We start from the raw sequence: 57,254 nt of genomic DNA on the forward strand, positions 1-57,254 counted from the left end.
GTCATTGGCTCTGTAAACTCTACATCTCCATAAATGATTGGCGGCTTCACGCAGCGTGATCCATAGGATTGTACCCAAGCAAATTTTGTAAAGGCAAATCCGGCTAGCTTCTCACCGAAGTATTCAACCATGTCTGTACGTTCAAATTCCCCATGTACGAGCACATCCAGACCAATTTCTTCTTGAATATCAATCCATCGTTTTGTTTCTTTCTTAATAAACTCATCATACTCTGCATCTGTCCACTCATTTTTGCGCCACTTTTGACGAGCACTGCGCACTTCGGCAGACTGCGGGAAACTGCCAATTGTTGTTGTTGGAAGAAGCGGGAGCTCAAGAGATTCGTTTTGGATACGAAGGCGTTCTTCAAAGGCAGCTGGACGTTTAAAATCTTTCGATGAAAGATTGTTGCGTTCCGCTGTTAGATCCGCATTTGTTCCTTTTGCGAACTCTTTTAAGGTAAGAAGTGCTTGTGCTGCTTCGTTAATATCAGCATCAATGGCAGCTGCTCCTTTTGTTAAACCTTCTTTTAGTAATGTCAATTCAGCCAGCTTTTCAGTGGCATAAGACAGTCCGTTTAATAGTTTTTCTTCAAGCTGTTCGCTTGGGTGTTTGGCAACTGGCACATGCAGCAAGCTGCTTGATGGCTGCAGCCACACTTCTTTCGGCTGAACGTCAGCCATGACTTCAGAAATAAAGGATAATCTTTCGCCAAGGTCTGATCTCCAAATATTTCTTCCATCAATGACGCCTGCTGCTAAAATTTTATCTTTCGGGAAGCCGTGCTTTTTCACTTGATCAAGGTTGCGCCCTTGATCATGGACAAAATCAAGACCAATTGCTTCAACAGGATATGTGACAAGCTCTTCATACGCATCTACTGAATCAAAGTATGTTTGAAGAAGAATGTTCAAGCCAGGTACGGCTTCTTTGATCGTTTGATAAATTTCTTTTACGGATTTTACGTCTTCACTGGAAGCTGTGACAAGTGCAGGTTCATCAATTTGAACCCATTTGACGCCTGCTTCTTTAAGTTCTTTTAAAAGCTGAGTATAAAGCGGCACTAGACGCTGCTGGATTTCTTTCACTTCATTTGCTTCATAACCTTTAGAAAGTGAGACAAATGTATATAGACCAAGTACAACCGGTTTTGTTTCAACACCAAACGCCTTTTTCACCTTTTCGTAAGCTTCAAGCGGCTTGTTGTGTGTGAGTTTAAATTCTGTGCTTTTTTCGTATTCTGGAACGATGTAGTGATAGTTTGTATTAAACCATTTTGTCATTTCACTTGAGACGGCATCTTTTGTTCCTCTTGCCATCGCGAAGTATGTATCTAGCGGGTCTTTTAAGCTGCGGAAGCGCTCTGGAATCCAATTGAACATAACAGCGGTATCCAGCACGTGATCATAGAAGGTAAAGTCTCCAGAAGGAACAACATCAATTTGTTGATCGATTTGTGTTTTAATGGCAGTTAAAAATTGTTCATCCAGTGTGCTTAAGAGGGTTTCGCGGTCTGTTTGACCTTTCCAGTAAGACTCAAGTGCTTTTTTCCATTCTCTGTTTAAACCAATGCGCGGAAAGCCTAGATTACTTGTTTTAACAATTGTCAATTCCAATTCCTCCTCTAAATATAAAAAGACATTTACGCTCATGATCATGATTGATGAGGTAAATGTCTGGTTTAAAAGACAAAATGTGTGTGCGAAATAAGGCGTGAGTATCACTGACGCTTTTCCGACATCTCCTATCAACCGTAGGGGGTTTGATGTGATAGAGCGGCTGGTATCCTGGCTGGTGAATCTGCAAGCTTTTCATCCTTCCCATCCTAATGACAGTGGATTCCTGAGAAAAGCTCTCCTCACTCACAGTGGCGGGACCGCGCCGGATTTTCACCGGTCTTCCCAATTAAAATTCGACGTGTAATCGAATTACCGACTCTCAAACTATGAATTTATTGTGTTCGATTATATAACGTTCACTTCATTTCGTCAAAGTAAATTTTGAATAATTTTAATTAAAAAAATCCTGAGAAAATTCTATCTTTTCTCAGGACCTCTATTTAAGCTATAGAGATAAAAGATCTGCTTCTAATGTTTTTTCTAAAAGGACATCAGGCGCAGTTAAATATAAAAATCCATTCCCTACAAGGGCTTTCGACTGTTTTAATGGAAGGGTTCTTCTGACAAGCTGAGCATAAACCTCAGGCTCTGTCAGCTTGCGCTGGAACGCTTCTTCTTCGGCATTTTTAATAATGGCTAGTGCACCGCTTACGTGAGGGGCAGCCATTGAAGTCCCTGTGAGCCTGCCATATTTATGGTTAGGGAGAGTGGATAAAATGTCTTCTCCTGGAGCGACGAGGTCGATTTCTTTATTGGCGTTAGAAAATTCAGAGGATTCTCTAGCAAGGGAAACAGAACCGACGGCAATGACTTCATTGTATGCTGCTGGGTAGGAGAACTCTTCCGTACGCTCGTCCCCGTCCCCTTCATTTCCTGCTGCGCACACAACAAGCACACCGCTTTTTACCGCATTTTGAATGGCTTCCTGCAGGGCAGGCTCATTGCTTGGACCACCGAGAGACATAGAGATAATATCCACCTTCTGCTCTGCGGCATAGTTGATGCCATCAATGATCCACTCATATTTTCCGCTGCCATTTTCACCGCCAAGAACTTTCACGATGAGCAGCTTGGCTTCAGGGGCAACCCCTAAAATTCCGCCATTTTGATCGGTTGCGGCAATCGTTCCTGCTACATGGGTACCATGCCCATTATAGTCTTTTACATTTTCAGCATCTCCATCGTCATCATCGGTAAAGTTCTTCCCACCGATAATCTGATCTTTTAAGTCGGGATGCTCTGTGTCACAGCCTGTATCAAGGACAGCAATGGTTATGCCTTTTCCTTTGAAGCCACTTGACCAAAGTTCGGGTGCTTTAATCTCCTGAATACTTTCCGGCGTCTCTTTCGCTTCCATCACATTGGCTTTTACTTCATACGGAATTAAGCGAATTTCACCTTTCATAAGAAAGCCCTCCTTATTTTGTTTTCAAAGTAGATTCAGGCTGCATAATGTTATTGTATAAAAGAAACTTTTGATCGGAAAGGGTCAATTGTAATAATTTTTAAAATAATCAATCTATTATCAAAAGTGCAGTTCTCCTCACATATTGACGAAAGAGCTCACCTTTTGAAGAAAACTCTTGATATCATATGAAAAAGAAGGAAATGCTGCATAGTGAGGTTGCACCTGTACAGATGAAAATGGGTGAATAGAACTAAAAGAGGCAGACTAAAAAATAATGAGATGAAGTAACAAATTGAGAAGAAGGATCAAGTTAAATGTTTTTTCTCAAAAATAATTCCCTCCATAAAAAAATAGATGTGAAGATTGTGACTGTTCCAAATGAGAAAGGCAACATATAATAATGGAAAGACAAGCTTGCCTTTTAGATAGGAGAGATAGAGATGAACAAAGGGAAGATACTCGTAGTCGAAGATGAAAAGAAAATCGCAAGGGTACTGTCACTTGAACTTGAATATGAAGGATATGAGGTGACAGTCAAAGAGACAGGAATGGACGGGCTTCAGGCTCTTGAAGAAGACAGCTTCGATTTGGTGCTGCTTGACGTCATGCTTCCAGAGTTAAGCGGTCTTGAAGTGCTGAGAAGGGTTCGGAAAACAAATACAGCGACACCTATTATTTTGATTACAGCAAGGGGAAGTGTTCCTGATAAGGTAAGCGGGCTCGATCTTGGGGCGAATGATTATATAACAAAACCTTTTGACATAGAAGAATTATTAGCGCGAATTCGCGCACAGCTAAGGTTGAATATACATGCACAAGAAGAAAAGGAGACAGAGCTGAGCATAGCAGATTTAACGGTCAACGAGAAAACAAGAGAAATCCAAAGGGCTGGGCAAATGCTTGAACTCACACCGAGAGAATATGACCTGCTTGTCCACTTACTGAACCATCAGCAGCAAGTGCTCACAAGAGATCAGCTTTTAACAGCGGTTTGGGGTTTTGATTATTTCGGTGATACAAATGTGGTAGATGTCTATATCCGTTATTTAAGGAAAAAAATCGATTACCCATTCGAAAAACAGCTGATTCACACAGTGAGAGGTGTGGGTTATGTGATGAAAGGATAAAGAATGAGATTAAAAAATAAGATTCAGCTTTATACGTCGTTGTCTTTGTTTTTAATGGTGCTCTTGTTTCATACAGCCATTTATTTTATTTTTTCGATGACCTTGACGCAAAAAGATATGTCCCGCTTGTCTGAGGTGGCTGAAAATATTGCCATTGCTTTAAAAAAATCAGAGGAAGAGGGTCTTCCGTCCTCGGAGCTGCTGAAGGCGTACCTGCCTCAAAATGGTATGATCCGAGTCGTGACAGAAACGGGAGAGTCAAAACTGACTGTCACAAAGGAATCAACGTTTAGCTCACTGCCTTTTACATACGAATCTGGCCAGACAGCAGAAATCAAAGAATACAATAAGCATATGATTGCGTTCGCTGCTATTCCGGTCATTTGGACAAATGGTGAGATTATGTCGCTTCAAGTATATGAAGAAATCGAAAATACGGAAGAGAACTTAGCGTTATTAAAAATGATTTTAATCGCTACCGGCGTTTTGTTTATTGTGCTTTCCTATTTTGCAGGCCACGTTTTAACAAAGCAAATTGTCCGGCCGATTAGCAGAATGACGAATACCATGAAGGCAAGTATGAAAGAGAAGGCGTTTAAACGAATTGAATTAACAGGCGATTCAAAGGATGAACTATATCAAATGGGACAAACCTTTAATGAAATGTCCGAGATTCTCGAGAAGCATTATGAAAAAGAACAGCAATTTTTGCATGATGCCTCCCATGAATTGAAGACACCGATTACCGTCATTATGAGCTACAGCAATTTACTCAAACGCTGGGGGCAAACACGTCCAGAGGTTGTAGAAGAATCCTCCCAAGCGATTCATGATGAAGCGAAAAAAATGAAAAGACTGACAGATCAATTATTGACATTGGCGAAAAACGGCCAGCCGTTATACTTGGATATGAAGCCGGTTGATCTTGGTCATTTGTGCAAGCAGCTTTGTCATACACTTGAAGTGGCTACCAATCGAACGATTCAATCTCATGTGCAGACAGATCAGCCGCTGATCGCAGAAGGAGACGAAGAGAAAATCAAACAGCTTTTGACCATCTTAATTGATAATGCGGTCAAATATAGCAGAGAGCCAGTTGATGTGACCTGCGGATGGGCAGAAGACAAGCCTTTTATTTCAGTGATTGATCAAGGAATTGGCATAAAAGAAGAGGATCTGCCGAAAATCTTTGACCGCTTTTTCCGTGTGGATGAAGCGAGAAACAGTGAGACGGGCGGAACCGGACTCGGTCTTTCAATTGCGAAGCAAATTGCAGAAGAACATGAGGCCGAGCTGAAGGTAGACAGCCGTATCGGCGAAGGGACAGCCATGACCATTCTTTTTCAGAAATAAATGGGTCTTTTCTCATCAATTTCTCATTTCCTCCTTATAAAATAGGAAATAGGAAGGAGGCGCTGCATGTCTAGAAAAACGAAAATGGTGCTTGCGCTCGCAGGATGTCTTGTGATTCTTGCGGCCTTTGCAATGCTCATGATCCAAACCATTGATCAAAAAATATTAAGTGAAGCAGAAATGAAAAAAATGATCGCAAAAGACTACAATGGAAACATTACACATATTGATTTAATCAATCATAAACAGGACTATACAATGACGCTGGAAAATGCAAATGGCATCTATCAAATCATTGCATCTTCTGCAAGCGGTCAAATGAAAGAAATTAGACAGTTAAAAAGCTATCAAAAGCCAAATGAAAAAAATGCTGAGCTCCAGGCAGAAGAGGCGGCTGTTAAAAAGGTGAGCGGAACTGTCATTCAAAAAAAAGAGACGTCAGATCGTTTCATTTTTACCATCCAATCAAAAAAAGAATTATATCAAGTCGAGGTCGACAAACAGTCATTTAAGGTGCTTGAAGCAGAAAAGAAAAAACCAACCTCTAAAGAAAAGAAGCTTACGAAAATCACTGTCGAGGAAGCCATCCAAATTGCCGTCAAAGAAGTTGGCGGAACAGTGGATGATGCTGATCTTGAAACATTCAGCGGTATGCTCGTATTTGAGGTGGAGCTGGATTTGCCTGACGGAAGAGAGGCGGAGGTGCTTGTGAACGCCTATACAGGGGATATTGAGGGCATTACGTACGAAAACTAATCCTTTTCTCATGATATTCTCATGTTTCTTTCCTTCCTTTATCATCTTGTTTTCTTAAGATAGAGAAGAAATCAAACAGAGGAGGAATTGAACATGATGAAAAAAGTACTAGTAGCTACAGCATTAACGGGAACTCTTGTCGCAGGTGGTTTCACACTTCAAGCGCAAAATACAAATCAAACAGCAAACGCCGAGCAAGTCGTGCAAAAGAAATCGTCATTTGTTTCAAAGAAACAAGCTGAAAAAGCAGCCTTAAAAGTGGTGAAAGGCTATGTGGATGATGTGGATCTTGAGCGTAAAAAAGGAAAATGGGTGTATGAGGTCGAGATCAAAAAAGGCGGCTTTGAATATAAAGTATATGTCGATGCAAAAACTGGAAAAGCGATGAATGATCCAGTCAAAGAAAAGAAACAGAACGTGAAGATCACGAAAAAACAGGCTGAAAAAATGGCTCTTGCAAAAGTAAAAGGCACAGTCACTGATTCTGATCTAGATAAAGAAAATGGTGTGTACATTTACGAAATTGAAATCACAACACCAAGCGGCGAGGAAGTTGATTTTGAGATTTCCGCTAAAACAGGCAAAATCCTGAAGCAAGAATGGGATGATTAAGCTATGACCAAACCTTACACTTTCATGTGTAAGGTTTTCATCGTGTAGACAAACCCTCGCATTCTTTGTCAGTCCTGCGCTCCGGTGCTCACGAATGTCAAATTCGCTCCGCTCCGGTGCTCGCCCTTCCTAGACTGCAAAGGTTTTCTATCACGCTGAATAGAAGACAAAGGGCTAAATAAAGATCATTTTAGCCCTTTGTCAACAATCTGCAAACCTTACACTTTCATGTGTAAGGTTTTTTCATTGGGACAAACTACGGGAAAGGAGGCGAGAGAATATGAAGAAAAAAGAAGAAGAGCAAACAATGGATCACGCGGAATACGTTCCGCATCCTGATGGAGAAGGATATGCTTTGTTTTTGCATGATTCCTTTCATCTCCTCTCCCAAGAGGATATGAATCAGCCTGAAGAGGAATAAAAAGACATGAAAAGGGCGATGGCTGAGCTGTCTATCGCTCTTTTTTTTGAAAAGTAAGCGAATACATAAGGATACTTGGCATCTTGCTTATTGACATCATTCCGCTTTTTCTGTAATCTCAGTGTGTTAACAATATGAGACTTCGTTAGGTGAGGCTCCTGTATGGAGATACGCTGCTGCCCAAAAATGTCCAAAGACGCCAATGGGTCAACAGAAATCATCGACATAAGGTGATTTTTAATGCAGCTGGATTTTATCCTATGCCATACAGTGCTAAAGCTCTACGATTGAAGGAGCAAGTGTTTATTTTGTCATGCTTACAAAGCGCCTTCATTCGGTTGAAGGTGCTTTTTTATGAGAAAAGGAGGTGTGGGGATGGATCATCCCGATTCGAGACACATAGAGAGTATGTCAAAAGATCAGATTGACGCATCAGACAGAGGAGATCCTGACCCCGCACATTCTAAGGGATTCGGGTATCTCCTGACTTTGGGGAGGTAACAGCGATGATACAGAACATTACGTACGATGAACTCATTTTAAGAATCATTATTTTATTAAGAGATGGCAAACGCAAAGAATTTAAAAACATTATGGAAGAACTTCAGCCATATGATATGGCCTATTTATTTAAAGAACTTCCAGAAAAACACCGCGGCCGTTTCCTCAGCTTTTTAACAATCGATGATGTGACGGAAATGATGGGTGAGCTTGAGCGCGAATACCAAGAAATTGTGCTTGAAAAAGTAGGAAAAGACAAAGCCACCTTCGTCACAAACAAAATGGATAACGATGACCTAGCCAACTTGTTTGATGAAATGGATGATGAGCTGAAAGATCAGCTTTTATCAAACATGGAGGCAGAGGAATCAAAGGCCGTCCAGCTTCTCATGAATTATCCTGCTGAGACAGCAGGCCGGATCATGACCAACCGGTACGTATGGATTCCTCAGCACTATACGGTTCAGGACGCAGTTGTAAAGCTGAAAAGCTTTGCTGAAATTGCAGAATCGATCAACTATTTATATGTCATTAATGATCAAAAGCAGCTTGTAGGGGTTCTGTCGTACCGGGATCTCATTTTAGGTGAACCAGATGAAAAAGTGCAGGATCTTATGTTTACAAGAGTCATTGCCGTTGGAGCTTTTCAGGATCAGGAGGAAATCGCAAAGCTGATTGAACGGTATGATTTTCTTGCCATTCCTGTTGTAGAAGAGAACAATGTCCTGGTCGGAATCGTCACAGTCGATGATATCATTGATGTCGTCATTCAAGAGGCAGGAGAAGACTATGAGAAGTTCGCTGCCTCTGGTAAAGATATTACGTTCGACACGCCCGCTTTTGTGGCAGCATACCGGCGTCTCCCGTGGCTCATTTTGCTCTTATTCATTGGGCTGATTTCAGGCAGTATTTTAAATTACTTTGAAGATACCCTTCAGCAAGTCGTCGCCTTAGCCTTCTTCATGCCGATGATTGCCGGAATGACAGGGAATACAGGCACACAGTCGCTTGCGGTCGTCATTAGAGGACTTTCAAAAGAAGAATTAACGAAAAAAACCATTATGCGCCTGATTTTTAGAGAGCTCCGAACAAGTATTTACATTGGGATTGTCTGTTCCATCATTATTACAGTCGTCGCAATGGTGTGGCAGGGTAATATGATTTTAGGATTTGTTGTTGGTTCGTCACTGCTTGCCACACTGATTATTGGAACGATGGCAGGTACGATCGTGCCTATTATTTTACACAGATTAAACGTGGACCCTGCGATTGCATCTGGGCCGCTGATTACAACATTGAACGATATTTTATCACTGCTCATCTATTTTGGTATTGCGACAGCTTTCCTCCATACACTTATGTAGCAAGAAGACTGTAAAACATGACGTTTTACAGTCTTTTTTTGTATAAAGATTGCATATAGCGCTTCCATCCTTTACATTTTAAGGAGAAGGTGGGAGAGAAACATGAAGAAATTCTTATTCGTTTTGATATGTATGTTTTTGCTGAGTGCATGTCAAAGGGAGGACGAGGGGAAAGACCGAAGGCTAGTGGCTGCAGAGCATATGCTTGAAGCCATCACCGAAGGAAATAAAAGAAAAATGGAAGACATCTACGTCGAAGGCGCAGTCCCGAGCCCAGATGACATTCTGAAACTGAAAAAAGAATGGGGCATAGACACGCTTTCTTATGAGGATTTTCAATTGGAAGAAGCCAGCATTCATGTGTTCCACGCGAATTATGAAGATGCAAAAACCGGGAAGAAAAAGGCACTTGCCCTGCGGGTGAAAGAAGATCCTGAAAGAGGCGGCGTGCTGATTGACTTTGTAGGGGTTGTAGAAGGTACTGAAGCTTCCTCTAAATAAAAAGAATCGTTCAAAAGAGCGATTCTTTTTTTGTTTAACGATTTTTATACCGAAAGTGTGCGTTAATCTGGCCTTCCAGCATTTTTTTCTTAAATTGTCCGCTTTTTAGCGCTTGTTCTTTTTTCTTCATGTCTTTTAAAATTTCAGCTGTCTGCACACCGTCTTCTCGTTTATTGGCGATGTCCATCAAACGTTCAACATCTGCAAAAGAATATTTCCGTGTGCCTCTTGTTGAGCGCTGGGGGTAAATGAGTTTACGTTCCTCATAATATCGGATTTGCCTGACGGAAAGCCCTGTTAGCTCACTGACAATCCCGATTGAAATGACTTTTTTATCTTTATAAGATACATCTTCCTGCGTCATATACTCACCCCTGCAAGTCTTTTCTTCATATTATATAGAACGAGAAGGAAAAAAACCTATCGTTTGTTAGAAAATATAACACAAAAACGAAAAAAATGAAAAAACCATGGAAGGAAAGATAACAGGGAGTGTGCAATACATCTTACGGCGGCATATAATCATGGTGAGTTGACATAGGAGGAGGAGCATATGATGGAGCAAGCACAGATCATTCGTATGGCAAAAGAAATCATCGCATTAGATGTGAAGAGGGATGAATTGCTTGAGCAATTCATGCAGGCTGCAGGTCAGAATGCACATGCGCTTCTAAGAGCCATGCAAAATGATTTGTATAAGAAGTCTTCATAAGCACCCGATCCAAATCACTTGATAGGAGGGATAATCGGTGCGGCGTATATTAAAAGAAGCTTTAGCAAAGGAAAGACATTATTATACGAAGCAGCTATGTTCATTAGGGGTTTACAGCCCTGATGCGGCCAAGGACATGACAATTAGTGACTTAAAAAAAGAGTATCATTTCTTTTTCAACAAAACAGAGCGCTATTTGTAAAAATCCCTTGAAATGTGCGTATGTCACATAAAGGGTTCTTTTTTGTGTTTAATATTATAGCAATATTGAATTTTGTAGAAATTTGGCGAATGAAGTGTAAGAAACCATAGATTCTTTACAGATTTTGTTAAAGTGTGTCGCATCTTGATGGTTTGCTGAAAAAGCTTTTTTTCGAGATGATTGTGAAAAATAAGAAGGATTTTAAAAGTTTATATCGAAACCTTATACATAACACGAATGGAGTCACTTATGTGGTTGAAAGGGTTTTCAAAAACGTACTTCTATTTTTTACGAAAGGCTCCAACTGCACCGCAAGACAGCCTTGAAGTTAAAAAAATATTATAAGAGGTAGATATGTGATGAGACTATCGTTTAATGAAGAAGAAGTAGAACGCTCAATGACGCTTTACAAGGTTTTTGCAAGAGCATTTAAAAGCGTTTCAGAACACAGTATTAGAGACAGCAAAGAGCATGGATTCAATCCAACTGAATTTGCCGTTCTTGAATTACTGTACACAAGAGGTGCTCAAAAGCTTCAGCAAATCGGCTCAAGACTCCTGCTTGTCAGCGGGAATGTGACGTACGTAATTGACAAATTAGAACGAAATGGTTTCATTGAAAGAGAACAGGACCCCAAGGATAAACGGTCTGTTTATGCCCATTTAACGGAAAAAGGGCGAAGCTATCTTGACAAGATTTATCCGATCCACTCTCTTCGGATTGCGCGTGCATTCTCTGGTCTGACGCGTGAAGAGCAAGAGCAATTGATTAGTCTATTGAAAAAAGCAGGTATTCACAGTCAGCATTTATTATTTAGATAAAACGAAAAGGTGCCAATGATGGCACCTTTTTTATGTGTCAAGCAGCGCCGGATAGGCGATGAATTTTTCAATATCGCTTGCTGGCAGCGGCTTGGCATAATAAAACCCTTGCAGGTCGTCACAGCCCTGGGCAGATAATAGCTGAGCCTGTGCAAATGTTTCAACACCTTCTGCTATCACTTCGAGAGATAATTGATGTCCCATCGCTATAATAGCCCCTGTAATCTGTTCAGACTTTGAATCACTTAAAATATCCTCTATAAAGGATTTATCAATTTTCAGTCGATGAATCGGTAAATCCTTTAAATAGCTTAATGAGCTGTGGCCTGTACCGAAATCATCAATACTAATGCGGACGCCAAGCTGTTTCAGCGACGTTAACACCTGTTTTGATTGCTTGATATTGTCCATTGTCATACTTTCTGTGACTTCAAGCTCCAAGAGTGACGGTTTCAGGTCGTATTTTTTCAGTGTGAGCTTGATCAAATCAATTAAGTCTTCAGAATTGAATTGTTTCGCAGATAAATTGACAGCCACAGGAATCTTCAGCCCATCGTCATACCACATTTTTGCCTGCTTGCCAGCCGTATCAATGACCCATCTGCCAATATCGATGATCAGTCCTGATTCCTCTGCCAGCTCAATAAAAGCTTCAGGTGACTTTAAGGAACCATCTGGTGCCTTCATTCTCAAAAGGGCTTCAACCCCAGTCATTTTTCTTGTTTTGGCACTGACTTGCGGCTGGTAGTGAAGGACAAATTGTTCTCTTTGAATGGCATCCCTCAGCTCCAGCTCCCGGTTTAACCTGTCCTCACTCAATCTTTCCATGGATTCGGTAAAGAATTCATAACGGCTTTGCTTATGTTTTTTGGATAAATACATGGCCATATCGGCTTTTCTCATCAGTTCCATCCCGTTTTTTCCATTTTGCGGAGAGATAGCGATTCCAATGCTGATCGATGTAATGAGCTGATGGTTCTGGATGAAAAAAGGACGTTCAAATTGATGGATGATATTTTTAGAAAATTGTTCGATTTTATGTGTATCATGATCCATGTGGGGAAAGATCATTAAAAATTCATCACCGCCAAGTCTTGCGATAAAGCCATTGTCCGGTAAACATTGCGTTAGTCTGTTTGCGGCAGCTTTCAGCAGTAAGTCTCCTATGTTATGACCAAGTGCATCATTAATAATTTTAAAACGATTTAAGTCCAGAAACAGAACCGCTGTTGATGTTTTTGACTTTTCTTGAGCGGAGAGAACATCATTTAAATGATTGATGCCGTGGCGGCGGTTAGGAAGCTCTGTTAGTGCATCATAATGTGCCATCACATGAATTTCTTTTTCTGCAATCCGCTGCTGTGTTAAATCTTTTAAAACAAGATAAATGCTGTCGAGTGAATTGTTCACATGAACAGGTATGTAAGTGACATGATAATAATAAAAACGATCTGCTGCTTTCAGTTCTGCTTCGCGTGTGATGGCCTTTTTTGACTGAGAAATAAATTCTTCCCACAACTCAGTCGGCATCACATATTGGCTGACATCATCACCAATCTTAGAATTGCACAACTCTAAGATTTGTTTACCAGAGTCATTTGCAGAAAGAACCTTTTGATCGACAGATAACACGATAATGCCGTCTATATTATGTTTGATGAGCGATTGAAACCGCTGTTCATTTTCTTTCAGCTGATCTGACTGCGTCATGATCCGGTGATCAATATAGGCACCAAAGATCATCAGCGTTTGAACAATAAGTGTCATCAATCCGATGAAAATCGACAGACTGAATGGCGACATTTCAAGATAGCCGCCTGCAGCGGCCTGTCCATTTGAATGATAAAACATGGTAGAGGCAGCCATACCAGTATAATGCATGCCTGCTATAGCACCGCCCATCAACATTGAACCAAGGCTCTTTAAAAGATAATTCTTCCGTTTACTTTTCATGTGCTCAACACGAAAGAAGAGCTTCAATGAAAAGTAGGAGGCAATGGCAGCGATGAAAAATGAAAGAAAAAAGAGGACTGGATCATAGCTGATTGAGACATTGGCCATTGATTCCATTCCAAGATAATGCATGCTGCAAATAGCTGTACCTATAGTGATTGAACTAATGAGCAGCCTTCTTCTAGAGACCTGCTTTTGAATGCATATTGAAAAAGCAATCAAGGATCCGATAAATGAGGCCAAAATCGATAAAATCAGTAAGGACGTATCATATGTAATGCCAACACGCATTTGAAATGCCATCATGCCAATAAAATGCATCGACCATATCCCCATTCCCATGATCATTGCACCAATGAGCAGCCATACCTTTTTCTTTGCACCGCTTGACTGTGCTACCCTGCTGGCTATATGAAGAGCTGAGTAGGAGGCGACAGCGGCGACAGCGATTGACAGAAAGACAAGCCATCCATTGTAGCTTCCTGTTAAATGGGTCATGTAAGAAAACCTCCTGTATCTTAAAACAGACATATACTTAATATATCGGATCGAATGGCTTCTGTGTTCACCTTTCCTTCACTTAAATAAAACAATCAACGTTTTTTTCATCCTTCTTTTATAGTAAAATCAAATTTAATGTAAAAAAACGATGAAAAGTGAATCGTTTCTTCGGTTTTATTCGTTTAATATATGGTGTGATTCTAAAAGAGATAGAATCAGTCAAATGATTATGTGTGAAAGGGATTGATAAACATCGAAGATTTTATTATTTCATTAGCTGATGCCTTTAAGAACTTGTCATACTTTGGCATCTTCCTCGCATTATGCATTGAATTTGTACCTGCTGAAGTGGTTTTGCCTCTTGCGGGTTACTGGGTCTCAGAAGGGGACATGGCCTTTATCGGTGTTGTGGCGGCCGGCTCCATTGGCGGCGTGGCTGGCCCGTTGACCTTGTACTGGTTAGGACGTTACGGCGGCAGACCCTTTTTAAATAAATATGGAAAGTACTTTTTTATAAAACCTGAGTCACTTGATAAATCGGATGCTTTCTTTGAAAAGCATGGCGGATTGGTCGCATTCAGCGGCCGGTTTATACCAGGAGTCAGAACACTGATCTCCATCCCGTGCGGTATTGCTAAGATGAATGTGTGGGTCTTTTGCCTGTATACGTTTTTGGCGATTACACCAATTACGTTTGTGTATGTGTATCTTGGGTTTATGCTTGGGGAGAACTGGAAAGAGGTTGGCGCTATGTTAGATCCTTATCTTTTACCAATTGGAATCGGTGTTGTGTTATTGTTTGTTCTGTACCTATTTATAAAACGAAGAAAAAGAAAAACAGAAACGCCAACTGCCTAATCAATGGATCGAACAGAAAGTCACCTGTTGACAATTCAGTGTCTATTGATTAAGATATAAGTAATCTAAATATTCTAAATCCCGCCAAAGGGGAGTAGCGTCCGGTTTTTACCGGAAACAAAGTCGTCATTACATGGACTGATGTTCATCGGCTTTGTTGGCATGATTCTACATATCACATGTCTAGCAAGACCTTTGCCATTACAGGCAAAGGTCTTTTTTGCATTCATAAGCCTTTGTCTGTTGTGGGACAATAGATAAAAACAAGGAGGAATGATGATGGATGCAGCTATTATTTTAGAGTACGGGTGGGTTCTGCTCGTACTGATTGGATTAGAAGGGATTTTAGCAGCTGATAACGCACTGGTCATGGCCGTGATGGTCAAACACCTTCCTGAAAAACAAAGAAAAAAGGCACTGTTTTACGGACTTGCAGGTGCGTTTGTCATGCGGTTTGGTTCTCTGTTTCTTATTTCTTTTTTAGTGGATGTGTGGCAAGTTCAAGCCATTGGTGCCATTTATCTTCTTTATATTTCCATTCACCATATTTTAAAATCGCACGTATTTAAGAAAAAAGAAACGGAAACAAATGTGAAACAAAGCGGCTTCTGGGCAACAGTCGTGAAAGTAGAGCTTGCCGACATTGCTTTTGCCGTAGATTCCATTTTAGCGGCAGTCGCTTTAGCTGTGACACTGCCAAAAACGAGTCTTCCGCAAATCGGTGGACTCGATGGCGGTCAATTTATTGTTATTCTATTAGGCGGTATCATTGGTCTTATTATTATGCGATTTGCAGCAACGGTCTTTGTGAAACTGCTCAAAACAAGACCGAGCCTAGAAACGGCAGCATTTGTCATTGTCGGATGGGTGGGTGTGAAGCTCACGCTTTATACACTGTCACATCCAGCCATCGGGGTTGTATCGTCTCACTTTATCCATTCAGCATTATGGAAAGTCATTTTCTGGACAGTGCTTCTCGCAATTGCAGCATTTGGCTGGTTTTTATCAAGTCCATCAAGAAAAGGCGGGCAGGAAAACGAGGAGAAACAAGAGGCACGCCTGGGAGAGTAGGTTTTTTGAAAGAAATATCATTTCATTTTCATAACACGTATATTACAAATAAGGGGGAGATACCCCCTTATTTCTTTGCTTTTAGACGAAACATTGTAAAGTAGATGGTGACATACATGTCATAATTGAGTAACAGGAAATGAATTCCTCATTTCTTCCTTTGCGCTTCCCTCATAAATTAGCTATCATAAATGAGTAATATAGGGAGAACTGAGGTGAAACCATTGCTTAGCCTTTTGTTTAAAAAAGGAAAGAAAAAGCAAACATTAGAGCAGTCGGCTATCAGTATTCAACAAGGTGATATCGAACTGCAAAATGCATTAATAGAGCAATACAAACCATTTGTCGCTAAGACGGTTTCATCCGTTTGTAAACGATATATAGATGAAAAAGATGATGAATTCAGCATAGGCTTAATAGCCTTTAATGAAGCGATAGAAAAATACTCTGCCGAAAAAGGAAACTCACTGCTTGCTTTCGCAGAATTAATTATTAAAAGAAAAGTGATTGACTATATTCGAAAAGAAGCAAGAAATGCGCCAACGGTTCAAATGGACCTGCAAGAAAGTGAGAATGGCGAATACTCTCAAAGCATGATTGAAGCAGAGCTCTCTGCAAATGAATATAGGCGTTTAATTGAACAAGAACATAGAAGAGAAGAGATTGAACATTTTAAAGAACGATTGAAAGTTTACGGTCTCACGTTTCAAGAGCTGCTTGAGCATTCACCAAAGCATGCAGATGCCAGGCAAAATGCCATTAAAGTAGCCCATACACTCGTTGAACACGATGAGCTGAGAACCATTTTATTTCAGAAAAAACAATTGCCTGTCAAACAGCTGGAAAAGCTAGTGGAAGTCAGCCGCAAAACGATTGAGAGAAATAGAAAATATATCATTGCGATGGCGATCATTATGACAGGTGATTATGTGTATTTGAAAGATTACCTTAAAGGGGTGCTTAATTCATGAGAAGAGGCATTATAGTAGAGAAAAACAAAAAATATGTCACGCTGCTGACCCCTGATGGACAATTTCTGCGGACAAAATATGAAGAGCAAAACTATGAAATCGGCCAAGAAGTGACTTTTCCGAATGAATCACGTCTCGAAAGAAAAAGAGCCGGTTTTTTTGACCTGCTTCGTTTACGTCCGTTAAATGCAGGAATCCTATCAATAGCAGCGATTATTGTCGTAATTTTTACTATGATGCCATCTTTCTCAAGTCAAAAAGCATATGCGTATATGACAATTGACATTAATCCAAGCTTTGAGCTGAAGCTTGATCACAATTATCAAGTGATCGGTGTCACACCGCTGAATAAAGATGCAAAGCAAGTACTGGCGAGTATGAAGGATTTAGAAAAAAACGACATGACCAAAGTCGTGCAGGAAATTATAGATGACTGTGACAAAAAAGGATATGTGAACAATTCTAAAAGTATTTATATTTCAACCGTTTATGAAAACAAGCAGGACAATACATATAAAACAAACGTAAAAAGCAAAATTAACACCATTTCTGGTGAATATCAAAAACGCAATTATAAGCTGGAAACTGTGGAAAGTGACCTGGAAACAAGAGAAAAAGCTCAAAAGGCAGGCATTTCAACAGGAACATATATTAGAAATCAAGAAATGCAAAATAAAGAACATGAAGACATCAAAAAGGATGAAGATGCAGCAGAGAACGATGCTGTGAAGGAAGAAGATCCTAAGAAACATGAAGAAGAACAAGCAGATAAAGACAATCAAGAAGACGTAAAGACAGACGATAGCGAAGAGATGCAGCCAGATCAAGAGGCTCCTGAAGCTGAGCACAAAGAGCAGAAGGAGGCAGAGAGGGAAGAGCAAGGATCTGTTCAAAAGCCTCAAAAACCTGATAATGAAAGCAAAGACAACAACATAAAGGAAGAAAAGGATCATTCTTTCGATAAAGAGCAAAAAAAAAATCACTCAACTGATCCTGATGAAAGAAGACACTGGAACGGTACATCACGTGGTGATGCAGAAAAACACGCAAAAAAAAACGGCAGGCATCAGAACAATCCATCCGCTGAACAAAAAAGAGAACATGCAAAGCAAAAAGGGAAAGGTGCACCGTTTCCTTATCGCGAGAACCGGCATGAGCACACATATCAACAATAAAAAAACGCCAGAATAGCTCCGGCGTATTTCACCATGTCATGATTTAGATTGATTACCCATTTGTGATTGAGCCTGTTGAACGAGTCTTTTTGTGATTTCACCGCCAACAGAACCGTTTGCACGTGAAACTGTATCTGAACCGAGAGTGACGCCAAATTCTTGAGCGATCTCGTATTTAAATTGATCTAAAGCTTGTTCTACTCCAGGAACAAGAAGTTGATTTCGATTTGCCATGTTCGTATTCCTCCTTTCACCTCATGTTTGTTGCGCCTTCTTATTTTGAAAAAAAAGCCGTACAATTATGCTGGCAATTGCTGTACAAAAAACCGAGATGATGAAGGTCACCTCGGTTCTTATTTATCCCTTATTCAGCTGTAGCGTATTATACATCATTTCTTGAGCTGTACTTTGCAAATGAGAAGTAAAGACAGAGAAGACGGTAGAACTGATAATCCCTTTAATCAAATTCCATTGGCTCTTCGTCAATTCTGTAAACTCGTCATGGAGCTTGTCTGTCTGCTCCTCGGTTATTTCTTGTAAATTTGTTTCCTTTAATGGAAATTGTGTATGGTGATAAATAAAATCAAGGACGTGCGCATATGCTTCATAAAAACGGATTGGACTAATAATATCATCTGTTCGATCTGTGATGGTGTTAAATAAGGCAGATAAGATCATACGTATGGTATCGAAGTCAAAAACTGATTTTAAATCCCTGACAATTAATAAAATAACGACCTGATCAATAGAGTACTTTTTGCCAAGCTCTGGATGGCCAATCATATCTTTAATATCACGTTTGATCCAATTTTGGATCGCCGTCGATTTAAGAGAAGTCAGCTCACACAAGTTGCCAAGCTCAACAATTTCATTTGTAGAAAGACCATGCTCTGATTTTTGCTTCCGCCGTTCAAGCTTCTCAAAAAAAGACGGGATCTTTAATTCATCATAGTCATGATCCTTGCCATTTTTTACAGATAGTTTCAAAAGCTGAAGCGGAGTCAGATCTCCCTCTCCTTTTAGAGAATACAGAAGTCTTGTCATGTCAATTCTCGTTAATTTAAAAGTAACCATGTTCCACCTCATTTGTACGTCAAAACGTGATTATTGATCTAATTCAACATCATAGTCTCTTTTTGATGAAAATGCAAAATAAACTCAAAATCAGACCTGTGCGTCACAATTTGTTCACTTTTCTGCTGGGGCAAATGTCGTAAATATTGATGTGACGGGGCTTTAGCCGTTATGATAAACAAAGAAAGTGATTCCTTTTTCCTTGCAATTTGAGACGTTTATTTTTATAATTTTATTAATAAGTTCATTTGAACTTAATATGACAGCGGAGGTTATGTATGGGTAAGAGAATATTTCTGTTTATATTAACGAACATTCTTGTTATCACTACGATTGGTATTGTACTGTCGGTTATTAGTGCAGCAACTGGTGTTGGTTCTTATATAGGAGCAGACGGAAGACTTGATATCCTTTATCTTCTTGTATTCAGTGCAGTTGTTGGTTTTGTTGGCTCGTTTATGTCACTTGCAATGTCTCGCTGGATGGCAAAAATGATGATGGGTGTACGCGTGTTAAATCCAGAAAAGGATTCATTAACATATGATGAGCAGCAGCTAGTTGACCGCGTGCACAGACTTTCAAGAGCAGCAGGCCTTTCTAAAATGCCTGAGGTTGGTATTTATCAATCATCTGAAGTAAATGCTTTTGCAACAGGTCCTTCTAAGAGAAGATCACTTGTTGCGGTATCAACTGGATTGCTTCAGGAAATGGATGATGCAGCAGTTGAAGGTGTAATCGCCCACGAAGTCGCTCACGTTGCAAATGGTGACATGGTGACCATGACGCTGCTTCAAGGAATCGTCAACACGTTTGTTGTGTTCCTTTCAAGAATTGCGGCATGGATCGCTAGCCGTTTTGTTTCACGCGAAGAGCTTGTGCCGATTGTTCATTTTATCGCTGTGATTGTTTTCCAAATCATTTTCTCTATCCTAGGAAGCCTTGTCGTGTTTGCATATTCTAGACACCGTGAATTCCATGCAGACCGCGGCGGAGCCGACCTTGCAGGTAAAGATAAAATGATTCATGCGCTTCGTTCACTTGAGGCGTACACGTCAAGAATCAAAGATGATGATCAAACAGCAGTCGCTACACTTAAAATCAGCGGTAAACGAAAAGCTTCTCTTTTCTCAACACACCCTGATTTAAACGAAAGAATCAGAAGACTAGAAGCAAAATAAGAAAGAGGAAAAAGACATTCTTTAACAGGATGTCTTTTCTTTTTGATGAAAAAGAAAATAAAGCATAAAATAGCTTTAAAATCATGTCTCTTTTCATTAAAATGATAAAGGTATTCGAAAAGATAGATAAAAGAAGGAATGACAATGAATCCTATAAAAAAGCTAATTGACCGGCTGTCAGCTTTTCAGTTGATTGCCCTTTATTATTTTCTTGCTGTGACCGTGTCGTTTATTCTTCTCAGCCTGCCAGTGGCTCATCAAGAGGGAGTCAAATGGACATTCATTGATGCCTTGTTTACAGCGGTGAGTGCTGTAAGTGTTACAGGACTGACTGTTGTCGACACCTCACAAACATTTAGTGTGGCAGGGATGTGGATCCTTGCATTTGTTCTGCAAATCGGAGGCATCGGCATTATGACGCTCGGTACTTTCGTATGGCTAGTTATGCGAAAAAGAATTGGAATTAAAGAAAGAAAGCTTATCATGGCAGATCAAAACCAAAGCAATTTATCTGGAATTGTGAAACTAATGAAGCAGGTCTTATATTTAATTTTGCTGATTGAGTTTGTCGGCGGGCTGATTTTAAGCATGTATTTTCTCAAGTATTACGATGTGCAAGGCGCTTTCTTACATGGCTTCTTCTCAAGTATTAGTGCGACAACCAATGGGGGCTTCGATATTACAGGGAGTTCTCTTATTCCTTACAAAGATGATTATTTCGTCCAGTTTATTACGATGCTGCTGATCATCTTTGGAGCGATTGGTTTTCCTGTGCTCGTGGAAGTGAAGGATTATTTGTTCAATCAGGACCGAAAGCACGCATCATTCTCATTGTTTACAAAAATCACAACGCTCACGTTCGGCGGCCTTGTCGTTGTTGGAGCGATTGGAATATATGCACTTGAAGCCGGGTTTAGCTTTGTAGGGAAAAGCTGGCACGAAATCTTGTTTTATTCTTTGTTTCAATCGACTGCAACAAGAAGCGGGGGGCTGACAACGTTAGATATTACGCAGCTGACGGAACCGACGCTTTTATTTTTATGTATGCTCATGTTTATCGGGGCTTCCCCAAGCTCTGTGGGGGGCGGCATTCGGACAACTACGTTTGCTCTTAATTTACTCGCCTTGTTTCATTTTGCTAGGGGAAATAAGTCCATTAAAATCTTCAAGAGAGAGCTTCATCAAGCGGATATTAATAAATCTCTTATGGTAACCATGATGGCCTTTATTTTGGTCTTTGGTGCTACGTTCCTGTTATCCTTAACAGAGCATAATACACTTCTTGAAAATTTATTTGAAGTCTGCTCTGCTTTCGGAACAACGGGGCTGTCGCTTGGGATCACCTCAGATCTCACTGTGTTTGGTAAATGTATCATCATGGTTGTCATGTTTATTGGCCGGATCGGCATTCCAAGCTTTTTATATTTAATAGGCCGAAGAGAAAGCGAAGCAAATTATCATTATCCGAAAGAGCGCGTCATTATTGGCTAAACAGCATTCAATTTGAATGCTGTCAGCGTGTAAACAAACCCTCGCATTCGCCCGCAGTTCTGCGCTCCGGTACTCACGAATGTCAAATTCGCTCCGTTCCGGTGCTCGTCCTTCCTAGACTTAAAAGGTTTTCTATCACGCTGAAATGAAAACAAAGGGCCAAAATGATCTTCATTTTGGCCCTTTGTCAACATCTTACGGCATTCAATTCGAATGCTGTTTTTTTATTTCCATTATCTAACTGGCTAAATCACATGGGATGTTCGCAATCTATAGGTAAGAGGTGAACGAGACGTGCTGGATGTGTTATGGAAAGCAATTGTCATGCTGCTAGTTGGTACCTTGCTGCTGAGAATAGCAGGGCCTAAATCGATTAGTCAATTAACTGTACAACAAACAGTCATCATGATTTCAATCGGATCGATTATTATCCAACCCTTTATTGAGCATAATTTACTTGAAACCATTTATGCAGCTACCATCTTTATTGTGGCACTTGTCATTATGGAGAAGCTGTCGATTCAATCGGATTTTTTTGAAAAATTGCTTTCAGGAAAATCGGTCGTTATTCTACAGGATGGCGAAATGCTTGATCATAAGCTGAAGAAAACAAGGCTCACAAGGGATCAATTTAAAATGCGTTTAAAGCAGCAAGGCATCACTGACATCAGCAGTCTCAAAAGAGCCACGCTAGAAGCCAATGGGCAAATTGGCTATGAGTTAAAACCTGAGGAAAAGCCAGTGACGGTCAAGCAAATGAAAGAACTCCTTGACCAATTAAGAGAAGAACTAAACCTGTCAAAAAAGGACTGAATTCAGATGAAAAGAAAAGCAGCGAAAAATGAAGCATTAACAAATAATATGACGCCGACAGAAAGTATGGCACATGATCAAGGACAAACTCAATTTGACGAACAATCAAGAGATCGTCAGGCAAACCGAAATTCTCATAAAGGGAAACAAGGGGGAGCATCTCGTGACTAAGAAGCATATGAAGAGCAAAGAGATGAAGGACCATAAAAAGCCAATGGACCCAGATATTTTAGAAGAGGAATTTGGCAGTGAGCTTGGAGATATTAACAGAAGCAAATGGATTGATACGTTGGTAAAGCCAAAGAAAGATGATGCATGTCAGCAGAATAAGAAATAGAAAAAACGATCCATGAAGGATCGTTTTTATTTGATATAACTGCCTTGCCTGCCGGTGATCGTTCGCATGAGATGGGTCATTTTGAGCTCGATCACTGGCTGTGCAACGGTTTTGACAAAAGTGCTAGACAGGGTAAAGGTTAACAGAATGGTCAGCAGCAATAAAATGAGTACACTTGCTGCATTTAGCGCCCAGTCATCAAACCAAGTGGTTCTTAGCAGCTTGATCACAAAGCCGTGTAATAAATAAACATATAACGTTCTTGTTCCCCATTTTGTAAAGAAGAAACGGCGTGTTGGAACTAATGCAAAGAAGCTGAAAGTAGCGCCAAATGCAAGCAAATACCATGCCATTCGTTTCATCGCCGCAATCATTCCTTCATCCCCAAGAGAAGCATACGACTTTGAGCCAAATAAGAAGGAATAATCAAATTCATAGAAGTAGCAAAACAGGAACACAGCCATTAATACAAAAAGTGCTGCCAGCTTTCCTTTGCTTGTACGGATGAATTCAAAATGCTGCTTTTTTAAATAGAATCCAGCTAAAAACATAGGCAAAAAGACAAACGTACGTGATAAGCTGAGTGTATCGCTGATGCTGTCCACATAACCGACGAGTAAAGCAATCGATAAACTGACGATCATCGCCCAGTGAAACGGCAGTTTTGAAAAAGGAATGAGCAGCAAATTCCAAAAGAATAAACTAATTAAAAACCATAAGGACCATTGTGGATCAATTGGATTTAAATTGGCCATGCTTTGATCCTGCAAGAGATAATAGTAAACCGAATAGATCACCTGAAAGATTAAATATGGGATGATCAGCTTAACGGCGACTTTTTTCATAAAGCCCGGTTTTCTAAACCCTTTTGCAAAAAAGCCAGAAACTAAAATAAAGGCGGGCATGTGAAAGGTATAAATAAACTTGTATAAATAGAGCATCCAGTCATTATCATGAATGAATGATCGTAACAAATGACCAAAAACAACTAGAAAAATCAGAAGGAATTTCGCATTATCAAAATAACTATCTCGTGAAGATGCCATAACATCACCTTTCCTGCTCGATTTCAAACATAAATGTTCTAAGTGCACTGTTCCCTTATTTGCCTCATTCTAAAATACATTTTCGCTCAATTCGCTATTTGAAGTGAAATTGTAGAATGGTTGTAAAAGAAGCGTAAGAAAAGTGAACCGTTATACAATCCTGTCATCCAAATGAAATAAATGAGACAGTCTTCGTGTAAAAAGTTATCTTTTTTTATGAGTCAAATGAAGGAACAATGAAAATATTGTAGAAATATTGTAGAGGAATGAGGCTGGAAAAGGAGTGTAAGAGAATGACTGAAACGCTCGATGGCAATAGGTTAACCCCTGCGGGAGATATCAGAAAATTAGAAAAAGAGAACGAATATTTGCGAACTGAGTTAATGCAGCAAAAAATGCTATTAAATAAGACGCTAGATGCTATTTTTATATTTGATCAGCACCTCAACATCATCCAAGCCAACGAAGCAACATGCAGGCTTGTCCAGACACCGAAAGAAGACCTCCTCAATAAATCCGTTCTAGATTTCCTATACGGCATCCCGAAAGATAAAATTGAATGCTCACTCGATCTATTTTTTCGAAAAGGTACGTTAAAAAGAGAGATCTCCATTCAGCTGGAAAATGGTGAGACAAAATACATTGAATTTGTCGCAGAGCACGATACCATGAGTCAGCAATATATTGTGGTCATGCGAGATATTTCTTCAAAGAAAATATTAGAACGAGAACGCTCCATGAATGAGCAGCTGTTCAAAGATTTGTTTGACCGAGCCATTGACGGGATGGTCATTTTTGATCAGGATGGCTGCATGATTGATGCGAATCATTCTTTTTGTCAGAGCTTTGAGCTGCAAAAGACTGATTTAACCGATCGCTATTTACATGAATTTGTCGAAGAAGAAAATCTTCCCGCCTTGCAGCATCTTTTAACGTCACTTAAAGAAACAGGGAAAGCAAAAGGGGAGCTTCCTGTTACCCTTCAATCTGGCCAGCAAAAATTATTTGAACTCACCATTACATCAAATGTGATGAGTGGTTTTTATATGTCCATCATGCGGGATATTACAGAAAAAAGACTGATGGAAGAGAAGCTGTTAAAAAGTGAAGAACGCTTTAGAGAAATTTTTGAAAATGCAATGGATGCCATCATCATATGGGCGGACGATGGAGAGATTGTGAAAGCCAATGAATCAGCCTGCCGAATTTTTGAATTACCGATGCACTCGCTGATTGGCAAAAAACTCACCGACTTTCTCGTCAAATCTGATAAGAGATATAGACCAACAAGAAGACGCTATATCCGGAATGATGAAATAAGGGAAGAGCTGTTGTTCAAAATGGCTAATGGACAGTATAAAGAGCTTGAGTTTACTTCAAAGCATGCGGTATTAGAAGGACAGCACTTAACCATTTTACGTAATGTAAGTGATCGAAAAAGAATGGAGCAGGAGCTGCGCGAAAGTGAGCTCAAATTCCGTAAAGTATTTAATGGCTCAATGGACGGCATTGTTCTTTTTGATAATCAATACCGAATCATTGAAGTCAATCCATCTGCCAGCGAGCTGCTTCAATTGAAGGACGATCATTTAACAGAAATGAATCTTTTTCACATCCTTGCCCCTTATCAAATAGAAAATTTGGCTCAGCCCGCCGAGGCGATGTCATTAGATGAAATGGATAATGAGGTTCCGTTTGTACTGAACCATCCAGATCAGCGTATCCTGGAATTCTCTTTTAAACGCAACATTATCCATAATATGAATTTGGCGATCTTTAGAGATGTGACAGAGCGGAAGGAATTAGAAGAGCGGGTGAGAAAATCAGATACCCTTCATGTGGTCGGAGAGCTTGCCGCTGGAATTGCTCATGAAATTAGAAACCCGATGACAGCATTAAAAGGCTTCATTCAGCTGTTAAAAGGAAATATAGAAGGGGAATATTCGCTCTATTTTAATGTCATCACATCAGAGCTGAAAAGGATTGAATCCATCATCACCGAATTTTTGATTTTAGCGAAACCGCAAGCCATTGTATATGAAGAAAAAAATGTGGTGCAAATTGTGAAAGACACGATGGATCTTCTGCACGCACAGGCGAATCTTGGCAATGTTCAAATGCATCTCAATGTGCTGGATGAGATTCCGCTCATTTATTGTGAACAAAACCAATTAAAGCAGGTCTTTATTAACATTTTAAAAAATGCAATTGAAGTCATGCCGCGCAAAGGAAATGTCTATGTGAGCATTCAGCGGAAGGGCGAGGAGCATATTGTCATTTCACTGCGTGATGAAGGCTGCGGAATGGCAGAGGATAAGCTAAAGCGTCTAGGTGAGCCTTTTTATACAACGAAAGAAAGAGGAACTGGACTTGGCTTAATGGTTAGTTATAAAATTATTGAAGAGCATCAAGGAACCATTGAGGTAGAAAGTGAGGAAGGCGTAGGAACCGTCTTCCATCTCACGCTGCCACTTAGGCAGCAGAAACAAGAAGGAGAGCAGTAACGTGTATTATACCGTCTATCACGCACCCATCGGGGAATTATACATACTAGAAAAGGACGGTGCCATCATCGAGGTGATGTTTGATGATGAACCGTTTTTAGCAAAAAAGCAGGCAGCGAATCTAAAGCAAGCAGATACGCCTGTCTTACAAGAAGCGAAAAAGCAGCTAGATGAATATTTCAAAGGTGAGCGGCAAGTATTCGATCTCCCGCTCGAGCAAACAGGTTCTCCGTTCCAAGAGCAGGTGTGGGAAGCATTGTCAGCCATACCATATGGTGAATCAAAAAGCTATGCAGACATTGCAGAAGCGATTGGCAATCCAAAGGCTGTAAGAGCCATCGGACAAGCTAACAGACGAAATGCATTACCTATTTTTATCCCGTGTCACAGGGTGATTGGAAAAGACCGGACTCTGACGGGCTATGCAGGATCGAAAACAGACATGAAAGCGGTCCTCCTTGAATTAGAAGGCATCCCATTTGTTCAAAAATAAATCGATTGACCTGTTCCGAATGTTTGTCAAGCGACATATCCTTTTATTAAGCTAAAAAAGTTGGTTGAGGGAAAAAGGAGGGCGCTGGCATGTTTTGGGGCAAAAAAGGCAAAATGTATGCCGTGACGTCACTATGTGTCAAAATGAACGTTTTGACAGAAGAACAAAAAAAAGAAATCTTAACAAAAACGAATCAAGAACCAAAAAAGCGCGGTGCTCTTAAATGACAAGAACACGGCGCTTTTTTGCGATCACTGGGAGATGCTTTCGGCGAAAAGAGCATCAATCTCTTCTGCATAGTTCGATGTGATAATTCCCTTTTCTGTAATGATGCCTGAAATAAGATGATGAGGAGTGACATCAAAGGCGGGATTAAATACCTGAACATCAGGCGGTGCAATGGGGACGCCGTTTAATTCCTTTACTTCCAGCGGGTCGCGCTCTTCAATTGGAATATCTGACCCGTCGCGGGTGGATACATCAAAGGTTGAAAGCGGTGCTGCTACAAAAAACGGAATGTTAAAATGCTTGGCTAGAACGGCAAGACCTAACGTTCCAATCTTATTCGCTGTATCTCCATTACGGGCGATACGGTCAGCTCCAACAATGACAGCAGAAATTTGCTTTTCCTTCATCGTATGGGCTGCCATGTTATCTGTAATGAGCGTCACATCCACGCCACCTTGCATGAGCTCCCATGTTGTCAGACGAGCGCCTTGAAGAACAGGGCGTGTTTCACATGCATAAATGTGAAGATCAAGATTTTTCTTTTTGGCTAAATAAAAGGGAGCAAGAGCTGTTCCATACCGGCTCGTTGCGATGGAGCCTGCATTACAAATGGTCATGATACGGTCACCTGATTTAAAGAGCTGAAGTGCATTTTGACCGATTTGTCTGCATGTTTCTTCATCTTCTATTTGAATTTGAATGGCTTCATGCACAAGGTCTGTTTTGGCTGCATTCACTGATGCTGCACGCTGAATGCGCTGCAGCAGCCGGTCTAATGCCCAGGCGAGGTTCACAGCGGTTGGACGAGCACTGTTTAAATATTCTTTGATTCGAAAGACTTCTTGTTTAAAAACATCCAATTCTTCTGTTTCAATTGCTTGTGCACTAAGCGCCAGCCCAAAAGCTGCTGTAATGCCAATCGCAGGCGCTCCGCGTACTTTTAATGACACAATCGCATCATACACATCTTCTTTCGTATATAAATGCTCAAATACGGTTTCGGTTGGTAATTTTTGCTGATTTAAAATGTTAATACGGTTTTCTTCCCATTCGACAGAACGGGGGACTTCAAATTCTTTTGACAAAACCCGTCACTCCTTTACAGATGGCTGGAATAATGCGACGAGGTCAGACGCTGTTTCCACTGCATGATATTGTTTGATAAATGTTTTTCCAAGTGTCAGTGCTGCTTTTTTCTGCTGAATCCGTCTAGTTGGTGATGGAATCGCATCAAGATCAGCGGCATGAGCAAGACCGATAGTTCGGCGGACAAGCTCACAGCCGGCAAAGCCTGTCGCTTCTTTTAAAATCCGGTCAAAGGTTGTTTCTAAAAAGCTGTCCGATACACTAAACGCTTCAATGCTGTCCTCTTTCCAAGCTTTTGTGAACACTTCTTTGAAGGTTGCCCATACATTGACGACATGGTCAAAAAGGTGCTGCTGCTCGTGTTCACTCTCGCGAGATAAAGCATTCAGGAACAGATTGGCTATAAAGTGGCCGATATCGAATCCGAAGGGACCGTAAAACGCGAATTCTGGATCAATGATTTTCGTTTCAGTTTCATTTGCAAAAATACTGCCTGTATGAAGATCTCCATGAACCAATGTTTCAGCTGATGTCAGGAAGATACGCTTTAATTCTGCTGCCCTAGCTTGCACTTCAAGATCTGCCCAAAGCGCTTCTGCTGATTCTCTTAATTCTTCTTCGAAGTCATTTGTTTCACTATCGAAGAAAGGGTCTGTGAAGACGAGTTTTTCTGTGATATCACACAGGTCAGGGTTCGTAAATTGCTTCACAAATTGTTTTTTGATTTTAGGATTTGTAGCAAAGTCAGATGTGTAAAAAAGTGTTTTTCCTAAAAATTCTCCAACATGATCAGATAAATGCGGATATTGTTTTCCGGCAATTAGCCCTTTTCTGACGATTTCTAAGTGGGAGAGATCCTCCATGGCTGTCACTGCAAGAGCTGTATCTGAATAATAGACTGCTGGTACGAGGTGAGGCGCATATTCTGACTGCTTGATCAGGGCGGCACTTTCAATTCTTGCCCGGTCTAATGTAAGCGGCCAGCTCTCCCCTACCACCTTTGCATAAGGCAGCGCCTGCTTGATGATCAATCCTTTTTCTTGTTTGTGATCATAAATATGAAAGACGTAATTTAAATTCCCGTCACCGATTTCAGTACATGTCAAATGACTGCTTTCTTGGATCAAGCCAAGTCTAATTGCGAGTGCAACTGCCGAGCTTTCTGTTAGTTCTTCATATGATGCCGTAAGTGTAACCAATTGCTTCCCCTCCAAATCATATAAAAAAGCCTCTTTCTCCTGAGAGAAAGAGGCTTGATGGTGTGTATGCTCAAAGCCTCTCTTATCTCTCAGCACATACGTCTGATGGAATTAGCACCGTGCCCTATAAGACAATTGTCTTGGCGCGTTACTTGCTGCGCCCCACTTCACAGTGGTATTAACGGTCGGTTGCTGTTGGGGTCAAAAGGCCAAATCCCTCGCCCAACTCTCGATAAGAGAAATCAATATGTAATTGTTTCGTGTCTGATTGCATTTCTTAATTCAAGATATTATCAGAGCTGCGCTTTACATGTCAATCTTTTTTCAAAATTGCTTTACAATTCATAAAACAATCCATTACAGTGATTGTATTGTCACGTAACTTGAATAGAAGGTGAAGAAATGGAATTCCAGCAATCAGATGTGTTGAAACAATTACCGAAACAATTTTTTGCGTCCCTTGTCCAAAAGGTGCAGAAAAAAGTGCGGGAAGGGGCAGATATCATTAATTTGGGGCAGGGAAATCCTGATCAGCCAACTCCTCCGCACATTGTAAAAGCCATGCAGGAAGCGGTAGCAAAACCTGAAAATCATCAATACTCCTCATTCCGTGGAACAGCGAAATTAAAAAAGGCTGCTGCCGCTTTTTATGAAAGAGAATATGGGGTCGCACTTGATCCAAAAACGGAAATTGCGATTTTATTTGGCGGGAAAGCAGGGCTTGTTGAGCTGCCGCAATGTCTGCTGAATCCGGGTGATACGCTTCTTGTCCCTGATCCTGGTTATCCTGATTATTGGTCAGGCGCTGTGCTTGCTGGAGCGCATATGGTAACCATGCCACTTCTTGAAAAAAATGATTTTTTACCTGACTTCGATTTGCTGCCTGAAGATGATAAGAAAAAGGCAAAATTAATGTATTTAAATTACCCCAACAATCCGACAGGGGCTACGGCAAGCCGTGCATTTTTTGAAGAAACCGTTACGTTTGCGAAAGATCACGAGCTATGTGTAGTCCATGATTTTGCATATGGCGGCATTGGATTTGATGGAGAAAAGCCGCTCAGCTTTCTGCAAGTAGAGGGAGCGAAAGAGACGGGAATAGAAATTTACACATTATCTAAAACGTACAATATGGCAGGGTGGAGAGTAGGATTTGCAGCCGGAAATTCATCTGCTATTGAAGCAATTGAGCTTTATCAGGATCATCTGTTTGTCTCGCTGTTTAAAGCCACTCAAGATGCAGCAGCGGAAGCGCTATTAAGCGATCAAACGTGCGTGCAGGTGCAAAATGATGGATATGAGAAAAGGCGGAATGTGTGGATGGCTGCCTGCAAAGAAATTGGCTGGGAAGTCAGTGCACCAAAGGGTTCATTTTTTGCTTGGTTAAAGGTGCCGGAAGGATATACATCTGAAGCCTTTTCTGACTTATTATTAGAGAAGGCACATGTTGTTGTTGCGCCAGGCAATGGCTTTGGTGCTCACGGTGAAGGGTACGTGAGAGTAGGGCTTCTAACAAGTGAGGAGCGGTTACAAGAAGCCGCTCAGCGCATCGCTGCTTTGAAGCTGTTTGAAAAAAAGCCATTGACAACATAAAAAAATGGTGCGATAATTCAGGCAATATTTAAGAAAATTGAATATTCTTATCAAGAGTAGGCAGAGGGACTAGCCCAATGAAGCCCGGCAACCGACTTCCATGAAGCACGGTGCTAATTCTTGCAGCAAGCGCTGAGAGATAAGATTCTTCGGATGAATGACACGAAACAACCTCTTTAAGGCGCTCATGAAGCACTTGAAGAGGTTTTTTTATTGAACATATGCATGACGCAATCGAAAGGGGATTCCTAGTGAGTGAATTACTGGCAACATACGTATTAACACATCGAGAGGATGAACAAATAAATCGAAAAGCGGAGCAGATCGCGCTTGGTTTAACAGTTGGATCATGGACGGATTTGCCGCAGCTCAAAAAGGAGCAGCTTCAAAAGCATAAAGGCCGAGTTGAAAAAGTATTAGAAAAGGCTGTTCCAGCCGAAAATGGCCTTTATCAATCAGAGGTGACCATTGCTTATCCTGAGGCAAACTTTTCAGCTGATTTACCAGCTGTTTTTACGACGATTTTTGGAAAGCTTTCACTAGACGGAAAAGTGAAGCTAGTCGATATCCAATTTTCTGAAGAATTTAAAAAAAGCCTGCCAGGACCTGTATTTGGAATTGATGGCATACGAAAAAAGGTAAATGTGTTTGATCGTCCATTATTGATGAGTATTTTTAAAGGCGTTATCGGCCGTGATATGCAGGATTTAAAAGAGCAGCTCCGCTTACAGGCATTAGGCGGGGTTGACTTCATCAAAGACGATGAAATTTTATTCGAAAGTCCATTAGCCCCTTTTGAAGAGCGAATCAAAGAAGGAAAAGCGATTTTAAAAGAAACCTATGAAGAAACAGGACACCGCACACTGTATGCTGTCAATTTAACGGGCAGAACCTTTGACCTGAAGGATCGAGCGAGAAAGGCCGCTGAACTTGGGGCAGATGCGCTCTTATTCAATGTCTTTGCATACGGCCTTGATGTCATGCAAAGCCTAGCTGAGGACCCAGACATTCCACTGCCGATTATGGCGCATCCCGCTGTGAGTGGTGCTTTGACATCCTCTCCTGAATATGGATTCTCGCATTCTCTTCTTTTAGGCAAATTAAATCGATATGCTGGCGCTGATTTGAGCCTCTTTCCCTCACCTTATGGGTCGGTTGCTCTTTCGAAAAAAGATGCCTTTGGAATCTATGAAGCTTGCGTAAAAGAGGATACGGTTCAAAAAACATTCCCTGTCCCGTCAGCAGGCATTCATCCAGGAATGGTACCAGTATTGATCAAAGATTTTGGAATTGATCATGTGATAAATGCAGGTGGAGGCATTCACGGACATCCGCGGGGAGCCATTGGAGGAGGGAAGGCATTTCGTTCGATCATTGATGCCGTGATACATGAAGAGTCCATCCAAGATAAGGCGGCTTCCTGCCAAGACTTAAAAGCCGCACTTGATCTTTGGGGAAGGGTAGCAGAATAATGAAAAAACCAATTGTATGCTGTGATTTTGATGGAACAATTACAAAAAATGATAATATCATCCGCATCATGAAACAGTTTGCACCAAGTGAATGGACGAAGCTGAAGGATGGTGTCCTGTCAAAGGAAATCACCATTCAAGAAGGCGTCGGGCAGATGTTTCAATTACTGAAAAGTGATCAGAAGGATGCCATTCAATCATTTATTTTAGAGGATACAGAGATTCGAGAAGGATTTAAGCAATTTGTCGATGAGGTAAAAAAATCAGATATTCCTTTCTATGTACTTAGCGGGGGGATGGACTTTTTTGTCTACCCCATCCTCGAAGGCATTGTCGATCGAGACGATATTTATTGCAACCATGCATCATTTGTGGAAGACCATATTCAGATTGAATGGCCGCATGCCTGCGATAAGCAATGTCAAAATGGCTGCGGATGCTGCAAGCCCTCAATCATTCGAAAGCTGACTCATGAGGATGACTTCATCATCATGATCGGAGATTCAGTGACTGATGTGGAGGCGGCGAAGCATGCGGATCTTACGTTTGCGCGCGACTACTTGCTCAATGAATGTCAAGAGCTCGGGCTCGTACACAAGGAATATGACACATTTATTGATCTACAAGCGCAATTTGTTCAAATAAAGGAAGTGAAGGAATGGCAGACGCAAAGAGCAAACGCTGGCAGGAGCTAGCAGACGTTAAACGTGAACTGGCTCAAAGAGATTGGTTTTTCGGAACAAGCGGTAATTTATCAATCAAGGTGTCGGATGATCCAATCACGTTTTTGGTGACGGCAAGCGGCAAAGATAAACGAAAAGAAACAAACGAAGATTTTGTGCTAGTAAATGCGGCAGGCCAGCCCCATGATCCGAACGAGCCGCTTAGACCATCAGCTGAAACACTGCTTCACACGTACGTATATGAACGGACGAAAGCAGGCTGCTGCCTCCATGTCCATACAATCGATAATAATGTGATGTCAGAGCTGTATGGGGATAAGGGAGAGATTCGTTTTAAAGGCAACGAAATCATCAAAGCGCTTGGTTATTGGGAAGAGGATGCAGAAGTGTCGATTCCGATTATTGAAAATCCAGCTCATATTCCGCAGCTTGCAGAGCAATTTGCCAAACATCTGACACTAGAGGCGTCATCTGGTGCTGTACTCATTCGCAATCATGGCATTACGGTCTGGGGAAAAACAGCCTTTGAAGCAAAACGAGTATTAGAAGCATATGAATTTTTATTTAGCTATCACTTAAAATTAGCGCTTTATCAACAGCAGCTTGTAAGATAAAAAGGAGGAAAAACACATGGCGACGATTTTGATTCATAATGAAGAGAACACATTACTTGAAAGCGAGCAAGAGGTAGCATCATATTTGGAAAACCAAGGGGTCATTTATGAGCATTGGGATATTGAAAAGCTGCCAAACCGTTTATCAGAAAAGTATGATTTAACCGATGAGGAAAAGGAAGAGATTTTGACTGTTTTCCAAAAGGAAATCCAAAGTATTTCTGAAAAAAGAGGGTACAAAGCGCAGGATGTCATTTCATTATCTGATGCCACGCCAAATCTTGATGAGCTGCTCCAAAACTTTAAACGTGAGCATCACCATACAGATGACGAAGTACGCTTTATTGTGAGCGGGCACGGAATCTTTGCTATTCAAGGCAAGGATGGCGTCTTTTTTGATGTGAGATTGAATCCAGGTGATTTAATTTCTGTTCCGCCAAACATTCGTCATTACTTTACACTTCAAGAGGATCGCAAAGTGGTCGCAGTTCGCATATTTGTCACAACTGAGGGCTGGGTGCCGATTTACGAGGAAGAAACGGTTTAATGATAGAGCTGATCATTCCGCATGAGGCGGAAGATCAGCTTTTTTTTAGGAAATTAGACATAAAATGAGAAAGAAAATAGTTGATTTTGATCTTCTGCATAGGATAAAATTCTGTTTAATCAATGTGTCAGTCCTGTCCAAATTTGAAGTTTACCCCCAAATTTGATTGGGTAAAAGGTCTTTAGGCTGTAAAAAATTAAATAAAATAAGCATATTTAATTTAATTTACAAATAAAGTATAATTTTGGTGTCGGATCATTTTGAACATAGACAGTCGAAATCATTGCGGGAGCTGAGATCATGAATATTTACGTAAGGAAAGAACAATTGCTGATGTCCATTGATGAGAAGAGAAAACAAATGGTAGAAGCTGCTCAAGTGGAAGGTTACACTGGTGAGAAGACAATTAAATATAGTCAAGAACTGGACAACCTGATGAATGAGTATCAGCATCTTCTTTTTCATGAGAAACAATCTGCCCCCTCCTTTCATGATCTTGTGTCTCAAATGAGTCTTTTATCTGTGAACCGCCCCTCTTATTGACATGAAAAACCGGTCTTGCATAAGCAAAACCGGCTGACATCTTCAGTTATGCTGAGTGAGCAGAAGGAAGCATGATCATGACAGTCGTTCCTTTATTCACTTCGCTATGAATATCAATTGTTCCGCCATACATCGAAATGATTCGTTTACACACGACAAGCCCAAGACCTGTGCCTTTTTCCTTCGATGTAATAAAGGGGAGGAAGATGTGCTTTAACATCTCTTCCGGTATGCCTTCACCTGTATCCTCTACTTTAATGATGACATGTTCTTTTTCAGCTTCGATCACAATCTTCAAATGACCGCCGTTTGGCATCGCTTCTAAAGAGTTCTTTGCTACATTTAAAACAACTTGTTTAATATGATCCTTTGTGCAATACACGCCGACATCTTGAATCGTATTGATTTGCAAATCCACTTCGACATTATAAAGATTTGCCTCAGAGAATACGATCGGCATGATCTCACTTACAATTTCTTTTACAGAGTTATTCTGCCATTTTTCTGCCGTTGGTTTTCCTAATACAAGAAATTCACTGACGATTTGGTTGATCCGTTTAATTTCTTCCTCGATGACAGAAAAATAGAGCTGATCTTCTTCTGAATGATACTTCTTTTGCAATAGCTGGATAAATCCGCTAATCCCTGTTAATGGGTTGCGAATTTCGTGTGCTGTACTTGCTGCGAGTGTTCCGATCAATTCAAGCTTTTGCGCTTCATTTTGATGACGCTCCTGCTGAGTTTGCCGCCTTAACACGATATATTGGACGAGTGTGAATAAAATATTTAATAAAATAAACGCACTGGATAAAGGGATGAGCATCACAGACAGCACTTCACTTGTTGAAGCACGCTGCGGAAAGACCTCCAGCTTCCAGCTGTTTTCATCTAAATATGTAGACACGGTGCTGCCGCCCTCGGGTACTGGCTGTGGACCGCTTGTAAAGACGACATGTCCATTTTGATTCAGCATCTTAAAATGAAGATCAGGGTTCAATACATTCATAATATTTCTTAAATAATCAATTTGAATGGCGGCAATCAGTACATTGGTGACCTCTTCGTTTTCATCGAGAACAGGCACACAAATGGAGAGAATCCGCTGTTTTGTAATTCGGCTCACATAGTTGTCTGTGATCACGGTCTGCTTGGTCACTTGAATGCGTTTAAAGTAATCTCTGAATGATAGGTTAATTTTTTCCTTTAACGGGGTGGTGCTTGCTGTTACATTTCCTTTTTTGTCTAGGAGATACAGACCTGAAAAACGAGGTTCTTGTTTATAGATTTTCTCTAGGATGTTTTGTACTTTTTTCGTCTCAAGCGGCTGGTCAAATCCCATGGCGAGGGAAGTTAATCTCGCTTCTGTTTCACTTATTAAATAATTCATTTGATTTTTGTGAATATTTAACATAAGTGTAGCGGTTTGTTTGTTCTTTAAATCGATTTTTTCAGTTTCTTTTTCGTAGATAAAATAACTAATGATTAGGGTTGGAAGCATGACCAAAATAAGGTAAAGCCTGATCTTCTTCCAAAACCCTTTCAGTATACTCATCATTCATCGCTCCAACGTATTACCTAATAGACTTATTATAGCATTGAACCTATCTTTATTACGATGACTTGTGTGATTTTTAAAAAATTAGGTGATTCGTTCTGGTCTCATTTTCGTGCTAAAGATGGATCAAAATGTTGACATTTTACTTATTGTTTATTAATGTCACATTAGTGGGTTGCATTTCATAAAGGATGATAAAAAATGGAAAATCATAATGTTGAAAAATCATTGAAACTATTTATTGTATTATCACGTGCCTATCGCTCAATTAATCATCACATGAACAAACATATTGTGAAGCACGGGCTGAATCCAACTGAATTTGCTGTGCTAGAATTGCTGTATCATAAAGGTGATCAGCCGCTTCAGCAAATCGGTGATAAGATTTTACTTGCAAGCGGCAGCATCACGTATGTGGTTGATAAATTGGAGAAGAAAGAACTCCTCAGCCGCAAGGCTTGTGCAGAAGACCGCAGGGTGACATTTGCGCATATTACCAAGCAGGGACGAGCTTTGCTTGATGACATCTTCCCAGATCATGCGAAAGAAATTCATGAGATGATCAGTGTCCTCAGCGAAGAAGAGAAAGATGCCTGCATCGATATGCTCAAACATGTAGGGCTGCGTGCAAAGCATTTATATGATCATCAAGAATAAATAAAAAGGAAGCCGCTGGCTTCCTTTTCAGCGCGCAGGCAATCCCTCGCATTCAGTTGTCTGTCCTGCGTGCCGGTGCTCGTTCCTAGACTGCAAAGGTATTCTATCACGCTGAAAAGAAGACAAAGGGCTAAAATAGAGATCATTTTAGCCCTTTGTCAACAATCTGTAAAGAAGCCGCTGGCTTCTTTTTTTATTTCGCTTTTTTCTCAATCGGTAAAATGAGTACTTCTACACGCCGGTTTTTACTTCTGCCTTCTGCTGTATCGTTTGAGGCAATCGGTTTGAATTCGCCGTATCCTTTTGTACTAAAGTTCTCTTGGTTTAGATTGCTGTTTTCAAGAAGAATATTTAAAAAGTTCACAGCGCGAATGGCGCTTAAATACCAGTTTGATTCAAATTCTGAATTTCTGATCGGTACATTATCTGTATGTCCGCTAATGACAATGTCACGAGCAGGATTAATGACGAGCAGTTTTGAGATTTCTTTTGCTAACGGGACATCCTGAGGGCGAATAACTGCCCGTCCAGAGTCAAAGAAGATACTGTCCTCAATCGTAATGAGAAGACCTTCATCTGTAAGCTTTGTTTCGAGCTTTGAACCAAGTTTTTTATTTGCAATGAATGAATCGACCTGCTTTTTGACCTTTGTGAGAACCGCTTGGTCCCTAGCCTTTGCTTTGGCTTCTTCATCTTTCTCTTCCTCGGCTGCTTTCTTGACTTGGTTGCTGTTTTCAGTTTCTTCCGTGCTTTGCATGCTGGATTGATCCATAACACCAGTACCGCCAGTAAAAACTACATTAAAAGACTTAGCCATCTGTTCATATTTTGCCGCATCAATTGAACTAGATGCAAAGAGCACAATGAAGAGGGCGAGAAGAAGCGTTAGTAGATCGGCATAAGGGATAAGCCAAGATTCATCTACATGGTCTTCATGATCATGGTTTTTACGTTTCCTAGCCATTTTGATTTTCTCCTTCTTCAATGACAAGATTTGCACGTTCTTTTGCTGGTAAGTACATAAGAAGTTTTTGTTCAATGACTTTTGGAGATTGACCTTCAAGAACAGAAAGAATACCTTCGATCATAATCAGACGAAGCTTTACTTCTTCCTTTGATTTACGCTTCAGTTTGTTGGCAAATGGATGCCATAACACATATCCGGTAAAAATCCCAAGCAGTGTTGCGACGAAGGCAGCACTGATCGCATGTCCAAGTGCTTCAATATCTCCCATGTTGGCAAGTGCGGCAATAAGTCCGACAACGGCGCCAAGTACCCCTAGCGTCGGAGCGTATGTACCAGCTTGTGTAAAGATTAATGCACCTGACTGATGTCGTTCAGACATGGCGTCAACTTCTTCTGTTAAGACGTCTCGAATAAATTCAGCACTTTGACCGTCAACTGCCATGCTTAACCCGTTCTTTAGAAAATCATCATCGACTTCCTCAAGACTTGCTTCTAATGCCAAAAGACCTTCACGACGCGCAATTTGTGCCCAGTTTGAAAATAGAGGGATCATTTCTTGAATCGTTGGAAGCTGGCTGTCTTTGAAAATTTTGCCGAACAATTTTGGTGTTTTCTTAATTTCACTAGAAGGGAATGCGATGACAACAGCTGCAACCGTCCCAACAATGATGATTAATATAGCCGCCGGGTTGAGAAGAGCAGTTAGACTCACACCTTTCAAAACCATACCGACACCTAGTGCAATAAATGCTAAAATAATACCAATTAACGATGTTTTGTCCATTATCTCACCAAATCCTTTAACTATCTTTTTCTATAGTTAATATCGGTGTGTTCAAGAAGGGTTTTAGTCAGAATATAAAATTAAGACACTTTCTGTGAAGAATTTTTGACGAAAGCGCTTTCTATCTGCATAAAAAGAAAACTCCCTCTCATATAAAGGGAGTCTCCATTTAATCGTTTTGAGCGGGTTCATCTAAATGAAGCAGCTCTTTTAATTTTTCTTCATACATGATTTTAACAAGATCGTAGCTCCAATTCATCATGTGATCCACCTCTTTTTCTTTTATCGTAAAGGAAAAGAGGCGGGGGAGCGTCGTCGTTCAGATGGAACTTAGACGCCGCAACATGATGGAGATGCATATCATCCTGAAGATGTAGTTATCCTTTTTTTACGACGATTTCGTCATGTTCAACATCCACAGTAAATCCAGAAAGCTGCTCCTCTTCAAGCAGGATCTCCGTCATTTGGTCTTCAACGTGCTCTTGGATGGTTCTTCGAAGTGGACGAGCACCAAATGCAGGGTGATATCCAAGCTCTGCGATTTTTTCTTTCGCTTCATTTGTGACATGGACTGTTAAATTCTGCTCTTTTAATTGCTCTGACAGCTCATTGAGCAGAAGATCAACAATCTTCACTAAATCATCTCTGTCTAATGATTCAAACTGAATGATGCTGTCAAAACGGTTCAAAAATTCTGGTTTGAAGTAGCTGCTTAGTGAATCAATGAGTGATTGTTCCTCAATCGCTTCTTCCTGATCAGACTGAAAGCCGACCTTGACCGTTTTATCTGCGCTGCCTGCGTTACTTGTCATGATGATGACTGTATCTTTAAAGCTGACCGTTCTGCCTTGGCTGTCTGTTAAGCGGCCATCTTCCATGATTTGCAGGAACATGTGCTGTACATCTGGGTGTGCTTTTTCGATTTCATCCAGCAAAATGATGCTGTATGGTTTTCTGCGCACTTTTTCAGTCAGCTGGCCAGCTTCATCATGTCCAACGTAACCAGGAGGAGAACCGATGAGTTTGGACACAGAGTGTTTTTCCATGTACTCACTCATATCTAAACGAATGATCGCATCTCTTGAACCGAATAATTCTTCAGCTAACGTTTTAGACAATTCGGTTTTCCCGACACCTGTTGGTCCAACGAAAAGGAAGGAGCCTGTTGGTCTATGTTTCGATTTTAAACCAGCTCTGCTTCTTTTCACGGCTTTCGCCACTTTATCAACCGCATGTTCCTGTCCAATCACTCGTGCTTTTAGACGGACGTCAATTTCTTTCATTTTGGTTTGTTCGTCTGCTTGGAGTTTCCCGACAGGAATGCCTGTTTTTTGTTCCACAATGGCCTGAATGTCCTCTGCTGTAACGATATGCTCTTTTTCAGTTGTTTTGTTTTGAAGTCTTGCTTCAATGGCTTCTTCTTCATCGCGAAGCTTCGCTGCTTTTTCATATTGTTCTTCTTTTAGCGCAGCTTGTTTTTCTGCGGCAATTTGCGCTAGTCGGTTTGTCAGCTGATCTTCACTTGCTGCATCAATGGAGAGGTTCGCTTTTGAACCAGCTTCATCCATTAAATCAATGGCTTTATCCGGCAAATGACGGTCTTGAATATACCGCGAAGATAATTGAACGCACGCTTTGATTGCTTCATCTGAATAGGTGACACCATGATAGGCCTCGTATTTATCTTGAATGCCTTTTAAGATGTCGATTGCTTCATCTTGTGTTGGCTCATCTACGATAACGGGCTGGAAGCGCCGTTCGAGTGCAGCATCTTTTTCAATTTGGCGATATTCTTTTAATGTCGTCGCACCTACTAGCTGCAGCTCGCCTCTTGCAAGGGCTGGTTTTAAAATGTTTCCAGCATCCATTGATCCTTCTGCAGATCCTGCGCCCACAAGAAGGTGGATTTCATCTACAAATAAGATGATATTTTTACGGCTTTGCAGTTCTTTGATTAACTGCTTCATTCTTTCCTCAAATTGACCGCGTACACCTGTGTTTGCGACAAGTGAGGAGACATCTAATAAATAGATTTGTTTGTTCTTTAATTTATTTGGCACATCGCCGCTCGCAATTTTGAGCGCGAGTCCTTCTGCGATCGCTGTTTTCCCAACACCTGGTTCACCAATAAGAACAGGGTTATTTTTATTTCTTCTATTTAAAATCTCAATGACTCTTGCGACTTCTTCATCTCGGCCAATGACTGGATCAATTAAACCAGCATTTGCTCCATCTGTTAAGTTACGGCCAAGCTCATCGAGTAAGCCTTTTTGCTTTGGCTGCTCCATGTTTGGGGCATGACTTGCTGCCTGAGAGAAGAATGAACTTCCTCCAAAAAGCTTAGGTCCCATTTTCATTTTTGACTGCTCCATCAAAGAGGTATAGCAGTCTTCACATAAAACCATTTGGCTCCGGGACGAATTTACTTGCATATTCAGGCGAATAGTTGCTTCATTTACTTGACAATGTTGACAACGCATTTGCCATGACCTCCTTAAAATAAAGTTTGACTTTATTTGACCAATGAATGTTAAAGAAAATGGTCTATTGTTTGACCATCTTTGACTATAGTATACTCTGACCTATTTTGACTTTCAACTGTTTTGCTCAAAGGGGAATAAAAATCCTTTTTTGCATTTAATCATGGTTTGTCCTTCTTTTCAAGGAACTTGTCTCATAGGATAAAAAAAGAGACAATCGAAAGTGATGGGTGCGGAGGGGTCACATGAAACGTTCAAATGAATCCGCTTTTCAGCTTGCCTTTGTTTATGTAGGAACAGTGGTTGGGGCTGGGTTTGCGACAGGGAAAGAAATCGTAGAATTTTTTGTTCGTTTTGGCTGGATTGGACTATTAGGGATCCTGATTAGCGGTGTTATTTTTACTGGCCTTGGGGCAAAAATGATGCTGATTTCGAAACGAATCGAGGCAGAATCTTATCAAGATATGAACCGTTTTTTATTTGGCGCAGCTGCGAGTCGATATATTAATATTGTCATGTTTTTTATTTTACTTGGTGTCACCTCAGTCATGATTTCAGGCGCAGGGGCTATTTTTGAAGAACAGCTTGGTATATCGAAGGAGTATGGGGTCTTTTTGACGATCATTCTGAGCGTCATTGTACTATTTAAAGGTTCAAAAGGGCTATTTGGAGTCAACGTCCTTGTCGTTCCAATGCTGATTTTCTTTTCAATGATCGTGTTTCTTGATTCATTTGTGTTTAGCAGCAGTGATAGTTATGTTCTTGCGCTGCAAATGGGTGAGGGCGAGTGGATATTATCAGCCGTGTCATATGGTGCCTTTAATTTAGCACTGTCACAGGCAGTGTTAGTACCCGTCGCAAATGAAATGACCTCTGAAGCAGTCATTAAAAAGGGAGCGGTGCTTGGGGGCGTCATGCTGACACTCATTTTGCTTGCTTGCTTCTTATCTCTTTCTTCATTAGATATGCTGGAGGCGTTTGATATTCCAATGGCCCAGGTAGTGTATCAAGTCGCAAACTCCATTCATCTCATTTATTTATTTGTCATCTTCGGTGAAGTTTTTACATCCGTCATAGGCAATTTATACGGGCTGGAGAGACAGGTGAGGGCATATATCCGAATGAACAGCATCTTTACGATATCCCTTATTCTCATATGCTGCTATGTGATTAGTAAAATTGGTTACGGTACACTGATTTCAACGGTTTATCCGGTTTTTGGCTATGTCAGCATCTTTTTTATCCTCTTTCTTTGTCTAAAAAAAGTGCCTGCCCCGCTAGATAAGTAAAGAAAGGATAGCCTGCATGAAAAATATGTGGTACACTATCCTCTGTGAAAATTGAACAAAAATCCGTGAAGACGGGAGAGGTTCTAGCAAAACCCTCTATAAAAAACTAAGGACTTGCCGTATCCTTGGATGTGGCATTTTTTATTTTTTATGGCTGGGACACCTCATACACATGTAAAGGTGTCTTTTCTTTTGAGAAAAATAGGGGTTTTCAGGAGCCTTTCAGATGCAGTGTTGTACGGTTGTACTCATCTGCAAAAGGAGGAGAACAGAAAATGAAAAATGAAAAAGCAGTCGTTGTCTTTAGCGGGGGACAGGACAGTACGACATGTTTATTATGGGCACTTCAACAATTTGAAGAGGTAGAAACCGTGACCTTTCATTATAATCAGCGTCATCAAGAAGAAATTGATGTCGCCAAAAGAATCGCTGACAAATTAGGTGTGAAGAATCATCTGTTAGATATGTCTCTTTTAAATCAACTGGCACCTAATGCTTTAACAAGAGATGACATTGACATTGAGGAAAAAGAAGGAGAGCTTCCTTCCACATTTGTACCAGGAAGAAACTTAGTGTTCTTATCTTTCGCCTCTATTCTTGCGTATCAAATTGGAGCAAGACATATTATCACAGGTGTTTGTGAGACAGACTTTAGCGGCTATCCAGATTGCCGTGACGAGTTTGTGAAATCATGCAACGTCACAGTGAATTTAGCAATGGAAAAACCATTTGTGATTCATACACCACTGATGTGGCTGAATAAAGCAGAAACATGGAAGCTGGCAGACGAGCTTAACGCGCTGGATTTTGTGAAAAATGAAACGCTCACTTGCTATAACGGCATCATCTCTGATGGCTGCGGGGAATGTCCTGCGTGTAAGCTGCGGAAAAATGGCTATGACACTTATATGGAAATGAAGGAGGCAAAATAAATGCTTTCTCAAATCTATCCACAAACCGATCATCCATTTTCATTTGAATTAAATAAAGACATGCATGTTTCTGCTGCCCATTTCATCCCGCGAGAAGATGCGGGCGCATGCAGCCGTGTTCATGGTCATACGTACACCATCAATATCACGATTGCGGGAGACGAGCTAGATGAATCGGGATTCCTTGTCAATTTCAGTACATTGAAAAAGCTCATTCATGGGCAGTACGATCACACGCTGCTCAATGATCATGAGGAATTCTCATCAAACGATCGATACGCGATGCCAACCACTGAGGTGGTAGCAAAGACCGTACATGACAAAGTCGCAGCGTATTTATCGACTTTAGCGAACAAGCCGGCATGTGTTCAGGTCTTTGTCAGAGAGACACCAACAAGCTATTGCATTTACCGTCCGAAACGAGTTGAGATCAATGGCTAAAGCGATTCCTGTATTAGAAATCTTTGGTCCAACCATTCAAGGAGAAGGAATGGTCATTGGACAAAAAACCATGTTTGTCAGAACGGCTGGCTGTGACTACTCGTGCAGCTGGTGTGATTCCTCCTTTACATGGGATGGCTCAGCGAAGCATGACATTCAGTGGCTTGAGGCAGAAGACATTGTCAAAGAATTAAAAAGAATAGGCGGACAGGCTTTTTCTCATGTCACCATTTCAGGGGGAAACCCAGCCCTTTTAAAACAAATGGAATCCCTCATTGATTTACTGCATGAAGAGGGAATTGATACAGCGCTTGAAACACAAGGGACGATGTATCAGGAATGGTTTTTGAAAATTGATGATTTAACCATTTCTCCTAAGCCGCCAAGCTCGAATATGAAAACAGATTTTACGAAACTAACACGTATTATAGATGAGCTGAAAAACGGAAATAGGTTGCAGCATGCTAGCCTGAAGGTCGTGATCTTTGACGATCGTGACTTAGCGTATGCGAAGGATGTTCATGCAAAATACCCTGAGCTTCCTTTTTATTTGCAGGTAGGAAATGATGACACGACGACAGCTGATGATGCGTACTTATTGACGCATTTATTAAAGAAATATGAAGCGCTTGTCGATCAAGTAGCGCAAGATCCAGACTTAAACCGCGTAAGAGTGCTGCCGCAGCTGCACACGTTATTGTGGGGAAATAAACGAGGCGTATAGAAAGGAAGAGATGACATGACGACAAGAAAACCAGAAGAATTAGAAGGTGTCACGCTACTGGGAAACCAAGGAACCAATTATTTGTTTGATTATGCACCACAAGTGCTTGAAACGTTTCCAAATAAACATACAAATAGAGATTACTTTGTGAAATTCAACTGCCCAGAATTTACCTCACTATGTCCGCAAACAGGTCAGCCTGATTTTGCGACAGTTTATATCAGCTATATCCCAAATGAAATCATGGTCGAAAGTAAATCGCTAAAATTATATTTGTTCAGCTTCCGTAACCATGGTGACTTCCATGAGGACTGTATGAACATTATTATGAACGACCTGATTGAATTGATGGATCCAAGGTATATAGAAGTTTGGGGCAAATTTACGCCAAGAGGCGGTATTTCCATTGATCCGTATACGAACTACGGGAAACCTGGCACGAAATATGAGGAAATGGCAGAATACCGTATGATGAACCATGATATGTATCCGGAGACAATTGATAATCGGTAATTATTCCGCTGTGTGAGACGGAGTGTGAAACGAATTGGTGTCACATTAAAGTGGAAAAAGTCTACCTGAAAATACTCATGGGAATTGTATGAAAAAGTGTGACCTGAGGTGCAACCTGAACTGTGACTTTTATGCAGTGAAAAATTGATAGTGCAGAAGCAGATGAAGGCGTACAATTTGTACGTCTTTTCTTTTTTATCCGAAAGAAAAAATGCCTATTTAGAGATTATAGGCATTAAATATTATGATCATATCTTCATTTATTGTTTAAAGTTAAGTTTCTGAACCTTCTCTTTAACATTTGAAACAGCTCTTTTTTGAATTTCATCAAAGTTCTCCTGAATATAGTCCATGACACTTCTGATTAGAACTTCACTTTCAAAATTGACTATCTCATTTATTTCTGACTGTTCTTCATCTGTTAGGTGATGGTATTGATGTTGTTTAGCATTTACTTCAGCAGCTACTTCAATCCTCACTTTAGTTGTTCTGGTTGTACAATTTCATATTCACCTTCTGCATACTCTTGCTCCGCATAATGGCTCCCCCATTGACAGAGCTCCTGCAAGATAGGTTTAAGAGAGTCTCCAAGTTCAGTGGATGAATACTCAACCTTCGGCGGTACTTGATTATACATCTTTCTGGTCACAAGTCCACTGGCCTCAAGCTCTCTAAGTGTTTGAATCAGCATTTTCTGCGTGATATTTGGGATAATGCGCTTTAATTCACTCGTTCTCTTTGGTCCATTCATTAAAAAGTATAATACAAGGCCTTTCCATTTTCCGCCAATCACTTCCTTTGTCACTTCAAACCCGCAGCTGAATTTTTTCATGTCTAAAGCTCTCCATTCCACATTTATTACTTTTTAGTTACTATATCACAAAAAAGTGGGTACTTCCGATAATGTGCTTGCTGGAGGATACTATATCTTGTAAGTTGCTCTTCAAGTACTTAAAGGTACTAGACATAAAATAATATGAATTCTAAAGGAGTGTTAAGTATGGGTAAATTTGAAGGTAAAATAGCGCTTGTAACGGGTGGAACAAGTGGGATTGGTCTTGCTGCAGCACAAAAATTTGTAAACGAAGGTGCATATGTGTATATCACGGGACGTAGACAAAACGAACTTGATAAAGCTGTTAACCAAATTGGCAAGAACGTAACCGGTGTTCAAGGTGATATTTCTAAGCTTGAAGACTTAGACAAACTATATGACATGATAAAGCAGGAAAAAGGTAAGTTGGACATCCTTTTTGCTAATGCAGGCATCGGCAACTTCCTGCCATTAGGTGAAATTACTGAAGAGCAGGTTGATAGAACGTTCGACATTAACGTGAAAGGAACCATTTTTACTGTTCAAAAAGCGCTATCACTATTCCCGGACAAAGTAGGTTCTATTATTGTAACGGGCTCTACTGCTGGATCAATTGGCAACCCAGCATTTAGTGTATATGGAGCATCTAAAGCAGCATTAAGAGCACTAGTTCGCAACTGGATTCTTGACCTAAAAGGTACTGAAATTCGTGTAAATGTGGTAAGTCCAGGAGTTATTCTTACACCTGCATACGATGAGCTTTTTGGTGATGCACTTGAAGGAGCGATGGAAAATGCCAGAAATACTGTTCCAGCTGGAAAAGTTGGGACACCTGAAGAAGTAGCAAACGCTGTAACTTTCCTTGCTTCAGACGAAAGCAGTTACTTGACGGGTGTTGAATTGTTCGTAGATGGCGGGCTAGCACAGGTATAATGTCACTGCGAAGAGATTACAAATCGTCCCCAAAAAAAGTTAATGGGGATTTACTTGAGTCGTATAAAAAAGTCGTTTTCCTGATGTCCTGAGTAACCACAAATGCTGCAAACTAAGTTTGGTGATGGATATGTAAAATGAGAAAAAAGGAAAAGACATGCCGGATGCATGTCTTTTTTGCGAATCAACCATAAAAAAAGAGAAGAGTCATGTCACTCTTCTCATACGAATGGGAATAGAACTTGCTAGGACGGCTGGGGGCTACCAGCTCGTAAACATATTATACATGACAGAACGTACGTTTGTAAAGGGGGATCATGTTTTTTTGCTTATCTCATTTGATGTAAGATAAAATAGAGGGAATGAATGATAAACGGAGGCGTTTGAGTTGGCAAACAAAGAAGAGCGGACAGAGCAGCTGCTAATGGATCTAAGGGAAGAGCTTCAAATACTCGAACATCAAAACAAAGAACGGTATAAATGGAGTGCCTCCACATTGCTTGGAGTGATTGCCCTCTTGATTGATAAAGGAGTGATCACACCCGAGGAAGTCGAGATGTACAAGACGAAGGCGGAAATGCAAACTTTTCATACGCAAAAAGACTGACCCTCTTTAAGTGGTATCAGTCTTTTTCATATGTGATTGTTCAAATAGAGCAAAGTTGTCAAACGAGCCAAATTTGCTTTATATATACGTATGTACCGATTGTCTGAATTGAGGATTGCAAATTAATGTACGGAGTCTTTGATGATTTTATAGTTTTTATGATTAACGACTGTTAGTGAATCCAGTTCTAGATCTCTATAGTTGTCCATAATGGTGACATCCACAATGACAGAGTTTTCATTCACTTTTTCAACTACACCTGTTAAACCATTTCTAAATTCGATCACATTTCCAATTTTTGCAATCTTCAACCGATCCCTCTCCTTTAAAAACAGATTTCATTCCCTATTAAAAAGTATTTTGCAATATTTTCATACCAATGTAAAGGATAAAGACGTTTTTGTTTTGTTTTCGTTGTATGCTCTTCTAACGAATGATATATTTAATAATTGATCATGGCTGAAAAGGAGCGGTTTTTTTGACTGAAGAACAAATCCTCACAATCCTCGAATCTTTACGGAATGGGACGGAAAAACAGGTGGCCATCCAAAAAGATGACTTTTTAACGTTTCGTTCTGTTTTGGTGAATCAAGATGATTTTAAACATTTTCGCGGGATCGCCAAACATGGTGGAGATGTTATTTTTGAATATCTTACAGAAGCAAGAAGCTAAAGCTTTTTCTCATTGATGAGAGAAAGCTTTTTTATTTTCGTTCTGTTGTCACACTTCAAACGACTCTGATACATATGAAAAGAAAATGTAATAACCCATAATCAGGAGCATAAGGATGATGATAGGTGAAAAAGGGACCTTTTTAAGCGCTAACAATTCCATTTTATGTGCGCTCAACTAGGACATGCCATTTAATGACGGAATTTGGACAGGCATGTAAATCTTTGTGCGTGAAAATAGAATGAGCTCTTGTTAGAGTGGACAAGTATCTTACAGCCTACTTTGATTAAAGGAGGAAAAAGGCGAATGATTAAAATTCATACAGCTCTTTTTGTCATCCTTATGCTCGTTGCAGCAATGAAGATGGACAATATACAAGAGCAGCAAGGCACATTAAGTCACGAACTTTCACAAGCACCTGTTAAACATCAGCTTTCATATATAGATCAAGACCACGATCAAGTCATCCCAGCATTTTCTGAACAAAAGCGTCAGCCAAAAGTGAAGTTGCTAAGTACGTCAACAGAAGAAAAGTCTTCAAAACCGAAGCAAAAGAAAAAAGTAAAATCTGAAACGACGAATAAGGCAAGCGGCAAACAGTATTCTAATGAAGAAATGGACTTGCTTTCTCGGTTGGTACACGCTGAAGCGAAAGGTGAATCTTACGAAGGGAAAAAAGCGGTGGCAAGTGTTGTCTTAAACAGGGTGGAGCATCGTTCTTTTCCTGACAGCGTGAAAGGTGTGATTTATCAGCGAAATGCCTTCCAGCCAGTATCAAATGGAAGCATTCATGATAAGGCAGATCAAGATTCCATTAAAGCGGTGAAGCAGGTAGTAAAAGAGCATGACAGAACAACAAAGGCTATCTATTTTTATAATCCAAAAACGGCAACAGATCATTGGATTCGTTCCCGCAAAATTGTAGAACGTATCGGACGTCACGTGTTTGCCGTATAGAGAAAAAGAGCGATCAATGAGATTGCTCTTTTTTTGTCTTCAATTATTAAAATATTTTTTGGACTTGTCTCATAGAATGTGAAAAGAATTTGCTTTAGACAAGGGGAGGCTACATGAATCGATTTGTAAAAGGGGTCATTCTGCTATCTGTCGCAGCTTTTATTGCGGAGTGTATAGAGTTTTTAGTCAATATGATTTTAGCGAGAGAGCTTGGAGAACATGGAATGGGTTTATATATGAGTATCCTTCCAATCATCATGCTTGTCCTTGTGATCGCCAGTTTAGAGCTGCCAGTCTCCATTTCTAAATTCATTGCAGAATCACATGAGCGTCTCCACAAAAGCATGCTCCGTCATGCCTTTAAAATGACACTTGTGGTGACAAGTACAACAACAGCTATAGCAGCTATTGTACTGCCTTTCATTCCAGTGTTTCAGTCGTATCATCCGCTTATGAAGGGCCTAGTGCTGTCACTTATCCCAATTATTGCGTTTACCTCCATTGCCCGCGGCTATTTTATGGGAAAGCAGCAAATGGGCAGAATTGCTTTAGCCAATATGCTGAAGAAAACGATCCAGCTTATCTGCTTGTTTTTGTTTTTTCATTGGTATTCGTTTGATATTGAAACAGCAGTACTCATCGCCATTGGTGTCATTGTTGCGAGTGATCTTGTTGTCTTTATTTATTTATACTCCCAATACGTCATGGCAAAAAATGCTGTGAATGTCAGGTCTGTTGAATTAAGAGGAAGTGATGTGCGAAAGCGCCTATTAGCCGTTTCCATTCCGACAACGGGCATGCGCATCTTTCATGCGATCGCCAATGCGGTTGAACCATTTTTAATCAAAGGAGCGCTCGTAGCAGCAGGCATTTCTGGAACACTTGCTGTTGATCATTACGGCATGCTGGCTGGTGTCGCAATGTCGATCGGTTTTTTCCCAGCGTTTATCGCTCATTCCATCATGATTGTGATGATTCCGAGTGTCTCTGAAGCCTATGCTTTAGGTCAGTATGATCTTGTGAAAAAACGTGTCAGACAGGCGATTCTTATAACGTTTGGATATGGGGTGCCGGCAGTGATGGTCATGTATTATTTTGCTTACCCGCTCACACAGCTCTTTTTTGATTCACCGCAAGCTGCTGTCTATTTACAGCTGCTATGGCCATACTTTTTATGCCACCTGTTTGTGATGCCGTTTCAAGCGTGTTTAATCGGAATGGGGCTCATCAAAGATGTGTTCCTACATAATATATGGGTGCATGTCGTCTCTTTTTCTATGGTGTATTTCCTCGGTTCAATTGAAAGCTTGAATATGATGGGGGTCATTTTAGGGATGAACACAGGCATGCTGCTGTTGACTGCACTGCATTATGCGACGATTTGTAAGGAGCTCGGCGTTTCAATGTTTCTTACATTGAAAAAAGCTTGAATGTCATCGCCATCGAGAGGGCAAGCTAGAAGAAAACTGGGAAGGAAGATCATGATGAATCGTAAACATCTACCCGCCAGTCTTCTGATGATGACCCTGCTTCTATTTCTAACGAGCACAGCAGCAGAAGCAAAAGAGCCTGTGATGGCGCCAAGGATAGAGGCGCCGACATTAAATGGTGACATGCAGATGGTTCCCGAAAAAGGGAAAAAGACCATTTTGCATTTTTGGACAACATGGTGCCCGTCCTGCAAAATGGAGCTGCCCGAATTTGAACAGATTGTGAAAGAAAATCAGAGTGATGTTGACATATTGACCGTGAATTTACTAGGTGCTGAACAAAGTAAACATGCTGTTGCCCAATTTGTGAAAGACAGAAGGTTTACATTCCCGATCATACTAGATGAACATGGAGAAATGATGAAGAAATATCAAATCATCACCATTCCAACGACCTTTTTGATTAACGAAAAAGGAGAAGTGGTAAAAAATCATGTAGGTCCACTGACGAAAAAACAAATCAAAGAGTGGACAAATTCGTAGAACAAATCCTTTCTGTGAAAGAACCAATTCTGTTGGTTCTTTTTTGTGTTCGTTTGCTTTTCATCTGAATACACTGTGCTCAGAAGAAGACGGAACGGTCTATATCAGTAATGATAATTATTATCAAAAAGAAATTATAATAATTATTAATTGAAAATTAATCAGAACCTGTTATAATGAGTGACAGACCAATAAAAAGCTTGAAATAGCAGAAAATATAGATGAAAAAGAAACGGGCAACGATTGATAATATGAAAACGATTATCAATTAGAGAGGAGAAAACAATCATGAATGAGAATACAGCACTTTACCAAACGACAAATCAAAAGGAATCGAAATGGTCCTTACATAAATGGGCACAGCACGGAGAATTAATTGCAGCAGGTATATCGGGGATTCTTATTCTAACTGGATGGATTCTAAAGGATCAGAGTATGTGGAGCATTCCTCTTTTCATCCTAGCATTTGTTATTGGAGGTTTTGCAAAGGCGAAGGAAGGAATTGAAGAAACGATTTCGTCGAAGACCTTGAATGTGGAACTTTTAATGATTTTCGCAGCGATAGGATCAGCTCTAATCGGCTATTGGGCAGAAGGCGCTATCTTAATTTTTATTTTCTCACTGAGTGGTGCGCTTGAAACGTATACGTCAAATAAAAGCAAGAAAGATTTAACAGCATTAATGAGCATTGCACCAGATGAAGCAACTTTAATTGAAAAAGATGGTACGACCATTCAAATCGCCGCTTCATCATTAACACCAGGTGACCAGATTATGGTCAAAGCTGGGGAACGCATTGCAGCAGATGGTGTCATTTTAAGCGGGAGAACAAGTGTGGATGAATCTGCCCTTACAGGCGAATCTATTCCACAGGAAAAAGGGCAGGGGGAAGACGTATTTGCAGGAACAGTGAATTTAAATGGTTCCTTAACAGTGGAAGTCACGAAACATAATGAAGAAACGCTATTCCATAAAATTATTAAACTTGTTGAATCCGCTCAAGAAAGTGTTTCGCCAAGCCAGGCATTTATCGAAAAATTTGAGGGTGCCTATGTAAAAGGTGTGCTGATTACCGTTGCGGTATTAATGGTTCTGCCTCATTTTGTCCTCGGCTGGAGTATGAGTGAAACTTTCTACCGGGCAATGGTGTTTATGGTCGTTGCTTCACCTTGTGCTCTAGTTGCATCCATCATGCCAGCAGCACTGTCACTGATCTCAAATGGCGCGAGAAATGGAATGCTTGTTAAAGGAAGTGTCTTTTTAGAAAAACTAGGCACAAGCAGCATGATTGCTTTTGATAAAACGGGGACAATTACAAGCGGGAAGCCAGCCGTAGAACAAGTCGTCATGGCTAAAGGGCAGGATGAATCTGCTTTTTATCAGGCACTCTATCAAATTGAGAGTCAATCAAACCACCCATTAGCGAAAGCAATTTCTGATATGGCAAAAGAACACCAAACAGAAAGATCAGTCCATGTCACCATTGAAGAAGCCTCTGGATTTGGTGTAAAAGCACAATTAAATGGAGAAACGTGGCGGATTGGGAAGAAAGACTTTGCGGGTAAGGCGTCAATCGACCGCGAGATTGAAGAGACAGGTGATGACCTTTCAGCTCAAGGATACACAGTGGTCTACGTTCAAAAGGGTGAAGAAGTTGTTGGCTGTCTTGGCCTTAAGGATCAAATCAGACCTGAAGCCAAAAAAATGATTCAAGAACTAAATGATTTAGGCATCCAAACCGTCATGCTGACAGGAGATCAGCAAAAAACGGCTGAAGCGATTGCGCAGGAAGCCGGTATCCAAACCGTAGTGGCTGAATGTCTTCCAGATGAAAAGGTACATGAGGTCAATCAATTAAAAAAACAAGGTAATTCAATCATCATGGTAGGAGACGGAATCAATGATGCACCAGCGCTCGCCACAGCAGATGTTGGGGTTGCGATGGGCGGAGGCACAGATGTTGCCTTAGAAACAGCGGATCTCATTTTAATGAAGAACAATTTAAGTAACCTAACAAAGATGATCCGTCTTTCAAGAAAAATGAATCGAATCATTAAGCAAAACATTATTTTCTCATTAACGGTGATCTGTCTGTTAATTTGTGCGAATTTCTTACAAGTGCTTGATTTGCCTTTTGGTGTCATCGGGCATGAAGGAAGTACGATTTTGGTCATTTTAAATGGTCTGCGTCTGCTTCGTGCATCTTAAATCAATCATCAGGGCGCACTGGATTCATGCCAGTGCGCTTTTGTGCGAAATACAGCAAAAACTGATACAATAGACCAGTAGTAAAACGTGTGAGGAGGATCATGATGAACCGAATGAAGAGCTTGTCTTCTTGGCTTAAGAAAGAAGACATTCAAGGTGCATTTATACATACAAAGGAAAATGTGTTTTATCTATCTGGATACTTCACAGAGCCGCATGAAAGAGTGATGGGGCTGTTTGTGTTCCAAGAGGCAGAACCATTTTTTATTTTGCCTAAAATGGAAGTCGAGCAGGCAAAAAATGCAGGATGGTCCGGCGATATCATTGGATATGAAGATCATGAGAATCCATTTGATTTCATTCAATCAGCGATAGAAAAACGAGGTATTCAAGCGGCGCGTCTTGCGATTGAAAAAGAATCGATTCCGCTTCAAAGAGCAGAACAGCTCCAAGCTGTCACCGGGGCAGAAACGTTCGTCCGGGCTGAAGATGCGCTCGATCAGCTCAGACTGATTAAAGATGAATCTGAAATTGCTACACTGAAAAAAGCGGCTCAATTGGCAGATGAAGGTGTAAAAATTGGGGTTAACGCCTTAAAAGAAGGAATCACAGAAACAGAAGTGCTCGCTGTCATAGAATATGAACTAAAGAAAAAAGGCATTCAAGGCATGTCCTTTTCAACCATGGTTCTCTTTGGTGAAAAATCAGGCGAGCCTCATGGAAATCCGGGACAGGCAGCCTTAAAAAAAGGCGATTTTGTGTTATTTGACCTTGGCGTCATTGTCGATGGATATTGCTCAGATATCACAAGAACATTTATCTATCAGGAAGCTTCTGAAAAGCAAAAGGACATCTATCAAACCGTCTTAAATGCAGAAATGGCAGCACTTGAAATGAGTAAGCCAGGCGTGAGAATCGGCGATCTTGACTTAAAAGCCCGCGGGCTGATTTCAGAAGCGGGGTATGGTGAATATTTCCCGCATCGCCTCGGACATGGGTTAGGGATTTCTGTTCATGAGTTTCCTTCTATGAGTCAGGCAAATGACGACCTTCTGCAAGAAGGTATGGTGTATACGATTGAACCAGGAATTTATGTCCCGGGAGTCGGCGGCGTAAGAATTGAAGATGATGTTCTCATTACGGCAGATGGTCCAGTCACCTTAACCAATTATCCGAAAGAGCTGACGATCATCAAGTAATAAAAAAATCACGATGAACGTCCAGGTCTTGGAAGTGTCATCGTGATTTTTTATCACTCTTCTCGATCCTTATCAACAAAAAAATCATCAATTGATTGAAACGGTTTGATTTTATGTTCTTTTCCTAAAGGATGTAATGCAAAACGAGCAGAAAACAAAACAGTCATACATAATATAATCCATATGATGAAACCCATCTTGAATTCCCCTTTCCATCCAGTGATTTGTTCAGCTCACATACATCTTAAAGTATGAAACGCTTACCATATCAAGAGAAAGTAGGAGAAAAAATGGCAAACATAAGGGAGATTGCGAAAAGAGCGGGCGTATCTGTGACAACCGTATCACGTGTGTTGAATGAGCATCCTTATGTTAAAGAAGAAAAAAGGGAACGTGTTCTACAAGCGATGAAAGAGCTCAAGTATACGAGAAACATCCAGGCGGTTCATTTAGCGAAGGGCTATTCGAATATGCTTGGCATTGTCCTTCCAAACATTGAACACTCTTATTTCAGCACACTCGTCACAGGTATTGCAGAAAAAGCACAGGCGCGCGGTATGCATTTTGCTTTATTTCAAACAGGATATGACCCATTAAAAGAAAAAGAAGCGTTAATGAGTTTAAAAGAGCGCCGTGTGGATGGTTTAATATTTTGTTCAAATGCGTTAAGTGATGGTCACATTTTAAAGTGGCAGGAATCAGGGCCGATTATATTTTGCCATCCTGCGCCGCACGATCAATGCTCAACCGTGTCGATTGCGCATGATCAAGCATTTAAGGAAGGCCTGTATCATTTGGCTGCATGCGGGCATCAACGAATTGCGATCGTTCTCGCCAGAACAGAAGGAGCGAATAGCGAGTCGCGCCTTCAGGCTTATCAAGACATGATGCAATCGCTCGGGCAGACCATTGATGAGGAATGGATCATCGAAGGGAAGTTATCCCTGCTTGATGGGAAGCAATTATTTGCAGAATGGCAGGAAATGAAAAATCGTCCTACAGCTTTATTCATCACAAATGACGAAGTCTCTGCAGGCTTTTTATTAGAGGCGCAGCGTCATGACATAAAAGTAGGAGAATCACCAGCCATACTCAGCTTTCAAAATAACCAATTGAGTGATGCTTTGGGGATTTCCAGCATTCATATTCCTCTCAAACAAATGGGACAGGAAGCTTTTGACTTGTTCGACCGGGCATTAAAGGGAGAGAAATCAGAAAAAAGAATGCTGCCATTTCACCTGATTGAGCGGACAACAACCGTTTTGAAAAACAATCGTTGACGCACGTTTCATCTGTTTTGTACGATAAGAGGGATTGAATAAGAAGGAGGTGGGGATGTTCATGGAATCCTTCACCGTTGATAAAGCGTTAAATAATAATGTCATCATCGCAAGACACCCTTCTTTGGGCGAAGTGGTTCTGATTGGGAAAGGGATCGGCTTCGGTAAAAAATCGGGGGATCTTCTCGATCAAGACGTGTTTGAAAAAATGTTTGTGTTAAAAAACACGAAGGAACAAACAGAATATAAACAGCTGCTTCATCATATTGATGAGAACATGATTGAGCTTGCCAATGACGTCATTTATCATATACGAGAAAAAATGGGACAACGATTGAATGAGCATATACATGTTGCACTGACCGACCATATTGCGTTTAGTTTTAAGCGGGTGCAGCAAGGCTATGATATCACGAACCCTTTTATGCTTGAGACGCAATCGCTTTACCCGAAAGAATACGAGGTTGCAAAGGAAGTCGTTGAACTGATTAACGAGCGGCCAGATGTCGAAACGAAGCTGCCAGAAGGAGAAATTGGCTTTATAGCGCTCCATATCCATTCAGCTTTGACGAATCGGCCTTTATCTGAGGTGAACCGTCATTCGCAGCTCATTACACAAATGGTCCAAGTCATTGAAGATTCATTTCATATGAAAGTAGACAGAGAAAGTATTCATTATTTACGCTTATTACGCCATATTACGTTTTCAATTGAGCGTATTAAACGGGGAGAATCATTAGAGGAGCCAGAAAAATTGCTTCATCTATTGAAAAATGAATATCCTTTATGCTACAATACTGCTTGGAAAATGATCAAAATTTTGCAGCATGCATTGAAAAAGCCTGTACAGGATGCTGAGGCCGTCTACCTGACACTTCATCTGTACAGATTGACAAATAAAATTTCATAGTTTCCTTGAAACGTGTAACTGATTCGATCAGGCATGAGTGACTTAAGGTAAATACAGGATAAGATCCTGTTATTTGCGCAACCTTATATCACCATGCCTTTTTTTGCGTTTGAAAGTGAAATGTAAACGGTTAATTATGAAATGTACGTCAGGGAGCATCCCAAATGTATGTTGTAAGCGAAAACAAAAGGAGGTTCAACCAGTGTTTAAATCACTTTTTGGTGTGTTGCAAAAAATTGGACGAGCACTCATGCTTCCAGTTGCGATCCTTCCTGCTGCCGGTATTTTACTAGCACTTGGGAATGCGATGCAAAATCCGCAGCTGATTGATGTAGCTCAATTTTTAAGCAACGATACAATTCAGCTTGTTGCAAGTGTCATGGAGAATGCGGGGAACATCGTCTTCTCGAATCTTCCGCTATTATTTGCTGTAGGGGTTGCCATCGGTCTTGCCAATGGAGACGGAGTGGCAGGAATTGCCGCTATCATCGGTTATCTTGTCATGAACGTAACGATGAGTGCCGTATTAAT

General features: G+C 40.7%; 62 protein-coding genes and 6 riboswitches (2 of these 68 cut by a window edge). Of the genes, 45 read left to right on the forward strand and 17 right to left on the reverse strand.

Annotated elements, in window-relative coordinates; genetic code table 11:
- Together metE and BA81_RS08170 are read right to left on the reverse strand one after the other, a co-directional pair.
- Positions 1-1,610, reverse strand: the 5' portion of a protein-coding gene (metE, locus tag BA81_RS08165; protein WP_034281511.1) for a 5-methyltetrahydropteroyltriglutamate--homocysteine S-methyltransferase. The gene continues 679 nt to the left of window position 1, outside the view; 1,610 of the gene's 2,289 nt are visible here — the first part of the coding sequence; its start codon is at positions 1,608-1,610; its stop codon lies beyond the left edge, outside the window.
- Between the two features lie 150 nt (positions 1,611-1,760).
- Positions 1,761-1,952, reverse strand: a riboswitch (cobalamin riboswitch).
- 112 nt (positions 1,953-2,064) lie between these two features.
- Complete coding sequence (locus tag BA81_RS08170) at positions 2,065-3,024, reverse strand: S8 family peptidase (protein ID WP_024424648.1); 960 nt, start codon at positions 3,022-3,024, stop codon at positions 2,065-2,067.
- A 443-nt stretch (positions 3,025-3,467) separates the two neighbouring features.
- Here BA81_RS08170 and BA81_RS08175 point away from each other — a divergent pair, with 443 nt between their 5' ends.
- From BA81_RS08175 to BA81_RS08205, 7 genes are all read left to right on the forward strand, one after another.
- Positions 3,468-4,154, forward strand: a complete 687-nt coding sequence (locus BA81_RS08175; RefSeq protein ID WP_034281512.1) for a response regulator transcription factor — start codon at positions 3,468-3,470, stop codon at positions 4,152-4,154.
- A gap of 3 nt (positions 4,155-4,157) precedes the next feature.
- The gene (locus BA81_RS08180) at positions 4,158-5,507 is read left to right on the forward strand and encodes an ATP-binding protein (protein WP_034281513.1); all 1,350 of its coding nucleotides are present in this window, start codon (positions 4,158-4,160) and stop codon (positions 5,505-5,507) included.
- Positions 5,508-5,573: 66 nt separating this feature from the next.
- A complete protein-coding gene (locus BA81_RS08185) occupies positions 5,574-6,263 on the forward strand; it encodes a PepSY domain-containing protein (protein WP_034281514.1) in 690 nt (229 codons plus the stop codon).
- 93 nt (positions 6,264-6,356) lie between these two features.
- On the forward strand, positions 6,357-6,875 hold the full coding sequence (locus BA81_RS08190) for a PepSY domain-containing protein (protein ID WP_034281515.1): 519 nt from the start codon (positions 6,357-6,359) through the stop codon (positions 6,873-6,875).
- A gap of 280 nt (positions 6,876-7,155) precedes the next feature.
- Positions 7,156-7,296 carry a hypothetical protein gene (locus BA81_RS19720; protein WP_003212346.1) on the forward strand — a complete coding sequence of 47 codons (141 nt, stop codon included), beginning with the start codon at positions 7,156-7,158 and terminating at the stop codon, positions 7,294-7,296.
- A 134-nt stretch (positions 7,297-7,430) separates the two neighbouring features.
- A riboswitch (M-box (ykoK) riboswitch) is annotated at positions 7,431-7,595 on the forward strand.
- 207 nt (positions 7,596-7,802) lie between these two features.
- Entirely contained in the window at positions 7,803-9,161 is a 1,359-nt protein-coding gene (gene mgtE / locus BA81_RS08200) for a magnesium transporter (RefSeq protein WP_024424654.1), read from the forward strand.
- Between the two features lie 102 nt (positions 9,162-9,263).
- Positions 9,264-9,662, forward strand: coding sequence for a membrane lipoprotein lipid attachment site-containing protein (locus BA81_RS08205; protein WP_034281516.1), 399 nt, complete (start codon positions 9,264-9,266; stop codon positions 9,660-9,662).
- Between the two features lie 34 nt (positions 9,663-9,696).
- On the opposite strand, the gene BA81_RS08210 is transcribed toward BA81_RS08205, so the two are convergent.
- Positions 9,697-10,026 carry a MerR family transcriptional regulator gene (locus BA81_RS08210; RefSeq protein ID WP_024424656.1) on the reverse strand — a complete coding sequence of 110 codons (330 nt, stop codon included), beginning with the start codon at positions 10,024-10,026 and terminating at the stop codon, positions 9,697-9,699.
- 192 nt (positions 10,027-10,218) lie between these two features.
- On the opposite strand from BA81_RS08210, the gene BA81_RS19725 reads away from it, so the two are divergent.
- From BA81_RS19725 to BA81_RS08220, 3 genes are all read left to right on the forward strand, one after another.
- A complete protein-coding gene (locus BA81_RS19725) occupies positions 10,219-10,374 on the forward strand; it encodes a hypothetical protein (protein ID WP_087975683.1) in 156 nt (51 codons plus the stop codon).
- A gap of 37 nt (positions 10,375-10,411) precedes the next feature.
- Positions 10,412-10,576 (forward strand): stress protein, encoded by a 165-nt coding sequence (locus tag BA81_RS08215; protein ID WP_034281517.1) that lies wholly within the window; start codon positions 10,412-10,414, stop codon positions 10,574-10,576.
- Positions 10,577-10,932: 356 nt separating this feature from the next.
- Complete coding sequence (locus BA81_RS08220; RefSeq protein ID WP_087975546.1) at positions 10,933-11,397, forward strand: MarR family winged helix-turn-helix transcriptional regulator; 465 nt, start codon at positions 10,933-10,935, stop codon at positions 11,395-11,397.
- A 30-nt stretch (positions 11,398-11,427) separates the two neighbouring features.
- Here the strand turns inward: BA81_RS08220 and BA81_RS08225 are convergent, their stop codons facing one another.
- A complete protein-coding gene (locus BA81_RS08225; RefSeq protein WP_034281518.1) occupies positions 11,428-13,848 on the reverse strand; it encodes a bifunctional diguanylate cyclase/phosphodiesterase in 2,421 nt (806 codons plus the stop codon).
- Between the two features lie 246 nt (positions 13,849-14,094).
- Between BA81_RS08225 and BA81_RS08230 the strand changes: the two genes are divergently transcribed.
- From BA81_RS08230 to BA81_RS08245, 4 genes are all read left to right on the forward strand, one after another.
- Entirely contained in the window at positions 14,095-14,709 is a 615-nt protein-coding gene (locus tag BA81_RS08230) for a DedA family protein (RefSeq protein ID WP_034281519.1), read from the forward strand.
- 77 nt (positions 14,710-14,786) lie between these two features.
- A riboswitch (yybP-ykoY riboswitch) is annotated at positions 14,787-14,957 on the forward strand.
- A gap of 31 nt (positions 14,958-14,988) precedes the next feature.
- Complete coding sequence (locus BA81_RS08235) at positions 14,989-15,780, forward strand: TerC family protein (RefSeq protein ID WP_034281520.1); 792 nt, start codon at positions 14,989-14,991, stop codon at positions 15,778-15,780.
- A gap of 215 nt (positions 15,781-15,995) precedes the next feature.
- Positions 15,996-16,751, forward strand: a complete 756-nt coding sequence (gene sigI, locus BA81_RS08240; protein WP_003210952.1) for an RNA polymerase sigma factor SigI — start codon at positions 15,996-15,998, stop codon at positions 16,749-16,751.
- Positions 16,748-17,926 (forward strand): anti-sigma factor domain-containing protein, encoded by a 1,179-nt coding sequence (locus tag BA81_RS08245; protein WP_034281521.1) that lies wholly within the window; start codon positions 16,748-16,750, stop codon positions 17,924-17,926. Before sigI ends, BA81_RS08245 begins: the two co-directional genes overlap by 4 nt.
- A gap of 36 nt (positions 17,927-17,962) precedes the next feature.
- Here BA81_RS08245 and BA81_RS08250 read toward each other — a convergent pair whose 3' ends face one another.
- Together BA81_RS08250 and BA81_RS08255 are read right to left on the reverse strand one after the other, a co-directional pair.
- Positions 17,963-18,160: an alpha/beta-type small acid-soluble spore protein gene (locus BA81_RS08250; protein ID WP_034281522.1), complete on the reverse strand. Its 198-nt coding sequence runs from the start codon at positions 18,158-18,160 to the stop codon at positions 17,963-17,965.
- Between the two features lie 123 nt (positions 18,161-18,283).
- Positions 18,284-19,000 (reverse strand): DUF1836 domain-containing protein, encoded by a 717-nt coding sequence (locus BA81_RS08255; RefSeq protein WP_034281523.1) that lies wholly within the window; start codon positions 18,998-19,000, stop codon positions 18,284-18,286.
- A gap of 278 nt (positions 19,001-19,278) precedes the next feature.
- Here BA81_RS08255 and htpX point away from each other — a divergent pair, with 278 nt between their 5' ends.
- From htpX to BA81_RS19735, 5 genes are all read left to right on the forward strand, one after another.
- Complete coding sequence (gene htpX, locus BA81_RS08260) at positions 19,279-20,178, forward strand: protease HtpX (RefSeq protein WP_034281524.1); 900 nt, start codon at positions 19,279-19,281, stop codon at positions 20,176-20,178.
- Positions 20,179-20,322: 144 nt separating this feature from the next.
- Complete coding sequence (locus BA81_RS08265) at positions 20,323-21,669, forward strand: TrkH family potassium uptake protein (protein WP_080701186.1); 1,347 nt, start codon at positions 20,323-20,325, stop codon at positions 21,667-21,669.
- 294 nt (positions 21,670-21,963) lie between these two features.
- On the forward strand, positions 21,964-22,482 hold the full coding sequence (locus BA81_RS08275) for a DUF421 domain-containing protein (protein WP_034281527.1): 519 nt from the start codon (positions 21,964-21,966) through the stop codon (positions 22,480-22,482).
- A 6-nt stretch (positions 22,483-22,488) separates the two neighbouring features.
- A complete protein-coding gene (locus BA81_RS19730) occupies positions 22,489-22,653 on the forward strand; it encodes a hypothetical protein (protein ID WP_087975542.1) in 165 nt (54 codons plus the stop codon).
- Complete coding sequence (locus tag BA81_RS19735; RefSeq protein ID WP_169737550.1) at positions 22,646-22,819, forward strand: hypothetical protein; 174 nt, start codon at positions 22,646-22,648, stop codon at positions 22,817-22,819. Before BA81_RS19730 ends, BA81_RS19735 begins: the two co-directional genes overlap by 8 nt.
- Positions 22,820-22,845: 26 nt before the next feature.
- Here BA81_RS19735 and BA81_RS08280 read toward each other — a convergent pair whose 3' ends face one another.
- Positions 22,846-23,865, reverse strand: coding sequence for an acyltransferase family protein (locus BA81_RS08280; protein ID WP_024426826.1), 1,020 nt, complete (start codon positions 23,863-23,865; stop codon positions 22,846-22,848).
- 293 nt (positions 23,866-24,158) lie between these two features.
- On the opposite strand from BA81_RS08280, the gene BA81_RS08285 reads away from it, so the two are divergent.
- From BA81_RS08285 to BA81_RS19740, 3 genes are all read left to right on the forward strand, one after another.
- Positions 24,159-26,369, forward strand: coding sequence for a PAS domain-containing sensor histidine kinase (locus tag BA81_RS08285; RefSeq protein ID WP_034281528.1), 2,211 nt, complete (start codon positions 24,159-24,161; stop codon positions 26,367-26,369).
- Position 26,370: 1 nt separating this feature from the next.
- The gene (locus tag BA81_RS08290) at positions 26,371-26,862 is read left to right on the forward strand and encodes a methylated-DNA--[protein]-cysteine S-methyltransferase (protein ID WP_034281529.1); all 492 of its coding nucleotides are present in this window, start codon (positions 26,371-26,373) and stop codon (positions 26,860-26,862) included.
- A gap of 89 nt (positions 26,863-26,951) precedes the next feature.
- A complete protein-coding gene (locus BA81_RS19740; protein ID WP_165585032.1) occupies positions 26,952-27,089 on the forward strand; it encodes a hypothetical protein in 138 nt (45 codons plus the stop codon).
- Between the two features lie 24 nt (positions 27,090-27,113).
- On the opposite strand, the gene mtnA is transcribed toward BA81_RS19740, so the two are convergent.
- Both mtnA and mtnK read right to left on the reverse strand, forming a co-directional pair.
- Positions 27,114-28,175: an S-methyl-5-thioribose-1-phosphate isomerase gene (mtnA, locus tag BA81_RS08295; RefSeq protein ID WP_034281530.1), complete on the reverse strand. Its 1,062-nt coding sequence runs from the start codon at positions 28,173-28,175 to the stop codon at positions 27,114-27,116.
- 6 nt (positions 28,176-28,181) lie between these two features.
- Positions 28,182-29,375: an S-methyl-5-thioribose kinase gene (gene mtnK / locus BA81_RS08300; RefSeq protein ID WP_034281531.1), complete on the reverse strand. Its 1,194-nt coding sequence runs from the start codon at positions 29,373-29,375 to the stop codon at positions 28,182-28,184.
- Between the two features lie 80 nt (positions 29,376-29,455).
- Positions 29,456-29,613: riboswitch (SAM riboswitch) on the reverse strand.
- Positions 29,614-29,777: 164 nt separating this feature from the next.
- Here mtnK and BA81_RS08305 point away from each other — a divergent pair.
- From BA81_RS08305 to BA81_RS08330, 6 genes are all read left to right on the forward strand, one after another.
- The gene (locus BA81_RS08305; RefSeq protein ID WP_034281532.1) at positions 29,778-30,968 is read left to right on the forward strand and encodes a pyridoxal phosphate-dependent aminotransferase; all 1,191 of its coding nucleotides are present in this window, start codon (positions 29,778-29,780) and stop codon (positions 30,966-30,968) included.
- 44 nt (positions 30,969-31,012) lie between these two features.
- Positions 31,013-31,114, forward strand: a riboswitch (SAM riboswitch).
- A 105-nt stretch (positions 31,115-31,219) separates the two neighbouring features.
- Positions 31,220-32,440: a 2,3-diketo-5-methylthiopentyl-1-phosphate enolase gene (gene mtnW, locus BA81_RS08310; protein WP_034281533.1), complete on the forward strand. Its 1,221-nt coding sequence runs from the start codon at positions 31,220-31,222 to the stop codon at positions 32,438-32,440.
- Positions 32,440-33,135 (forward strand): 2-hydroxy-3-keto-5-methylthiopentenyl-1-phosphate phosphatase, encoded by a 696-nt coding sequence (locus tag BA81_RS08315; RefSeq protein WP_034281534.1) that lies wholly within the window; start codon positions 32,440-32,442, stop codon positions 33,133-33,135. The genes mtnW and BA81_RS08315 overlap by 1 nt, the downstream gene beginning before the upstream one ends.
- Positions 33,099-33,737, forward strand: a complete 639-nt coding sequence (locus BA81_RS08320) for a methylthioribulose 1-phosphate dehydratase (RefSeq protein WP_034281536.1) — start codon at positions 33,099-33,101, stop codon at positions 33,735-33,737. Before BA81_RS08315 ends, BA81_RS08320 begins: the two co-directional genes overlap by 37 nt.
- A 16-nt stretch (positions 33,738-33,753) precedes the next feature.
- On the forward strand, positions 33,754-34,284 hold the full coding sequence (locus BA81_RS08325) for a 1,2-dihydroxy-3-keto-5-methylthiopentene dioxygenase (RefSeq protein WP_034281537.1): 531 nt from the start codon (positions 33,754-33,756) through the stop codon (positions 34,282-34,284).
- 300 nt (positions 34,285-34,584) lie between these two features.
- A complete protein-coding gene (locus tag BA81_RS08330) occupies positions 34,585-34,827 on the forward strand; it encodes an aspartyl-phosphate phosphatase Spo0E family protein (protein ID WP_024424676.1) in 243 nt (80 codons plus the stop codon).
- A 46-nt stretch (positions 34,828-34,873) separates the two neighbouring features.
- Here BA81_RS08330 and kinD read toward each other — a convergent pair whose 3' ends face one another.
- Positions 34,874-36,379, reverse strand: coding sequence for a sporulation kinase KinD (gene kinD / locus BA81_RS08335; protein WP_034281538.1), 1,506 nt, complete (start codon positions 36,377-36,379; stop codon positions 34,874-34,876).
- Positions 36,380-36,583: 204 nt separating this feature from the next.
- Between kinD and mhqR the strand changes: the two genes are divergently transcribed.
- Positions 36,584-37,039 (forward strand): MarR family transcriptional regulator MhqR, encoded by a 456-nt coding sequence (gene mhqR / locus BA81_RS08340; protein WP_034281539.1) that lies wholly within the window; start codon positions 36,584-36,586, stop codon positions 37,037-37,039.
- 193 nt (positions 37,040-37,232) lie between these two features.
- Here the strand turns inward: mhqR and motB are convergent, their stop codons facing one another.
- The 3 genes from motB to BA81_RS08355 form a co-directional block, all read right to left on the reverse strand.
- Positions 37,233-38,003, reverse strand: a complete 771-nt coding sequence (gene motB / locus BA81_RS08345) for a flagellar motor protein MotB (RefSeq protein WP_034281540.1) — start codon at positions 38,001-38,003, stop codon at positions 37,233-37,235.
- Positions 37,996-38,790 (reverse strand): flagellar motor stator protein MotA, encoded by a 795-nt coding sequence (gene motA / locus BA81_RS08350; RefSeq protein WP_024424680.1) that lies wholly within the window; start codon positions 38,788-38,790, stop codon positions 37,996-37,998. The genes motB and motA overlap by 8 nt, the downstream gene beginning before the upstream one ends.
- Before the next feature lie 377 nt (positions 38,791-39,167).
- A complete protein-coding gene (locus BA81_RS08355; RefSeq protein ID WP_034281542.1) occupies positions 39,168-41,270 on the reverse strand; it encodes an ATP-dependent Clp protease ATP-binding subunit in 2,103 nt (700 codons plus the stop codon).
- Between the two features lie 245 nt (positions 41,271-41,515).
- Here BA81_RS08355 and BA81_RS08360 point away from each other — a divergent pair, with 245 nt between their 5' ends.
- The 5 genes from BA81_RS08360 to queF all read left to right on the forward strand — a co-directional run bounded on the left by BA81_RS08360 (position 41,516) and on the right by queF (position 45,169).
- Positions 41,516-42,559, forward strand: coding sequence for a YkvI family membrane protein (locus tag BA81_RS08360; RefSeq protein WP_034281543.1), 1,044 nt, complete (start codon positions 41,516-41,518; stop codon positions 42,557-42,559).
- A 71-nt stretch (positions 42,560-42,630) separates the two neighbouring features.
- Positions 42,631-42,675, forward strand: a riboswitch (PreQ1 riboswitch).
- Between the two features lie 159 nt (positions 42,676-42,834).
- Positions 42,835-43,491 carry a 7-cyano-7-deazaguanine synthase QueC gene (gene queC, locus BA81_RS08365; protein ID WP_024424683.1) on the forward strand — a complete coding sequence of 219 codons (657 nt, stop codon included), beginning with the start codon at positions 42,835-42,837 and terminating at the stop codon, positions 43,489-43,491.
- Entirely contained in the window at positions 43,492-43,932 is a 441-nt protein-coding gene (gene queD / locus BA81_RS08370; protein ID WP_034281544.1) for a 6-carboxytetrahydropterin synthase QueD, read from the forward strand.
- On the forward strand, positions 43,925-44,656 hold the full coding sequence (queE, locus tag BA81_RS08375) for a 7-carboxy-7-deazaguanine synthase QueE (RefSeq protein WP_034281545.1): 732 nt from the start codon (positions 43,925-43,927) through the stop codon (positions 44,654-44,656). The genes queD and queE overlap by 8 nt, the downstream gene beginning before the upstream one ends.
- A gap of 15 nt (positions 44,657-44,671) precedes the next feature.
- On the forward strand, positions 44,672-45,169 hold the full coding sequence (queF, locus tag BA81_RS08380) for a preQ(1) synthase (protein ID WP_024426839.1): 498 nt from the start codon (positions 44,672-44,674) through the stop codon (positions 45,167-45,169).
- A gap of 260 nt (positions 45,170-45,429) precedes the next feature.
- On the opposite strand, the gene BA81_RS08385 is transcribed toward queF, so the two are convergent.
- Both BA81_RS08385 and BA81_RS08390 read right to left on the reverse strand, forming a co-directional pair.
- Entirely contained in the window at positions 45,430-45,648 is a 219-nt protein-coding gene (locus BA81_RS08385; protein ID WP_034281546.1) for a hypothetical protein, read from the reverse strand.
- On the reverse strand, positions 45,645-46,001 hold the full coding sequence (locus tag BA81_RS08390) for a winged helix-turn-helix transcriptional regulator (RefSeq protein WP_034281547.1): 357 nt from the start codon (positions 45,999-46,001) through the stop codon (positions 45,645-45,647). Before BA81_RS08390 ends, BA81_RS08385 begins: the two co-directional genes overlap by 4 nt.
- A gap of 168 nt (positions 46,002-46,169) precedes the next feature.
- Here BA81_RS08390 and BA81_RS08395 point away from each other — a divergent pair, with 168 nt between their 5' ends.
- Positions 46,170-46,916 carry an SDR family NAD(P)-dependent oxidoreductase gene (locus tag BA81_RS08395; RefSeq protein ID WP_034281548.1) on the forward strand — a complete coding sequence of 249 codons (747 nt, stop codon included), beginning with the start codon at positions 46,170-46,172 and terminating at the stop codon, positions 46,914-46,916.
- Positions 46,917-47,304: 388 nt separating this feature from the next.
- Positions 47,305-47,523: a hypothetical protein gene (locus BA81_RS08405; protein ID WP_034281551.1), complete on the forward strand. Its 219-nt coding sequence runs from the start codon at positions 47,305-47,307 to the stop codon at positions 47,521-47,523.
- A 122-nt stretch (positions 47,524-47,645) separates the two neighbouring features.
- Here BA81_RS08405 and BA81_RS08410 read toward each other — a convergent pair whose 3' ends face one another.
- Positions 47,646-47,834: a YkvS family protein gene (locus BA81_RS08410; RefSeq protein ID WP_003211747.1), complete on the reverse strand. Its 189-nt coding sequence runs from the start codon at positions 47,832-47,834 to the stop codon at positions 47,646-47,648.
- Positions 47,835-48,001: 167 nt separating this feature from the next.
- Between BA81_RS08410 and BA81_RS08415 the strand changes: the two genes are divergently transcribed.
- From BA81_RS08415 to BA81_RS08440, 6 genes are all read left to right on the forward strand, one after another.
- Positions 48,002-48,196, forward strand: a complete 195-nt coding sequence (locus BA81_RS08415; RefSeq protein WP_034281552.1) for a hypothetical protein — start codon at positions 48,002-48,004, stop codon at positions 48,194-48,196.
- 306 nt (positions 48,197-48,502) lie between these two features.
- Positions 48,503-49,153, forward strand: a complete 651-nt coding sequence (locus BA81_RS08420) for a cell wall hydrolase (protein ID WP_034281553.1) — start codon at positions 48,503-48,505, stop codon at positions 49,151-49,153.
- A gap of 113 nt (positions 49,154-49,266) precedes the next feature.
- Entirely contained in the window at positions 49,267-50,583 is a 1,317-nt protein-coding gene (locus tag BA81_RS08425; RefSeq protein ID WP_024424690.1) for a polysaccharide biosynthesis protein, read from the forward strand.
- A 54-nt stretch (positions 50,584-50,637) separates the two neighbouring features.
- Positions 50,638-51,126, forward strand: a complete 489-nt coding sequence (gene stoA / locus BA81_RS08430; RefSeq protein WP_034281555.1) for an endospore biogenesis thiol-disulfide oxidoreductase StoA — start codon at positions 50,638-50,640, stop codon at positions 51,124-51,126.
- Between the two features lie 288 nt (positions 51,127-51,414).
- The gene (locus tag BA81_RS08435; protein WP_034281557.1) at positions 51,415-53,334 is read left to right on the forward strand and encodes a heavy metal translocating P-type ATPase; all 1,920 of its coding nucleotides are present in this window, start codon (positions 51,415-51,417) and stop codon (positions 53,332-53,334) included.
- Between the two features lie 104 nt (positions 53,335-53,438).
- The gene (locus tag BA81_RS08440) at positions 53,439-54,533 is read left to right on the forward strand and encodes a M24 family metallopeptidase (protein ID WP_034281559.1); all 1,095 of its coding nucleotides are present in this window, start codon (positions 53,439-53,441) and stop codon (positions 54,531-54,533) included.
- A gap of 53 nt (positions 54,534-54,586) precedes the next feature.
- Here the strand turns inward: BA81_RS08440 and BA81_RS19745 are convergent, their stop codons facing one another.
- Positions 54,587-54,730, reverse strand: a complete 144-nt coding sequence (locus BA81_RS19745) for a hypothetical protein (protein WP_162842493.1) — start codon at positions 54,728-54,730, stop codon at positions 54,587-54,589.
- A 93-nt stretch (positions 54,731-54,823) separates the two neighbouring features.
- Between BA81_RS19745 and BA81_RS08445 the strand changes: the two genes are divergently transcribed.
- The 3 genes from BA81_RS08445 to ptsG form a co-directional block, all read left to right on the forward strand.
- Positions 54,824-55,813: a LacI family DNA-binding transcriptional regulator gene (locus BA81_RS08445; protein WP_034281561.1), complete on the forward strand. Its 990-nt coding sequence runs from the start codon at positions 54,824-54,826 to the stop codon at positions 55,811-55,813.
- A gap of 55 nt (positions 55,814-55,868) precedes the next feature.
- Positions 55,869-56,723 (forward strand): glucose PTS transporter transcription antiterminator GlcT, encoded by an 855-nt coding sequence (gene glcT, locus BA81_RS08450; RefSeq protein ID WP_024424695.1) that lies wholly within the window; start codon positions 55,869-55,871, stop codon positions 56,721-56,723.
- A gap of 202 nt (positions 56,724-56,925) precedes the next feature.
- On the forward strand, positions 56,926-57,254 hold the start of the coding sequence (ptsG, locus tag BA81_RS08455; protein WP_024424696.1) for a glucose-specific PTS transporter subunit IIBC. 1,771 nt of this gene lie beyond the right edge of the window; 329 of the gene's 2,100 nt are visible here — the first part of the coding sequence; its start codon is at positions 56,926-56,928; its stop codon lies off the right edge, out of view.

Source organism: Bacillus safensis FO-36b (assembly GCF_000691165.1).
Lineage (GTDB): Bacteria > Bacillota > Bacilli > Bacillales > Bacillaceae > Bacillus > Bacillus safensis.

Coding starts and splice junctions, on each gene's coding strand:
- glcT (WP_024424695.1), top strand. CDS start 55,869: ATGTTCATGGAATCCTTCACCGTTGATAAAGCGTTAAATAATAATGTC.
- BA81_RS08325 (WP_034281537.1), top strand. CDS start 33,754: ATGGCGACGATTTTGATTCATAATGAAGAGAACACATTACTTGAAAGC.
- BA81_RS19745 (WP_162842493.1), bottom strand. CDS start 54,730: ATGGGTTTCATCATATGGATTATATTATGTATGACTGTTTTGTTTTCT.
- BA81_RS08245 (WP_034281521.1), top strand. CDS start 16,748: ATGAGAAGAGGCATTATAGTAGAGAAAAACAAAAAATATGTCACGCTG.
- BA81_RS08315 (WP_034281534.1), top strand. CDS start 32,440: ATGAAAAAACCAATTGTATGCTGTGATTTTGATGGAACAATTACAAAA.
- BA81_RS19740 (WP_165585032.1), top strand. CDS start 26,952: ATGTTTTGGGGCAAAAAAGGCAAAATGTATGCCGTGACGTCACTATGT.
- queF (WP_024426839.1), top strand. CDS start 44,672: ATGACGACAAGAAAACCAGAAGAATTAGAAGGTGTCACGCTACTGGGA.
- htpX (WP_034281524.1), top strand. CDS start 19,279: ATGGGTAAGAGAATATTTCTGTTTATATTAACGAACATTCTTGTTATC.
- BA81_RS08425 (WP_024424690.1), top strand. CDS start 49,267: ATGAATCGATTTGTAAAAGGGGTCATTCTGCTATCTGTCGCAGCTTTT.
- BA81_RS08320 (WP_034281536.1), top strand. CDS start 33,099: ATGGCAGACGCAAAGAGCAAACGCTGGCAGGAGCTAGCAGACGTTAAA.
- BA81_RS08190 (WP_034281515.1), top strand. CDS start 6,357: ATGATGAAAAAAGTACTAGTAGCTACAGCATTAACGGGAACTCTTGTC.
- BA81_RS08280 (WP_024426826.1), bottom strand. CDS start 23,865: ATGGCATCTTCACGAGATAGTTATTTTGATAATGCGAAATTCCTTCTG.
- BA81_RS19730 (WP_087975542.1), top strand. CDS start 22,489: ATGAAAAGAAAAGCAGCGAAAAATGAAGCATTAACAAATAATATGACG.
- BA81_RS08445 (WP_034281561.1), top strand. CDS start 54,824: ATGGCAAACATAAGGGAGATTGCGAAAAGAGCGGGCGTATCTGTGACA.
- BA81_RS08330 (WP_024424676.1), top strand. CDS start 34,585: ATGAATATTTACGTAAGGAAAGAACAATTGCTGATGTCCATTGATGAG.
- BA81_RS08285 (WP_034281528.1), top strand. CDS start 24,159: ATGACTGAAACGCTCGATGGCAATAGGTTAACCCCTGCGGGAGATATC.
- BA81_RS08265 (WP_080701186.1), top strand. CDS start 20,323: ATGAATCCTATAAAAAAGCTAATTGACCGGCTGTCAGCTTTTCAGTTG.
- BA81_RS08355 (WP_034281542.1), bottom strand. CDS start 41,270: ATGCGTTGTCAACATTGTCAAGTAAATGAAGCAACTATTCGCCTGAAT.
- BA81_RS08175 (WP_034281512.1), top strand. CDS start 3,468: ATGAACAAAGGGAAGATACTCGTAGTCGAAGATGAAAAGAAAATCGCA.
- BA81_RS08255 (WP_034281523.1), bottom strand. CDS start 19,000: ATGGTTACTTTTAAATTAACGAGAATTGACATGACAAGACTTCTGTAT.
- stoA (WP_034281555.1), top strand. CDS start 50,638: ATGAATCGTAAACATCTACCCGCCAGTCTTCTGATGATGACCCTGCTT.
- motA (WP_024424680.1), bottom strand. CDS start 38,790: ATGGACAAAACATCGTTAATTGGTATTATTTTAGCATTTATTGCACTA.
- kinD (WP_034281538.1), bottom strand. CDS start 36,379: ATGAGTATACTGAAAGGGTTTTGGAAGAAGATCAGGCTTTACCTTATT.
- BA81_RS08185 (WP_034281514.1), top strand. CDS start 5,574: ATGTCTAGAAAAACGAAAATGGTGCTTGCGCTCGCAGGATGTCTTGTG.
- BA81_RS08440 (WP_034281559.1), top strand. CDS start 53,439: ATGAACCGAATGAAGAGCTTGTCTTCTTGGCTTAAGAAAGAAGACATT.
- BA81_RS08435 (WP_034281557.1), top strand. CDS start 51,415: ATGAATGAGAATACAGCACTTTACCAAACGACAAATCAAAAGGAATCG.
- queC (WP_024424683.1), top strand. CDS start 42,835: ATGAAAAATGAAAAAGCAGTCGTTGTCTTTAGCGGGGGACAGGACAGT.
- motB (WP_034281540.1), bottom strand. CDS start 38,003: ATGGCTAGGAAACGTAAAAACCATGATCATGAAGACCATGTAGATGAA.
- queD (WP_034281544.1), top strand. CDS start 43,492: ATGCTTTCTCAAATCTATCCACAAACCGATCATCCATTTTCATTTGAA.
- BA81_RS08210 (WP_024424656.1), bottom strand. CDS start 10,026: ATGACGCAGGAAGATGTATCTTATAAAGATAAAAAAGTCATTTCAATC.
- BA81_RS08170 (WP_024424648.1), bottom strand. CDS start 3,024: ATGAAAGGTGAAATTCGCTTAATTCCGTATGAAGTAAAAGCCAATGTG.
- queE (WP_034281545.1), top strand. CDS start 43,925: ATGGCTAAAGCGATTCCTGTATTAGAAATCTTTGGTCCAACCATTCAA.
- BA81_RS19725 (WP_087975683.1), top strand. CDS start 10,219: ATGGAGCAAGCACAGATCATTCGTATGGCAAAAGAAATCATCGCATTA.
- BA81_RS08205 (WP_034281516.1), top strand. CDS start 9,264: ATGAAGAAATTCTTATTCGTTTTGATATGTATGTTTTTGCTGAGTGCA.
- BA81_RS08225 (WP_034281518.1), bottom strand. CDS start 13,848: ATGACCCATTTAACAGGAAGCTACAATGGATGGCTTGTCTTTCTGTCA.
- BA81_RS08235 (WP_034281520.1), top strand. CDS start 14,989: ATGGATGCAGCTATTATTTTAGAGTACGGGTGGGTTCTGCTCGTACTG.
- BA81_RS08180 (WP_034281513.1), top strand. CDS start 4,158: ATGAGATTAAAAAATAAGATTCAGCTTTATACGTCGTTGTCTTTGTTT.
- BA81_RS08420 (WP_034281553.1), top strand. CDS start 48,503: ATGATTAAAATTCATACAGCTCTTTTTGTCATCCTTATGCTCGTTGCA.
- BA81_RS08250 (WP_034281522.1), bottom strand. CDS start 18,160: ATGGCAAATCGAAATCAACTTCTTGTTCCTGGAGTAGAACAAGCTTTA.
- mgtE (WP_024424654.1), top strand. CDS start 7,803: ATGATACAGAACATTACGTACGATGAACTCATTTTAAGAATCATTATT.
- BA81_RS08305 (WP_034281532.1), top strand. CDS start 29,778: ATGGAATTCCAGCAATCAGATGTGTTGAAACAATTACCGAAACAATTT.
- BA81_RS08390 (WP_034281547.1), bottom strand. CDS start 46,001: ATGAAAAAATTCAGCTGCGGGTTTGAAGTGACAAAGGAAGTGATTGGC.
- BA81_RS08395 (WP_034281548.1), top strand. CDS start 46,170: ATGGGTAAATTTGAAGGTAAAATAGCGCTTGTAACGGGTGGAACAAGT.
- BA81_RS08360 (WP_034281543.1), top strand. CDS start 41,516: ATGAAACGTTCAAATGAATCCGCTTTTCAGCTTGCCTTTGTTTATGTA.
- mhqR (WP_034281539.1), top strand. CDS start 36,584: ATGGAAAATCATAATGTTGAAAAATCATTGAAACTATTTATTGTATTA.
- BA81_RS19720 (WP_003212346.1), top strand. CDS start 7,156: ATGAAGAAAAAAGAAGAAGAGCAAACAATGGATCACGCGGAATACGTT.